Below are 57123 nucleotides of genomic sequence, written 5' to 3'. Positions count from 1 at the left end.
GCACGTCGTTGGTCAGGTCGTACCTTCGCGCCACGTCGTCGAACATCGAAGCGACTTCGTGCGGCTGCTTTTCCAGGGATGCTCGGGTCACCCACCCATTCAAGCAGCCCGTACCGACAGGGTTCGCGGGGGCCACCCGGGGTGGCGCGCCGGGCCGGTACGAGGCGCCCGTGACGGCTTTCCACTTCCCTCTCAACCTTTCGGTGGCGGGGGTGCTCAGAGAAGGGAGAAAGGACGGACTGGACGGACAGGCCGTCCCGGAAGCAGGACGGGGGACAGATGGACACAGGACCGGGCCGGGAGTCGGGCGGCCCCATGAGTGCCAGGAGCTTCGAGGAGTTCGCCCGCGCGAACCAACGCCGGCTGTACAGGACCGCCTATCTCCTCTGCGGAGACGCGGAGACCGCACGGGACCTCACGCAGACGACGCTGGCCAAGCTCTTCCAGCACTGGCGCCGGGTGGGTGCGGCCGACTCGCCGCACGCCTACGCCCGCACGGTGTTGACGCGCACCTATCTCGCCGAGCGAAGACGGCGCATCCGTGACCTCCTCGCACACACCCCAGTGGCTCCGCCAACCGCCGACATCAGCCCCGACCTGACGGTCACCCTCCTGTCCGCACTGGCCGAACTACCGCCCCGTGCACGGGCGATGGTCGTCCTGCGCTACTGGGAGGACCTGAGCGTCGAGACCGTCGCCTCCCTGATGCGGTGCAGCGAGTCCACCGTCAAGAGCCAGTGCTCCCGTTCTCTCGCCCGGTTGCGCGAGCAGCTCGGCGACGCCCGCACCTACACCGTCCAGGCCTGAAAGAAGAGGTGGAAGACCATGCTGACCGATCCCACGGACGTCGAGCGGGAGATGACCGATCTGCTGAGGTCCGTCATGGAGGAGGCCACGGGCCGGGCGCCGCTGCCGGGCGACCTGGTCGCCGGTGCCGTCGTCCGGGGCCGCAGACGCCGTGCCCGCCGCCAGGTGGCCCTGGGCGCGGGGGTGACGGCGGTGATGGCCCTCGGCATCCTCGCCTCGACGTCCCCCTGGCCGGACGGCGGAGCCACGCCCGCCGTGACGGGCTCGGACTCGGACTCGGAGCTTCCCTTCACCGTCGATCCGGACATCCTTGCGGACGCCGAGCACGTCGACGGCCGGCTCCGCGAGCCGGTGCATGTGGAGCCCTCGCCCGGCGAGTTCTCCATGGCGGATCTGCCCGCCGCCGAACGCAAGATTCAAGTGGAGTTCCAGCAGGGGGCCACCAAGGATCTCAACGACATGCTCTACGCCATCGGCGAGGTGCACCCGGTCGACCTGCGCGTCAGCCAGTACCAGCTCAAGACGGAGGAGGGGTTCGCCTTCCCTCTCACCTTCTCGGTCCGCCCCGTGGACGGGGAGAAGACCGGTGAACAGAAGTGCGAGGACGTCCCCGCGAAGCACATCACCTGCTACAAGTTCCTGATGCGAGGCGGCATATGGGGCACCGCGAGGACCGCCCCGGTCAACTCCGAGGACACCACGGGCGTGCGGATCAGCTTCACCTACCAGGACAACCTGGTCGACCTCTCCGTGGCACCGGACGACGAGCACGGGAAGTCCTCGCCCGTCACGGCCGAGAAGCTGCGCCAGATCGCGCGGGACGGCCGGCTGACCTTTTGGGTGCGGTACGCGGTCCAGCACCCGATGGAGGGGATGTGACGCTGATGCGGGAGGAGACCGGGGCAGGGGCGCCCGGCCTCAGCTCGGTTCCGTCTCAACGTCGCCGGTAGACCATCCGTCCCCCGAGGACGGTGACGACGCAACAGGCCGCGCCCGTCCCGAGGAGAGTCTCGGCGTCGGGGGCGTCGAACACGGCGAAGTCCGCGGGGCGGTTCCCGGTGTCGAGCGCCGGACTTGCGAACATCTCGGCTGCCGTACGACGCCACGCGAGGGGATCGACCGAGGCCCGTGCGCCGGTCGCCTCCTCCGCGGCCCCCTCGGCCGGGGCCCGGCCCAGAATTCGCATCCCCGACCGCTGCACCGCGTCCGCCACCGCAGGCCGTCCGAACGGGCCCACCACGGCAACGGTGCCGTGGGCGAGCATCCGCTGCACTCCGCGTCGCGCGCTCGCACCCCTCCGGCTGTCGCCCATGTCCAGGGCCGTCAGCGCCGCGCCGGTCAGGGGTTCGGTGCCGAGGGCGTCCGACTCGCGCGGGTCGGGGTGGTAGGCCCGTTCCAGCAGCGCCGAGCCGTGTGGCTGGACGAGCCCCGGCGTCAGCATCCCGGGCCAGCGGCGCACTCGGGCCGTCGGATTCCCGGCGGCCAGTTCCTCGTACGGGCCCACGGCGACGACCGATCCGTCCCTGACGAGCACCGCACCACCGGCGATCTGCTGCCGCCCGGGGCCGGGCAGCAGCAGATCGGCGGCGTGGATCGTCAGCACGAGGAGTCACCTGGCCCGGAACCCCGGGCGGGAAGAGACGGAAGGAGGACGAAATGCCGGACAGGCGGGACTTTCGAACCGCTTCAGTTGGCGTTGAGGAGCTTCAGCTCGGGGTGAGCGGTGCCGCCTTCGATGGCGGTGGAGGAGATGTGCGAGACGACACGGTCGTCGACCGGGTCCAGCGCCGGGTCCTCGTGGACGACCAGGTGCTCGTAGGTCGTGGCGCGCTGTGCGGGCACCCGCCCCGCCTTGCGGATCAGGTCGATGATCTCCAGGCGGTTGGAGCGGTGCTTGGCGCCCGCGGAGGAGACGACGTTCTCCTCCAGCATGATCGAGCCGAGGTCGTCAGCGCCGTAGTGCAGCGACAGCTGGCCGACCTCCTTGCCGGTGGTCAGCCAGGAGCCCTGGATGTGCGCGACGTTGTCCAGGAAGAGGCGCGCGATGGCGATCATGCGGAGGTACTCGAAGAGTGTCGCGTGCGTGCGGCCCTTCAGGTGGTTGTTCTCCGGCTGGTAGGTGTACGGGATGAAGGCGCGGAAGCCTCCCGTACGGTCCTGCACGTCTCGGATCATGCGGAGGTGCTCGATACGCTCGGCGTTGGTCTCGCCGGTGCCCATCAGCATGGTGGAGGTGGACTCGACACCGAGGTTGTGCGCGATCTCCATGATCTCCAGCCAGCGCTCACCGGACTCCTTCAGCGGAGCGATGGCCTTGCGCGGGCGGGCCGGCAGGAGTTCGGCACCGGCACCGGCGAAGGAGTCGAGACCGGCGGCGTGGATGCGCTGGATCGCCTCTTCCGCGGACACCTTGGAGATACGGGCCATGTGCTCGATCTCGGAAGCACCCAGCGAGTGGATCACCAGCTGCGGGAACGCCTTCTTGATGGCGGAGAAGTGCTCCTCGTAGTACTCCACGCCGTAGTCGGGGTGGTGTCCGCCCTGGAACATGATCTGGGTGCCGCCCAGCTCGACGGTCTCCGCGCAGCGGCGCAGGATGTCGTCGAGGTCGCGGGACCAGCCCTTGGCGGTGTCCTTCGGCGCGGCGTAGAAGGCGCAGAACTTGCACGCCGTGACGCACACATTGGTGTAGTTGATGTTGCGCTCGATGATGTACGTCGCGATGTGCTCCGTACCCGCGTAACGGCGACGGCGCACGGCGTCGGCCGCTGCTCCGAGCGCGTGCAGCGGGGCCGACCGGTACAGGTCGAGCGCCTCCTCCGCAGAGATCCGCCCGCCTTCGGCGGCGCGGTCGAGGATGGGCTGAAGGTCGGCCTTCTCGGTCACCGGGCTGTCACCTTTCGGCGGTGTTTCGACGGATCCACGGACCGAATCAGCCTACGCCAGCCTTTGCCGCGTTCAGCGGCCGGACCGGGTCAGCGTGCCGGTGGGAAGTCCGGCGGCCTCTTCGTACGACCGGTAGGCGAGGGTTCCGTCCTCGTTCAGGGTGAACGTCAGTTCCGCGTCGGACCCCGTGCAGAACAGGCTCGCGGAGCTGTCGGCGACCGAGCGCTCGTGGATCTTCAGCACCTTCTCGGTGCCGGAGGAGAGCGTGCCGATGCTGGAACAGGAGATCTGCGAACCGAGGTAGCTGATCGACTGGGTCATCCGCACGACGTCCTGCCCCGTCTTCCCCTCGGTGAAGACGGCGGTGAGGGTGCCGTGGGAGACGCCGGAGCGTTCGACGGTCGGGCCGGACCAGGTACCCACGAACGACGCGGGCAGGGCGGTGATCTTGTCGTCGGTCCCGCCGCCGCTCCCGCCGTCGTCCCCGGGGTCGCCGTCACCGGGGGCGGGCGCGGAGGTGGTGTCGCCCGACGGCGTACCGGAGCCGGCGGAAGAGCCCTCGGACGGGGTGGAAGAAGCGGAGGAGGACCCCGGGTCCGGGGAGCCGGAGGGCGGGGAGGCTGCCGTGTCGGAGTGCTTGCGGGTGTCACCGCCCCAGGGCAGCAGGTCGCCGAGCATGCCCGACGTCAGGGCCACCACGGCCAGCGCACCGGCGACGGCCAGCGCGACGGTGCAGCTGACCCTCCGGCCGGGGCGGGCCCCGGGCCGGTGCTCCGGGAGCCTGTCGGCGCTCACCGCGACGGAGAACCGCCGCCCGGGCGGGGAGAAGGGCGAGTCCGACGGGGAGAGACGCGGATCGTTCGCCGGATGGTGAGCGGCCTGCGAGCCCGCGGCACTGTCCGCCCCGTCGACGGCGGGCAACGGAATCGGCGGGCCGAAGACGCCGAGGGCGGCGCCGGAGTACGGGGCTCCGGATGCCTGGGGCCCCGCGTCTTCGCCACCGGTGCCGCCCGTGCCATCGGTGCCCTCCGTGCCCCCGGTACCGCCCGTGCCCCCGGTACCGCCTGTGCTCCCGGCGCCTCCTTCGGCGGGCACCGCCGTACGGTCCTCAGCCCCCCGCGCGTCGGCGGGGCGGGCGTCGAGCGAGGCGCTGCTGAAGGGGACGGGGCCCGACAGCACCGGGCCCTCCTGGGGTTCGAGGTCGAGCAGCGCCACGGCGTCCCTGCTCACCTCGTGCACCAGCGCGGCGGGAAGCCAGCCATCCGACACCAACGCGCCCGCACCGGCGGGGGCGAGAGCGCGGGCGATGTCGGGCGGGGAGGGGCGGGCAGCCGGGTCCTTCGCGAGGCACGCGGCGATGAGATCCCTCAGTTCGCCCCTGAGATCGCCGAGTTCGGGTTCCTCGTGGACCACCTTGTACAGGAGCACGGCGGAGGAATCGCCGGGAAAGGGTGCGGAGCCGGTGGCGGCGTACGCGAGGACCGCGCCGAGCGAGAACACGTCGGCCGCTCCGGAGATGTCGGCGCCCCGGATCTGTTCGGGCGCCATGTAGCCCGGCGAACCCACGGAGACCCCGGTGGAGGTGAGCGAGACCGTGGCGCCGAGGGCCCGGGCGATACCGAAGTCGATGAGCCTCGGCCCGTCCAGGGAGAGGAGGACGTTGGAAGGCTTCACGTCACGGTGGATGATGCCCTGCTCGTGCACGGCGCCCAACGCCTCTGCGAGACCGCCTCCCAGCGTCCGCACCGCGCGTTCGGGCAGTGCGCCGTGGCGGGTCACCGCCTGTGCGAGGGACGGCCCCGCCACGTATCCGGTCGCCACCCATGGCACTGGCGCGTCGGGGTCGGCGTCCAGGACCGGAGCGGTCCAACGGGCCCCCACCCGCCGGGCGGAGTCCACCTCGCGCCGGAACCGGGCCCGGAACTGCTCGTCGAGGGCGAAGTGCGGGTGCACCACCTTCACCGCGACCGTGCGGCCACCCGCGCTACGCCCCAGATAGACCCGCCCCATGCCGCCCGCGCCGAGTCTGCCGAGCAACCGGTAGGCGCCGATGGTGCGCGGTTCGCCGGCTTCCAGCGGCTGCATGACGACTCCCCCTGTGAAGCGACTGGACCTCGCTCGAAGCGTAAGGGCTGCCCGTCACACGGTCACAGGAAACGGTTCACCGATTCCCCTCCGGCGGAAAGGACGCCGCTCCCCGGGCGAGGACGACGAGCGGAATGAGGCATTCCGAATTCACCGCTCCTCCGCCCGCCGACAAGTCGGCCGCCCGCCGCCCCGGAGCTTCCGGCCTGCGACACCGAGGAAAGCCCCCATGTGCAACGCGGTGGACAGGATAGGGAGAACCACCCGGACGCCAACCGGTGGAGAAAGAACGATCGGAAAGAAAAGGGCGGGAAACGGGGTGCGCGAGGACGTGGGACCAGAGATCGACAAGGAGATCGGTCAGGAGAATTAAGGGAGGAGGAATCAGGGATGTCCGTCGGATAACGCCGTCAGGAGGGAAGCTCCTTCGTTGGTGCGCACACCAAAAGATCCGCCGCCCGGCTATTGCTGACGGGACTCCGGAGGGGCTACCGCACGGGAGACCCACGATTCCTTAGGAGCTGCCGCGCCATCACGCCATCACGCAGCCTTGATCCCCTTTCACCCGGCCCGCCCCACGCCGGACGAAAGGACAGCGTCCGGGTGACGAACTATCCGGAGGAAAACCGCCAAACGGCGCGAAAGGCGGGAAGCGAGAGGAAGGGCGAGGAGAGCGCGAAAAGCGCGAAGGGGGAGGAACGGATCGCCGGCGAACGGGCACCCTGAGGACCCGGGTCGCGCGGGTGCGCCGGGACTCCCGGTACCGCCCGCCGGTCCGGCGCACCGGGGGACATCCCTCGGCGCGACCGCACCACCCCGCGACCGCCCGGTTGACCACGTCAGCCTCGGGTCCGCACGGTGACCCGTGTCCGGTCTCGGGTCGTCCTGGGTGCGGGGATGCGCGTCTTCCGAGCGGCCGAGCGCCTCGAACCACGGCGCCCGCCCCGGACGCGCGTTCCGGCACCACGGGGCAGCGCGTGCACACCCTCGGATCGGAGGATCAGAGCCCCGAACCGCACGCGCCGGCCGTCCGAACGCGCGCATGGGGCCGGCGCACACGGCCGGGGGGTGCTCGCCGGAGCCCGTACGGGCCGGGGTGCTCGCCGGAGCCCGTACAAGCCGGGGTGCTCGCCGGAGCCCGTACGGGCCGGGGAGCGTGCGGCATCGGAAGACGCGCGCCGTCCGGACCTCGGAGCCACCCGTCGTACCGGGAGGTCTTCGCCGGGACCCAGCCGGGCCACGCGTCCGCGTCGGACACCGCCCACCAGTCCGCCGCCCGCCGCCCGCCGGTCCGCCGTCACACCGCCCGGCGCACCGCCCGGCGCACGCCGTGAGGGCGGCCGGACGGACTGGCTGACGGGCCGGGCGGACCGGGGCGGACAGGGCGGGTGAACAGGGCGGGCCGGCAGGCCGGTCGACCGCGTCGGTCAGCTGCCGAGGAGTTCGACGTGTACGTCGTCGGGGTAGCCGGTGGCACCGCCGGTGCGCCGGGCGAATTCCTTGACGCCCGCGAGCTGATCGGGGCCGAAGCGGAAGTCGAGAGTGGTGAAGTACTTCTCCAGCACCTGCGCGTCGAAGGCTTCCCAGCGCGCGGCCTGCTCGGCGACCTTGGTGACCTCTTCGAGGGATACGTCCCGCGAGGCCAGGAACGCCTGGTGCACCTTGTCGACGTAGTCCGGTTCGGCGGCCAGGTAGTCCTTGCGCGCGGCCCAGACGGCGAAGACGAACGGCAGCCCCGTCCACTCCTTCCACATCTCGCCCAGGTCGTGGACCTGGAGCCCGAGACGCGGGGCGTCGTGCAGGTTGGCGCGCAGCGCGGCGTCGCCGATCAGCACGGCGGCGTCCGCCTCCTGCATCATCGCGGCGAGGTCGGGCGGGCAGGTGTAGTAGTCGGGCTGCACCCCGTAGCGCTCGGCGAGCAGGAGCTGGGCCAGACGGACGGAGGTACGGGAGGTCGAGCCGAGGGCCACCCGCGCCCGGTCGAGCTGCTCCAGGGGCACCTGCGACACGATCACGCACGACATGACGGGGCCGTCGCAGCCGACTGCGATGTCGGGGAACGCGACCAGGTCGTCGGCGTTGCGCAGGAACTCCACCAGGGTGATGGGGCCGATGTCCAGGTCGCCCTTGACCAGCTGCTCACTGAGCTTCTCCGGGGTGTCCTTCGACAGCTCCAGATCGAGCAGGGTCCCTGTCCGTGCCAGTCCCCAGTAGAGGGGAAGGCAGTTCAGGAACTGGATGTGGCCGACGCGGGGCCGGCTGCGGCGATGGCCGCCTTCGACGGGAGAGACGGTTGAATTGTCCACATCGCGAGGCTAGACCTGCGGCCGGACGACCACACCACCGGGGCGACGCCCCAGGGTCGAGCCCACTCCTCCGCCCGCCCCGCGTCCCGCCTCGCTCCCTTCTCCTCCCCATCCGCTCGCCCCTCCCGCCCTGCGGCAGCCTTGGGGCCCGCCCGTCCCCGCGCGCACGACCCGACGCGCTCCCACGACACCCCGCCCCGGGCTCCCCCGCCCCCTTCCTCGCCCCTCCCCCTCGCCCTCGCCCTCCCCCTCGACCTCACCCGCGACCTCACCCCTCGACCTCGTCCCCTCGACCTCACCCCGCAGCCCCCGCCCCCATCCCCGCGCCTCTCCTCTGCGCCCCCTCACGCCCCTCCCCGACACCCTTGCGCGCCCCTCCGGATCTCCGCCGTGCCCCCTTGGCGCGGAGCCGTACCGAACAGCCTCCGCAGCCGCCTCCACACCGGCCTGCCGACCCACCTCCACACCCACCTCCACACCCACCTCCACACCCGCCGGTCACCTATCGGATCGCCCAATCAAACATTCGAGTGAAGTGATCTTTCCCTCTACCGCTCCCCAGAGACTGCGTGCTAGGCTCGCCCGCAAGTTGCAGTTTGGTTTCCCTTGCAGTACAAAGCCTGCGGAGCATGTAACCCGCAGGCTTTTGTAGTTTTCAGACTTCTTTGCAGGTTCTGGAGCAGGGCAACCCTTTGGCCCAAGGAGGGCTTTATGGCTACCGGAACCGTCAAGTGGTTCAACGCTGAAAAGGGCTTCGGCTTCATCGCCCAGGACGGCGGCGGCCCGGATGTCTTCGTTCACTACTCCGCGATCAACGCGTCCGGGTTCCGCTCCCTCGAGGAGAACCAGGTCGTGAACTTCGACGTCACTCAGGGTCCGAAGGGCCCGCAGGCTGAGAACGTCACCCCGGCCTAGTTGCCCGGGTCGGTCGATCGCGGCCGGCAAGCAGTACCCAAGGAGCCCCGCCCCTCGCTTCGGCGAGGGGCGGGGCTCCTGCCCTTTGCCCGCGCGGCATTCCCCGCACCGCACCGGCCGATTCTCCACGCCGCAATTCCCGCGCGACTCTCCCGCGCTCCGTTTCTCCGCGCCCCGGTCCAGCGCCCGGCGTTTACTCGGGTTCCGCGCTTGCCTTGACCTTCACCCCGTGTGAAGCCGTGCACTCGGAGACATCATGTTCACCATCGGAGATTTCGCCCGGTACGGACGGGTATCACCCCGCATGTTGCGTCACTACGACGCGATCGGGCTGCTGCGTCCGGACCGTACCGACCCGGCCACCGGCTACCGCTTCTACGGCGCCGCCCAACTGGCCCGCCTCAACCGCGTCATCGCCCTCAAGGAGCTCGGCTTCACGCTCCAAGAGGTCGGGAGCATCCTCGACGACGAGATCACCGCACAGGAACTGCGCGGGATGCTGCGGCTGAGGCGGTCGGAGCTTGAAGCGGCCATGGCAGCGGCGGCGGCACGGCTGAACCAGGTGGAGGCGCGACTCCGGACGATCGAGAGTGAGGGACGCATGGACACCGACGACATCGTGGTCAAGCGGGTTCCGGCGGTACGGGTCGCCGAGTTGACCGGTACGGCCGCCGAATTTCGGCCGCAGGACATCACCCCGGTGATCACCCCCCTGTACGAGCGGCTGTTCCCGTTGCTGGCCGAGGCGGGCGTCACGCCCACCGGTCCCGGTATCGCCCGGTACGAGAACACCCCGGACGGGGACACGAGCGAGAACACCGCGGTCGGCGCGATCCTCGTGCACGCCGGGGTGACGGTATCCGCGCCGGTCGGCCCGATCGGCGACACCGGGGTACACGTGGTGGAACTGCCCTCGTTCGAGGCAGCCACCCTCGTGCACCGGGGCCCGATGGACACCGTTCTCTCCACGGAACAGGTCCTCGCGCGCTGGCTGGACGCCAGCGGTTACGGGGCGGTCGGTTACTGCCGTGAGGTCAGCCTGGAGTGCCCCGAGGACCACGAGAAGTGGGTGACGGAGCTGCAGCAGCGCATCGTCCGGGGCTGACCCCTCCCGGTAGGAGGTACCCCCGGTGCCGGCCCGCGCCACGCGTGTTCGCACCGGGGGCGCCTCCCCTGGGATGCCCCTGCGATGCCACTGCGATGCCCCCGGAACGCGGCCCGGAACGCGGCGCGGACCCACCCCCGGGCACACCGCCGACGCCCGCTCCCCTGGGCAAGGTTCCGGAATCGTTGTCGAGGCCTTGTGCAGAGCGTCACGCAGTGCTGACGGGGCAGCCCGCGACAAGGCAGACTGTCAACCGCGGTATCCACGGTACGGAACGATCCGGATGCGCCCTCACGTCACACCCGGGTGCTCCCCCGCGTCCCGTCCCGGTGCCGGCGACCACAGCACGACCGGGCGGAGCGAAGAGCAGGACAGGGGGCATCAATGGACCGCGACAACGGGCCACGCGTGCGCGTTCCGGAGCAGCGCGCCACGCAAGGGCCGGTGTCCGGAGCCGAGCCGCATCCCACAGAGGACCAGGCCCAGGACCATCTCCAGAACCAGGCCCAGGCCCCGGACCACCTCCAGAGCCACGTCCAGGCCCAGGCCCAGGCCCACGATCAGGGTCGGCGCGAGGCCCGGGCCCCGTCCCAACCCCCCCGGCGCGAGTTGCACTTCGCCGTCCTGGGACCCGTTCGGGTCCGGCTCGGCGACGACCCGCTGGCCTCCGGTTCCCCGCAGCAGCGGGCGCTGCTGGCGGCGCTGCTCCTCCGGGACGGCCGTACCGCGACCGCCGCGGAGTTGATCGATGCCATCTGGGGCGAGGAGTCGCCGCCGAAGGCGCTGGCGGCGATCCGTACGTACGCTTCCCGGCTCCGCAAGGCGCTCGGTCAGGACGTGCTGGTCAGCGAGTCGGGTGGCTACGCGATCCGGCTCCGTGAAGGCTCCCTCGACGTGCGTCTCGCGCAGGAGTCGGTGAGCGCGGCGGAGAAGGCGCGGGCGTCCGGCGACCGGGCGCGGGCCCGGGAGCTGGTGGCGGAGGCCCTCGCGTTCTGGGACGGCGAGACGCTGGCTTCGGTGCCCGGTCCGTACGCGGAGAATCAGCGCACCAGGTTGGAGGAGTGGCGCCGTCAGCTGACCGAGACACGGCTCGACCTGGATCTGGAGCTGGGCCACCACGCGGAGGCGGTCTCCGAGCTGACCGCGCTCACCGCCTCGCAGCCCCTGCGGGAGCGGCTGCGGGAGTTGTTGATGCTGGCGCTGTACCGCAGCGGCCGGCAGTCCGAGGCGCTCGCGGTGTACGCGGACACCCGACGGCTCCTCGCGGAGGAGCTGGGGGTCGATCCGCGTCCCGAGCTCTCGCAGCTCCAGCAGCGCATCCTGCGGGCCGACGAGGAACTGGCCCGACCGGTCGACGACGTCGCGCCCGGACCGCCGGCCGCCGTGCGCCCCGCCCAGCTCCCGGCCACGGTCCCGGACTTCACCGGCCGCGGCTCGTTCGTGCGCGAGCTCGGTGACCGGCTGGCGACGGCCGAGGGTTCGGTGATGGCGGTGTCGGCGCTGGCGGGCATCGGGGGCGTGGGCAAGACCACGCTCGCGGTGCACGTGGCCCATCGGTCCAGGAGCCACTTCCCGGACGGCCAGTTGTACGTGGACCTTCAGGGTGCGGGGGCCCGGGTAGCCGAGCCCGAGACGGTGCTGGGTGCGTTCCTGCGCGCGCTGGGCACCCCCGAGTCGGCGATTCCGGACTCGCTGGACGAACGGGCCGCGCTGTACCGGTCGACCCTCGACGGCCGCCGGGTACTCGTGCTGCTGGACAACGCTCACGACGCCGCGCAGGTAAGGCCGTTGCTGCCGGGGACGCCCGGGTGCGCCGCTCTGGTGACGAGCCGGGTGCGGATGATCGACCTGGCCGGTGCGCATCTGGTGGACCTGGACGTGATGTCCCCTGCCGAGTCCTTGCAGCTCTTCACCCGGATCGTCGGTGAGGAGCGGGTGAACGCCGAACGGGACTCGGCCCTCGACGTGGTGGCGGCGTGCGGATTCCTGCCGCTGGCGATCCGCATCGCCGCCTCGCGGCTCGCGTCACGCCGTACCTGGACGGTGTCGGTGCTGGCGGCCAAGCTCGCCGACGAGCGGAGCCGGCTGGACGAGCTGCGGGCGGGCGATCTCGCGGTGAAGGCGACGTTCGAGCTGGGATACGGCCAGTTGGAGCCCGCCCAGGCCCGTGCGTTCCGCCTTCTCGGTCTGGCGGACGGCCCGGACGTGTCTCTGGCCGCCGCCGCCGCGCTCCTCGATCTGGAGCCGCACGTGGCCGAGGACATCCTGGAGTCGCTGGTCGACACCTCCCTGGTGGAGTCGGCGGCACCGGGGCGTTACCGCTACCACGATCTCGTCCGGCTCTACGCGCGTGCGTGCGCCGAGCGCGACGAGCATCCTCCCGAGGAGCGGGAGCGGGCGCTCTCCCGGCTGACCGACTTCTATCTCGCGACGGCTGCCGGTGTGTACGCGCTGGAGCGGCCGGGCGACCGGCTGGTGGACCATCTGGAGCCCACCGGGCGGACCGGGTTGGCCTTCACCGACCGTCATGCGGCACGGGACTGGCTGTACACGGAGGCCGCCACGATCCTCGCCTGTGCGCGCCAGTCCGTCGGGCCCGCATCTCTGCGGCGCGCGGTGGACCTGTTGTGGGCGGCGCTGGATCTCGGGGAGTCGGGTGCCAACGCGAAGGAGTACGAGACGACCGCGCTGACCTTGCTGGGCGCGGCATCGGCCTGCGGTGACCGCCGTGCGGAGGTGCGGGCGCTGGTCACCCTCGCCGATGTGCACCACGCATCGGGCCGGTTCGACCAGGCCGAGCAGGAGGCGGCGCGGATCATGGCGCTGGTCGACCCGGCGCTGGACCCGCTGCCGGGCTGCTGGGCCTCGAACGCGCTCGGGATCATGGCGCTCTACCAGAACCGTCACGACGACGGCGAGACGTACTTCGCCCAGGCCATCGAGGCGTTCCGGCTGATCGGGGACCGGCCGGGCGAGGCGAGCGCCCTGTGCAACCTGTCCCGGATCCACCTGGCGACCGGCCGTACCGGCAGCGCGGTGGAGCTGGCGCAGCGGGGCACGGACATCTACGACGGGATGGGCCACGCGCTCCGCAGCGCCAACGGCCGGTACGCCCTGGGCATGGCGCTCACGCGGCGCGAGTCGTTCTCCGATGCGACGGACCGGTTGCAGGAGGCCCTGGTGGTCTTCCGCGAGAGCCGGCAGCGGCTGTGGGTGGGCATGACCCTGTTCCGTCTCGCGGAGGTCGATCTCGCGGCGGGGCGGGCGGTGGAGGCCGCCGCCGGGGCCGAGCAGTCGCTGACCGCGCTGCGCGGGATCGGGGGCGACTGGCGGAAGGCCAATGTCCTCACCGTCCTCGGTCAGGCCCTGGTCCGGATCGGCCAGTTCGGCCGGGCGCAGGTCTGCTGGCGCGAGGCGCTCGGTATCTACGACGGTTCGGGCTCCCCCGAGGCCGTGGAGGTACGCGCCCTGCTGAACCGGTTCGCGTCCGTGATGCCGGCGTGAAGCGCTGTCAGAGCACGTTCATCATTCGTTTATCGCCGACCGGCACTCTCTAACCAGTCGATCCGTCGCGTCGGGGGGCAGACGGGGCGACCTGTGGGTCGTGGCACTGAGGCCTCGGTACAGGCCCTAAAGTGAGCGGCTCTTGCGAGGCCCGTCCGGCAGTTCGGGGGAACAGCCGGACGGGCCTCGCCCACCCGATACGAGGATTCGCAGGGAGCGGAACATGGCGGACGCCCAGAAGGACACCAAGCTCACGACGCAGGACATGCACGCCACCGGCACCGAGGTCGCCGCCGAGGAGCTGACCACGCTGGACATGCACGCCACGGGCACCTCGAAGCTGCTGACCGCGCAGAGCACCGGTGGCACGGCGACGACCGACGACATGCACGCCACGTCGGAGCCCGTCACCTGACAGACTTTTTTCGCTACGGGGGCCCGGGGCTCGGGGGAGCCGCGGGACACGGGGGAACGGCCGCGGTGGCGCGGAGGGGGAGCCACCGCGGCCGTCGTGCGTCCGGAGCCGGCGGGGACGCCGGGGTACGGCTACGGCGGCGCGGCAACCGGAAGGGGCCCGTCGCGACGGTGTCGGATGCTGTGGGTCACCGCATCCGACACCGTCGCGACGGGCCCCTCCGTGCGCTCCGCCCGGCCGGTCGACCTGGGGTCAGCCGACGAGCACCGCGGTGGCGTTGCAGTCGTAGACCTCGGCCAGCTTGCTCGGGTCCGTCATCGGCACCGTGAACTTCTGGGGGTCGCGCGATGCAGAGGCGTCGAGTTCGACCCGCAGATGAGCCGTGTCGAGCGTGTTGGTGGCGGAGTCGGAGAACGTCACCGTGATGTCGACCTCGGCGATTCCGAAGTCGACCGGGGAGAGCTCCACCTGCGAGGAGGCCACCGCCTTCTTCGAACCGTCCGCCGGATGGGCGCACTTGAGCACGCGGACGCCCGGGTCGGTGGTGGGCACGGCGGTGGGGTCGGGGGTCGGTTCGTCCGTGAACGAGTCCGTGGTGGAGTCCGAGGTCGAGCCCGAGGACGAGCCGGAGCCGTAGTCGTCGTCGTCATAGTCGTCGGTGGTGCTGCCGCTGTTGTAGCCGTTGCTCTTGTGGGAGTTGGAGCACCCGCCGCCGGAGCCGGAGCCGTGGCTCGACCCGCTGTGGCCGTGACCGTGGCTGGACGTCGAGAATCCGGTGAGCGCGAGCACCACCACCGCCAGGACCGCCGCCAGTTTCATCTGTTGCCGCACCATGGATGCAGCCCCCCTCGTGTCTCGTCTTCTTCTTCGCGGCGTCTTCTCCCGGCGCCTTTCCGGGCGTTCTCGTTGCCGCACCAGCATCGGGGCGAAGACCCGCCGCCAGGTCATGACCCTGTCACGGATTGGTCATGGTGTGCGGGGCGGGTCCGAAAATGACGAGCAGAACGGGCCGGAAGTGACACACGGGGTGGGTGCGCACGGTGGTGTTGCGGGGCGGGCTCAGTGACGTGCGGAACGGCCTCAGTGACGTGCGGAGCGGCCGGAGCGATGTGCCGGGCGGGCCGGAAGTGGCGGCGCGGCTTCGGAGTCGCGAGCGCCGGAGGGCGGGCGTAGCGTCGAACGCGAGAGTGTCACGCACGTGTACCCGCGTGCGCCGTCGGTAGGTACGCGCGATGCGCGCAGGAGGCTGACGATGATCCGCAACGTCCTCGGCTCCGTGATCGCTCTCGCCGGAGCGGCGGCCGCCGTCCTGAGCCCCTTCCGCGACTGGTACGACGGCCGCCCCGGGCGCTACTACCGCGTCCGGGACCTCTTCGAAGGCATCACCACCACCTCGTCGGGGGTGATGGTCTCCCTGTTCCTGCCGTTGCTGGTCGCCGCGGTGCTGACCCTCGCCGGGGTCGTGCTCCGCTCGCGGCCGGTGGTGGCGCTCGCCGGGGTGCTGACGCTCGGTTTCACCGTGCTGTGGATGGTCCGGCAGGGCCAGGCGACGGGAAGCCTGACGGTGGACCCGGACGGTTCCGGGCTCCAGTGGGGGGTGGTGCTCGCCCTGGGCGGCGGCCTCCTGATGCTGATCGGGTCCCTGGTCATGTCGGGGCGCCGGCGTCGGCGGGACCGGGTCGGGAGCGCCCCGGACCACGACCCGCGCACCGCGCCCTACCCCACACCGGGCTACGAGCACCCGGACACCTGGCCACCCACGCAGGAGCCGGGCCCGTCCGCCCACACGAGTCCGCTGCCCGAGCCGGAACCGGATCCGTACACCGGCCCGGAGGACCCGCGTCGGCACGACGGCCCCTGAGGCCGCGCTGCGCACGGTGGCTCCGCCGACGAGCCGGGCCTGCCGGGCACGCCACCCGCCGGACCTGCGGCCTACCGGGCCCGGTTGTTCCCCGTCCCCGTGCCCTTCAGCGCGTCCAGCGCGTAGACGCACCGGTCCTTGCTGCAGGCGTAGACGACCCCGTCGCGGGCCACCGGGGAGCCGGTGATCTCGCCGCCGGTGGCGAGCTTCCAGCGCAGGGTGCCGCCCGCCGCGTCCAGGGTGTAGAGGACGTGGTCGGCGGAGCCGAAGTGCACCCGTCCGTCCGCGACGACGGGGCCGCCGACCACGTCACCGCCGGCCGCGAACCGCCACTTCGGGGTGCCGGTCACCGCGTCGAGGGTGTAGAGCGCGCTGCCGCTGCCGACGTGCACGTTCCCGCCGGCGACCAGTACGGGTTCGATGGAGTGGCGGGCCTCCGTGGCGATGCGCCAGCGGTCCTTGCCGTTCGCGGCGTCGAGCGCGTAGACCGTGCCGAGGTAGTCGGCGAGGTACACGCCGCCCCCGGTCACCGCCGGGCCCGGAGCGAAGGCGGGCGGCGACAGGAAGACGGCGGGCGCCTCGAAGTGCCAGCGCACGTGACCGGCGGCGTTGTCCACGGCCAGTACCCGGGTACCCGCGGCGACGTACACGTTGCCGTCCGGCGCGGGGGTCACCCGCACCGGGACACCGCCGCAGGAGGCCGCGTCACCGATGGGGTACGACCAGCGCTCGGAGCCGGTACGCGCGTCGAGCGCACGCAGCCGGGCGTCCTTCCAGACGTACGCGGTCCCCTCGTGGAGCGCCGGACCGGCCTCCGCGGTCTCGAAGTCGGTCTGGGCGCCGTTGATCTCCCAGAGCGGTTCGCCACCCGCCGCGTCCCACGCCTGGACGCCGCCGCCCCGGGTCCCGGTGAGAACGGTGCCCCGGTCGGCCTTGAGGGAGTAGACCCAGGCGTCGGTCCGTCGCCGCCACCGTTCGGTGCCGCCCCTGGCGTCCAGCGCGTAGAGGGAGGGGCCGTCCGAGGCGTGGATCGCCCCGTCGTCGACGGCCATCGCCCAGGCCACGTCCCGCGTCTTGAACTGGCGCCGGCCGTTGCCGATGTCCAGCGCGTGGATCTCGAAGGACGTCACGTAGAGCAGACCGCCGGCGACGACCGGGGTGCCCCAGACGTCGTTGGACATGCGGAACCGCCAGGGACGCCAGCGGTCCGGCGCGGCGGGCGCCGCCCCGGGGGCGGTGGCCGGCGCGGGTACGGGCGCGGTGACCGGGGCGGGCAGCGCACCGGTCAGGCCGGCCGGCGGGCGGACCCAGCCGGTGGCGGCGGCCGGGTGCGCGGCGGCGGCGCCCCGGATCTCGGCGGCGCGCGGGCCGGGCCCGATCGCGACCTTCGCGCCGATCAGCCGGACCGGGCCGCCGTCCGTCGAGGATGCCGCGGGCGCCGCGGGTGCCGGTACGGAGGGGCCGGGGCCCACGGGCGGCGCGGGCCTGGCGTGGGACGGCGGGGGCACCGGGGCGGTCTCGGGCATGCGGCTGGTCTCCCAGTCGCCGAGCGGCGGACGCGGGGGCGGCGGCGGGGCCACCACCTGCGCGGGCGCGGGGGCCATGGTCCGTCCGCCGCCGCGACGCTGCTCGATCATCGCGGTGGCCCGGCCGGGCAGCCAGGCGGACGCGGTGCCGCTGTCGTCGCTGCCCGAGGCGAACAGGTGCGGGGCGAGCTGCGCCTGGAGGTCCGCGGGGCTGGGGCGGCGGGTCGGGTCCATCTGCATGCAGGACTCGATCAGGGGGCGGAGTTCGTCCGGTAGCCCTTCGGTGTCGGGCCCTTCCCGCAGCAGCATGAAGACGGTCTCGACCGGGTTCGCGCCGTGGAAGGGCGCGTGTCCGGTGGCCGCGAAGACGAGGGTCGAGCCGAGCGAGAAGACGTCGCTCGCGCCGGTGACGCTGCGGGAGTCGCGGGCCTGCTCGGGCGACATGTAGGCGGGGGTGCCCACGGCGACGTTCGTCATGGTCAGCCGGGTGTTGGACACTCCGGACGCGATGCCGAAGTCGATGACCCGGGGGCCGTCCTCCACGACGAGCACGTTGGACGGCTTCAGGTCGCGGTGGACGAGCCCGGCGCCGTGGATGGACTGGAGGGCCTCGGCGATACCGGCGGCCAGCCAGCGGACGGCCTGGGTGGGCATGGGCCCGCACTCGTTCACTATCTCTTCGAGCGAGGGGGCCGGCACGTAGGCGGTGGCCAGCCACGGCACGGCGGCGCGCGGGTCGGCGTCGACCACGGCGGCGGTGTAGAACCCGCTCACCGCACGGGCGGCTTCGACCTCGCGGGTGAACCGGACGCGGAAGAGCTGGTCCTCGGCGAGCTCGGTGCGGACGGTCTTGATCGCCACCCGTCTGCCCGACGCCGAGCGTGCGAGATAGACGAGCCCCATGCCGCCGGCTCCGAGCCGTCCCAGCACCTCGAACGGGCCGATCCGTCTCGGGTCGTGCTGCGTCAGCTGTTCCACTTGCCTGCCACCTCCCCGTACGGGCCTTGGTCCCACGACCCTGCCCGCGAATTCCCGCCCCGTGCGGCGTCTCACCACCGGGCACCACCTGGCGGTGCGCACCCCGATTCTTCCTGGCGCGGCCCCCAGTTGCGAACCCGGGGGCGAATCGGGGTGTCACCAGCCTCTGTAGGTGGCAGAAGGACGGGGCTCGCTGCTATGGGAACGTGCCCGCACAACCGCCGTACGGGCGAAGGGCAGGAGTGCGCGGCGCGCTGACGGATACGAAGTGCGCCGGGGCGGGCCGGTGTTGTACGGATGTCCGGCGCATCCGGAACGCGAGCGGGGGCGCGCACAGACCTGCCGTGCACGCCCTCGCCCCCGGGGCGATGCTCGCGCGGGCTCACGTCATCGCCCGTCAGTACCGCTGGAGGTGACCCGGCAGCGCGGTCGGCGACCGGGCGACGATTCTCGTCGCGCCATTGCCGGCGCTGCCCGCCCGTACGCCGGCCGGGGCGTCGCGGTGACAAGGGCGCGAACCCACGGACCGTCCGGCCCAGGACGGCGCCCCGGCATCCCGCCTACGGCAGCGTCGGTTCGGCGGGCTGGAGCACCGCGAACGCGGCGCTCTGGTCGTCCTGGAACGCTGCCATCCGCCCGTACGGGATGTCGAACGGCGCGGCGGTGACCCGGCCGCCCAGTTCCCGGACCCGTTCGGCGGTTCGGTCGCAGTCGGCGACGGCGAAGTACGTCAGGAAGTGGCTGGGCATCATCTCGGGGAAGGCGTCGGTGATGACGCTCCGGCCGCCGACCGCGGTGTCGGGGCCGGGGGTGGCGCCGGGCGGGGACCACATGCGGAAGTCGATGCCGCTCTTCGCCGCCCCGGTGTCCCCGCTCGCGTCCGCGCCCAGGTCGGTGCTGCGGAAACCGAAGACGCGGGCGTAGAAGGGGTCCACCCGGTCGGGGCGCCGGGTGTAGAGCTCGGTCCAGCAGTACGAACCGGGTTCGTTCTGCTTCTCGAAGCCCGGCCGCTCCTCCGCCTGCCACAGCCAGAAGGCGGCGCCGTCGGGGTCGACGGCCTGCGCGAGGATTCCGGCGCGGCCCGCGCGGACGGGGTCGGTGATGATCTGACCGCCCTCCGAGCGGATCGCGTGGACGGTCGCCCGGATGTCGTCGGTGGCGAAGTGGACGCCCCAGGTGGTGGGCATCCGGCCGTCCGTCTTGGCGGCGAGCGCGGCGACGAGCCGGCCCTCGCTGTAGGCGTCGGCGAAGGGCATGCCGTCCCCCGCGCGGAAGGTCCAGCCGAAGAGCCCGCCGTAGAAGCGCTTGCCCGCTTCGAGGTCGGAGAGGTGCACCTCCACCCAGCAGGGAACGGAGTGCGCGAATGCCGCCATGGGCCGGGTCCTTCCCTCGCCGGGAGCGCGCGGTCCTGCCGCGCGGCCGGGCGCGTCACGGGTGCGTGACACCTGTCCCGGCCAACGTAACGGCGCCCGCGCTCCCCCGCCCGCCGGTGAGCCCGCAGGCCGGCGGTCACCGATCCGGGTCAGGGGCCCAGCGCGCCTGGCCGGCGACGGTGCCTTCGTAGCGTTCGTCTTCCCCCTCGTCGTCGACCAGCGGGGCCGGCAGATCCGCGTACGGCTCCGAGCGGGCACCCGGAACCGCGAGGACGTACGCGGCCCAGAGCCTCGCGCCGGGGGCCGGGCAGGTCAGCAGGGTTTCGGCGAAGGAGAGGATCACGGGTTCAGGTCGAGCAGCTCCGTGCGCACGCGGACCCCCGGATCGGCGGCGAGGGCCACGAGGAAGGGCAGCGCTTCGGTCGCCGCCTTGTTCACCCGGTCGCCGCCCCTCCCCCGCAGGCAGTACTCCAGGCACCAGCCGTCCGGAGCCGCGACCACCCCGTCCAGGGCGATGCCCCGCAGCACCTGGGGCACCCGCTCGACCGGGAAGGCCCGGTCCGACTCCTGCGGGTCCCGGCGGACGGCCGCCAGGGCATCGAGCGACAGGGCGGGAACGGCGGTCATTTCCCCTCCCCGGGAACGGTCTGCGGGCGGACTCGCCCCGTGACGGGCGAAAGTTGTCCACCGAAGTTTTCCACAGGCTGTTGATAACACTTACCGATCCAGCCGACCGCCTCGGAGCCTTCGGGCGAACACCCGCTTCGCAAGGGCCCCAGAAGTATCCGTCCCGCCCTGCGGATCGCGCGCAAAAGATGGCCGAAATACCACCCCTCACCCTCTGCGCGCTGGGTAATTCCCCATTTGCACTCGGCCGAATCGCGCTCCGTTCACCCGTCGGTAAGCTGACGGCATGACAGGACAAGTACGCACCGTCGACGGCCGCGTGGCCGGTCGACGCGGTCAGGCGACGCGGCAGAAGCTGCTCGATTGCCTCAGCGAGATGCTCAGCTCCTCGCCGTACCGGGACGTCAAAGTCATCGACGTCGCACGGAAGGCGGGGACTTCACCCGCGACTTTCTACCAGTACTTCCCGGATGTGGAAGGCGCCGTCCTCGAAGTCGCCGACGAACTGGCCAAGGAGGGCACCGGGCTGAACGAACTCGCCTCCGGCCGCTCGTGGGTCGGTAAGGCCGGCTGGCAGGCTTCCGAGGAACTCGTGGACGGTTTCCTCGACTTCTGGCGGCGCAACGACGCGATTCTCCGCGTGATCGATCTCGGTTCGGCCGAGGGCGACAAGCGGTTCAACAAGATCCGCGTGAAGATCCTCAGTTCGTTCACCAACTCCCTCACGGACGCGGTGAAGGAGCTCCAGGGCAAGGGCAAGGTCGACAAGGACGTCAACCCCGCCGCGGTGGCGGGTTCGCTCGTCGCCATGCTGGCCGCCGTCGCCTCGCACCAGAAGGCCCTGACCACGGGGACAGGCGTCAAGGTCGGCGAACTCCGCCCCAATCTCGCCCTGTTGGTGCACCTCGGTGTCACCGGCAAGAAGCCCACGAAGTAGGCGCCCTCGACGGATAGACCCCCTTCACCGGGCGGTGCACGGCCAACCCCGGACGCCCGGCATCCTGTCTCACCGACGGCGGGCCACACGCGCGTTGTGGCCCGCCGTCGGTGTATCCGGAACACGCCGCGCACCCCCTCCACCGCCCCCGCCTGCTGCAATGGGCGCCATGAGCGATGACGACGCGTCCCGTACCGACGCGCACACGGCCTTTCTCCGTCTGCTGCACGCCCAGCGCGTGTGGGACACCGAGCTGCCCGGCTTCGACCCGGCGACCGCGCCCGACGCGCCCGTCCCCCTCTTCCACGCGTGGTTCGCCGAGGCCGTGGCCGCCGGGCAGCCCGAGCCGCACACCATGGCGCTGGCGACCGTCGACGCGTACGGCCGGCCCGACGTCCGCACGCTGATGCTGCACGACGCGGACGAGCGCGGCTGGCGATTCGCGACCCACTCCACCAGCGTCAAGGGCCACCAGCTCGCCGCCCACCCGCACGCGGCGCTCGACTTCTACTGGCCGGTGCAGGGCCGGTCGGTACGGGTACGCGGCCCGGTCGCCCTCGGGCCGGCCGAGGAGAGCCGGGCCGATCTGCACGCCCGCTCCACCGGCGCGCTCGCCTCGGGTCTGGTCGGCCGCCAGAGCGAGGTGCTGGCGGATGCCGGGGAGCTGGCCCGTGCGTCGGACGCGGCGTGGCGTCGGGCGCGGGAAGAGCCGGACGCGGAGGTGGCGAGCTGGCAGCGGTACGTCGTCCAGCCCCAGGAAGTCGAGTTCTTCCAGGGCGACCCCCGCCGCCGCCACGTACGGCTCCGCTACCGCCGCCGGGGAACGGGGTGGGTGCGGGAGCTGCTCTGGCCGTGACGGACCCGGCGGTGTGGGGCGGCCCCGGCAGCCGCCCCCACCGGCCAGGGGGGTTCCGGCTCAGCCCGAGGGCGTGGCGAGCGGCCCCGCGGACAGAAGCGCCGAGGCGGGCGGTCCCGTCGGCCCGGGGATGTCGCTCTGCCAGGCGCTGACGGGGAACCACTCGCCATCGGTGCCTGGCAGGGGAAGCGCGGGTTCCAGGCCCTCGCCGGGCCGCACGGTGCCGGAACCTTGCATTCCGGTTCTCCGTACCCCGACGGCGCACCGGACAGCACACCGGACCAGAGGTGCAGCTCAGCTTTGTCGCCAATTCATCTGGCGTTTCCCCCTCGCTCGTCCGGCAAAAGCAGGCTCACCCCCATGAACACCATGAACCGCGCCAAGGTCTCCGCGGCGGTCGCCGCCGCCGCCCTGCTCGTCGGGGCCGGCGCCTCGGCCGCTTCGGCCACCTCTCACCACGCTCCGGCCCACCAGGGCAAGGCGTCCGCCTCGCGTGAGCACAGCCGGCGGATACCGTTCACCGCCGCGACCGTCACGGCGAACGACAACGGTTCGTACACCCTGTCCTGGACCGCCCCCGGCGTCCGCCAGGTCGCGATCAAGGCGAACGGCAAGGTCGTCGCCAAGGGCGGCAGCCACGCCACGGTGACCGTCAAGGGCCTGCCGGCCGCCGACCGCCAGTGGTTCGACTTCGTCCCGGCGCAGGGTGGTTCGCTCCGCCTCGCGGACCGCGAGATCGCGCTCCAGGGCGCCGTCAACTTCCGTGACGCGGGCGGCTACCGCACCAGCGCGGGCCAGTGGGTCAAGATGGGCGAGGTCTACCGCTCCGGCGCGCTGAACACCCTCACCACCTCCGACGTCGCCAAGCTGAACCGTCTCGGCATCAAGGTCGACTTCGACCTGCGCACCGCCGGCGAGCGCACCTCCGCCCCGGACACGGTGCCCGCAGGCGCGAGGTACGTGGTCGCCGACGTCATCGGCGGCGACGTCACCTCGGCGATCGACCTGTCCTCGGCCGAGAAGTCCGCCCAGTACATGGTGGACGGCGAGAAGGCGATGGTCAGCTCGGCCACCGGCAAGGCTGCCTACCAGCTGGTCTTCGCCGGGCTGGCCGACGACGACCAGCACGCGGTGCTCTTCCACTGCTCGGCCGGCAAGGACCGCACGGGCTGGGCGAACGCCGCCCTGCTGACCGCGCTCGGCGTGCCGAAGGCCACGGTCATGCAGGACTACCTCGCCAGCAACACCTACCGCGCCGAGGCGAACGCCGCCGCGCTGGCCCAGATGCCGGCCGAGACGGCCGCCGCGTACAAGCCGATGCTCGACGTCCGCGCCGAGTACCTGAACTCCGGCTTCGACGAGGTCAAGGCCAAGTTCGGCTCGTTCGAGAACTACGAGAAGAAGGGTCTCGGCCTCTCCTCGAAGGAGATCGAGGAGCTGAAGTCCTCGCTGCTCGTCGGCTGAAGCGTGTCGCGAAAGCAGCGCCGTCCGCCCGGAGGGCCGCCCCGATACCGGATGTACCGGGGCGACCCCCGACTTCGCGGCGAGCGTGCGTGCCGGGCGTAGCCGGACAGGCGGGGCTTTCACCACCCGCCCGGCCAAGGCCGTCCGGTCGGGGCTGGACCTTTTCGTCAAGCCCGGCGAACGGCGCGGCGGAACCGCCGTGGAAGAGGTTGGTCCTCCACGACGTCCTCGCCCCCGAGACTCGGCCGGGAACGCGTCACCAGGGCACCTCCCCCGTGTCGTCGAAGAAGCGGCCCGTCGGTCCGTCGGCCGGCACGGTGGCCAACCGGATCGCGGCGACCGCGCCCTGCTGGGGGGTACGGACACCCTGGAAGGCGTTGAGGTCGGTCGCCGTGTAGCCGGGGCAGACGGCGTTGATCAGGATGTTCGTGTCGGCCAGTTCCTTGGCGTACTGCACGGTGACGGCGTTGAGGAACGTCTTCGACGGCGCGTAGGCGACGGAGATCGGGCCCGTCTCAGTGCCCGGGGTGGTCTGGAGGCCGAGAGAGCCGACACTGCTGGAGACGTTCACGATCCGCGGCGCCGGCGAGCGGCGCAGCAGCGGCAGCATGGTGTTGGTGACGCGGATGACCCCGATCACGTTGGTCTCCACCGCCGCCCGTACCCGGTCCACGTCGACCGTGGTGGGCTCCTGAGGGAGACCTCCGGTGATTCCGGCGTTGTTGACGAGCGCGTCCAGACGCCCGCTCAGGCCCTCGATCAGGCGGGCCGCCGCTGTCACGCTCGCATCGTCGGTCACGTCCAGCGGTACGCCGAACACGTCGGCGCCCGCCGCCCGCAGCTTCTCCACAGCGGCCTCGCGCCGTTCCTCGTTCCGCGCGCCGACCCCGACCGTCCAGCCGAGGGCGCCGAGCCCGGCGGCGATTTCGTACCCGATGCCTTTGTTGGCCCCGGTCACCAGCGCGACCCTGCGGTGGTTCACGGTGTTCGTCTCAGTCATGACCTCGATACTTCTCCGCCGCCGGGCAGGGCGTCCAAGACCGACTGGGTGGGCGGCGATACCTGCCGGGTATCGCCGCAGGCCGACCCGGTTAGGCTGGCCCGATGGAGACGCGAGAGCTGCGGTACTTCGCCGCGGTCGCCGAGGAGCTGCACTTCGGGCGGGCCGCGCAGCGGCTCGGGATCGCCCAGCCCCCGCTGTCGCGGGCGATCGCCGGGCTCGAACGGCGCCTGGGCGCCGCCCTGCTGGAGCGCTCCAGCCGTGGCGTCCGTCTGACCGTCGCCGGCGCGGTGCTGCTGCGGGAGGCTCGGGTGGCGCTGGACGCCGTCGAGGCCGCCGAACGCCGCACCCGCCGGGCGGCCCTCACCGCGACCGGCCGCCCCGTCGTGGTCCTGGCGGCGAAGGCGGGCGCCTCATCCGAACTGCTGGCGAAACTCCTCGACGCCTACGCCGCCGAGCCCGGCGCCGTCACCGTGGACGTCCTGCTGTGCGGGCCGGGCGAGCAGGGGCCGGTACTGCGTGACGGCCGGGCCGACGTGGCCCTGCTGCACCGGCCGTTCGACGACACGGCCGGCTTCGACACCGAGGACCTGCACACCGAGGGGCAGGTCGCGCTCCTCCCGGCCGGCCACCCTCTCGGCGCCCGCCCCCACGTGCGGCTCGCCGAGGTCACCGGGCTTCCCGACCTGCCCCTGCCCCGCTGGCCCCGCCCGGACGGCACCTTTCCGGACGGCCCCGGCCCCCAGGTCCGCGACCACACGCAACTCACCCAGCTCATCGCCCTCGGCCGCGCCTGCGCGATCGTCCCGGAGTCGGGCCGCACCGGCCTGCGTGAAGATCTCACCGCCGTACCGGTGCTGGACGCTCCCGACGTCACCACGGTCATCGCCTGGCCCCCACACAGCCGTTCGACGGCGGTCGCGGGGTTGGTCCGGGCAGCCACTGCCGTGTGACCGACGGTGGTGGTGAACGCCGGAACATCGCGGTGGACTTCGGGGACGGCATGTCGGCTTCCTGGCGGCGAGAGGGCCTTGCGCGCGTCGGCCTCCCGGCCCGCTGGGCTCGCGCAGGATCAGACGCCTGCGGCCCGCCGCCCCAGGACGGGTTCGGCCAGGAACCTCGCCGGGCCGCACAGTGTCTGCCCGTGCACGGCGAAGAGCTCGTCCCGGGAGTCGAAGCGCCCGAGGTCCGTGAGGAGATACGCCGACAGGTCGCACGAGAGCGCGCACGAGGTGTCGCACGAGGCGGTGTCGGACGCGGGGCTGGACGCGCTGTCGGACGCGGGGCCGTCCCAGTGGACGACCGTCCGGGCCAGCGCCTCGAAGAGCGTCTCCGGGCCCTCGTTCGTGAAGGCTCCGCCCCGTCCGGACGGGTCACCGGGGTCGGCGAAGAGTTCGGACACGGTCAGCCAGGGCGCGGCGGCACGACCTTCGCCGTCCGGCAGACCGTCGATACGGAACTCCGGCCATGCCAGCACCACTTGGCTGGGCACGATCCGGCGCAGCCGGGGAAAGCGCGGGTACCAGAACGTGCCGTCCACGACCAGGCCGCGTACCCGGGTGGGGGTGCCCCACGCTCTCGCGACCGCTTCCAGAACGGCCATGCGCTGGCTGCAGGAGCCCCGGCCGAGCCGCAGGACCTGGGACACCGGCCGCGTCTCCTCCACCGAGTAGACGGGGCGCACCTCCTCGGAGATCCACCGGTGCGCACGGCGCAGGGCCGCCACCGTCGCTTCGGGGCCCTCCCCTCCCCCGGTCGCCGTGCCGATGCTCCGCACGAGGGCCCGGACGCGCGGATGTTCCCGGTCGAGAATCCGCGTCGCCCCGATCCCTCCGGCCGCCCCGCGCTCTCCCGCGTCGGTTCGCCGGTCCCGCCCGCACGGTGTCAGCAGTGTGCTCACCATGTCGCCCCCTCCCTCGGCTGTGAGGAAGCTTCTCAGCTTTCTTGAACGTGTTCAAGTGCGTGGGGGGGGTCGAGGCTGCGGCGGGCGTACGGGCCCGTCGGCGCGCGGCCCTCGCGTCACGACGCCTGGATCAGGTCCACCACGAAGACGAGCGTCGAGTTCGGCGGGATCAGGGAGGAGGGCGACTGCTTGCCGTAGGCGAGGCGCGGCGGGACGACGAGCTCGCGCCGACCGCCGACCTTCATCCCCACGATGCCCCGGTCCCAGCCCTTGATGGCCCGGCCGCCGCCGATGGCGAACTTGAAGGGCTCGTCCCGCTCCCAGGAGGAGTCGAACTCCTTGCCCGTCGCGAAGGTGACTCCGACGTAGTGGACCCGGACCACCTGGCCGCGCTCCGCCTCCTTGCCGTCGCCGACGACGATGTCCCTGATCCGCAGTTCGGTGGGCGGGTCTCCTGCGGGGGGTTCGATCTCGGGCTTCTCCATCGCAGCCTCACTTCCTGTCCGCGCTCCGGTCGCCGGAAGTCTCCGTACGCCGCTGATCACGCTATCCGGCGGGGCCTCCCCGTGGGCTCCCTCCCCTTTCCGGCGGACAGGAGCACCATGGAGGCATACGAGGCATTGGAGGCACCCATGGCCAGGACCCGATCCCGTTACGCCCCCGACCGGGGTCTGACCACGCGCATGGTGTCGACCATGTTCTTCATCGGCCTGCTCTACGTGGTCCTGGTCGGAGTGCTGCTGGCCGTGCTGCCCGGCTCGTGGGCGGTGATCCTGATCATCACCGGCGGGCTGTTCGTCGTGCAGTTCTGGTTCAGCGACAGGATCGCCGCGTACGGGATGGGCGCCCGCGAGGTCACCCCCGAGGAGGCGCCCGAGCTGCACGGGGCGATCGACCGGATCTGCGCGCTGGCGGACATGAAGAAACCCCGTGTGGCCATCGCGCAGAGTGACGTGCCGAACGCCTTCGCGACCGGCCGGAACGAGAAGTCGGCCCTGGTCTGCGCCACCACCGGGCTGCTGCGGAGACTGGAACCGGAGGAGCTGGAGGGCGTCCTCGCGCACGAGATGTCGCACGTCGCCCACCGGGACGTGGCCGTGATGACCATCGCGTCGTTCCTGGGCGTGCTGGCGGGGATCATCACCCGGGTGGCCCTGTGGGGCGGCTTCGCCCGCAACAGCCGGGGGAACGACCCGGCGGGCATCATCGTCATGCTGATCCCGCTGATCAGCGCGGTCGTCTACGCGCTCAGCTTCCTGCTCACACGGCTGCTCTCCCGCTACCGCGAACTCTCCGCCGACCGCACCGCCGCCCTGCTCACCGGCCGCCCCTCGGCGCTCGCCTCCGCGCTGACGAAGGTCAGCGGGCAGATGGCGCGCATACCCACCGAGGACTTGCGGAAGGCTGAGCCGTACAACGCCTTCTACTTCGTCCCCGCGTTCTCCTCGAAGGAGAGCTTCAGCCGGCTGATCTCCTCGCACCCGACCCTGGAACAGCGACTCGACCAGCTGGCCCGCATCTCCGCCGACCTGTCCCGCCCGTAGCCCCGGTCACCAGTGGTCCGGTCATCCTGGAGGAGCCTTCCGTGGGTCTGTTCGACGCGATCCTCGGCCGGAGCAAGCCCGTCCGTCCCGATCTCGACCAGCTCTTCGCCGTACCGTCCGCCGCCCTGACCCTCCAGGCCGCCACCGGCTTCACGCCGTCCGGCCTCGGCTCGGTCTGCTTCGCCGGGGTGGAGGGGGCGAACTTCGCCCGGCTCCAGCAGGACGTCCGGGAACTGCTGGACGCCGACACGGACCGGGGCGGGGTGCCGGTGGAGTTCAGCCAGGACGCCTACGGCTACACCTGGCTGCTCGCCCAGCAGCCGCCGGAGGATACCGCCGCGCTGGTCAACGACCTGCACGCGGTGAACACGCTGCTCCAGGACGGCGGCTTCGGCCCGCACCTGCTCTGCTCGCTGATCGGCTTCCGCGACCCGGCAGGCCGCTCGCTGGCGCTGGTGTACCTCTACAAGCGCGGCACCTTCTACCCGTTCGCCCCGGCTCCCGGTGGCGCGGAGAAGCGGGACAACGGCCTGGAGCTCCAGGTCCGCGCCGCGCTCGGGGACGACCTGCGGGTGGAGAAGGAGCTGGCCCGGTGGTTCCCGGTGTGGGGCGCGCCGGGCCTGTGAACCGTACGCGGGTGCGAGCGGTAAGGATCAGGCGCTGACGGCTCCGGCGAGGAACGCGGTCCAGGCGTCGGGGGCGACGGCGAAGGTCGGGCCGTCGGTCACCTTGGAGTCCCGGACGTGGACGGCCCGGGGACAGGCGGCCACCTCCACGCACGCGTCACCCTCGTTGCCGCTGTAGGTGGACTTGTGCCAGTCGTAGCCGACCTCGACGCACGCCTCGCCCTCGTTGTTGCTGTAGCTGGACTTGAACCACGCCAGTCCGGAACCGGTACTCACAGCTGCGCCGCCTTCTTCTCGATGAGTTCGGCGGACTCCCAGGGGTTGAGCGCCTGGGCCCGCAGGATACCGAAGAGGTCGAACAGATCGCTGACCTGCTCGGGTTTGGAGATCAACCTATCCCCGCCCTGACCCGCCACGTACACCAGACTGCGGCCCTCCGCCGTGTTCATCAACTGCATCGGCCCCATCAGCCCTGCGTGGGTGTGCTGGTCGGAGGGAACGACCTGAACGGTCAGGTGATTCATTCGTCCGATGCACTCCAGCAGGCGGAGCAACTGCTCCTTCAACACAGCCGGTCCGCCGAGGGACTTCTCCAGGACCGACTCCTCAATGACGAAGCCGATGCGGGGAGAGTCGTCCCTGGTCAGCACCACCTGCCGTTCGAGTCGCGCTTCCACGTGCCGGACGATCTCGTCCTCGGTGTACGCGGGTTTACGGGACCGGTAGACGGCGTACGCGTACGCCTCCGTCTGGAGAAGCCCCGGGATCAGCATGGTCTCGTAACCGCTGATCACCCGTGCGTCCCGCTCCAACCGTGCCCAGTTCAGAAAGCGGGGCGAGTACTTCTCCTCGTCCACCAACTCGACGCACGCCTTCAACGCCCCGCCCGCGTCGAACACCCGATCGGCGTCGTGCAGGAACTCCAACGACGGGATGCGTTCGGCCCGTTCGTAGGCGCCCACCAGCGATTCGGAGATGAGGAGCCGGTCCGCCGACTCCTTCTGCGTGAGCCCCGCGCGCGTCCGATGGATGCGGATCAGGTCCCCCACGAGCCGTCGTACTCCCGAGGGCGCACCACTCGTTCCCACAGCCACCGCCTTCTCCCCCACATCACCCGATGCGGACCGTGTCGTACTGGTCACGCTAGGCAACCAGCGGGATTCTCGTAGCCATGACGAACAAGAAACTCCCCGAATGGGTCCCGGTGGCCGGACATCAACTCCACCTGACCGGAATTCACTTCGACGCGATCCGGTTGAAGGGCGTACGAGGTGAGGCGGTCGTCCACCACCTGATCTCGCTCACTGCGGGTGAGCCCGGCCCGGTGGTGCGGGAGATCGCGGGGGCGCGGTGGACGTACTTCCTGATCCCGCCCGGATCGAGCAAGGAGTTCGACTGGCCTCCCGGCGCCACCTGTTTCGGCCCGGCCGCCCGGGACCACTGGGTGGGTATCCCCGCCGCCGAGGGCAACACGTACCCGCTGAGCTGGCGGTGCGGGTCGCCGGAGGAGGGCGAGTACGTGGACCCGGAGCTGCTGTACGGGCTGGTGCGCGCGCAGTTGGCATGGGAGGCCGACTCGGACGGGTACATGCCCGAGGGCGGCCCGTGAAATCCGGACCGCCCTCGGGGTTCGCTCTGTGCCGTGTACGGCCCGCCGTCAGTCCAGGGAGTCGGGGATCTGGAGGTTCCCGTCGTCCACGACCTCCTCGTGGTAGCCGAACTTCTGCCCCAGGGCCAGGTAGTTCGTGTACTGCTCGGCGGTGATCGGGACCGCGTACATCTTCATGGCGCGCAGGAAGAGCCGGAAGCCCAGGTCGGGATCGACCTCGGTGACGAACTGCTCCAACGCCGGTACCAGTCCGGGAACGTCCCGGCCGGGGGCGCCGGCGACGGACAAGCTCAGCGTGGGTCCCGCCTCGTCGATCTCGGCCAGCACCTCGCCGGCGAGTCCCAGGTACGGGGAGGGCCCCGGCGGCACCGGTTCGTACGACGGGTCGTCCCGCCGGACGCGTTCGACGCAAGCCCCCACGATCTGGCGCAGCAGGCCCGAGCCGCCGAAGTCGGGGCCGTAGGCCCGACCCAGCGCCGCGCACAGCACGGTGTCGGCCGTCCTGGTGGGGATCGGCGAGTTCAGCACCCGGAGAGCGTCCTCCAGGAGCAGGGGCGCGAATCCGCCCTCGCCCCAGTCGGCGATCTCGGCGATCATCCCGGATGTGGTCGCCCCGGGGTTCCACGGGCCACCGAACCACTTGGTCAGCCCGCTGAGTCCCAGGTCGACCCATATCTCGTGGCGTTGCAGTCCCACGGTCATTCCTCCCTCCGCTCCTCCGTCAGTCTCCCCGATGCTCCCCGCTACTCCGGGAACGCGGTGTAGACCATGTACCCCGGCTTGTGCTTGGACCGCTTCAGCACGATGACCACCGTGCCCCCGGTTCTGGTCCAATCTCCGAAGCGGTCGTAGGCCTTGCCGAGCGACGCGGTGTCGTCGATCTTCATCCTGATGGCCGGGAACAGGTCGAGGGCGCTGTTCGACGAGGGGTCGGTCCTCGCCATCCACTTGTCGATCTTCCTCTGGTTGACCCGATTGGGCGTCATGATCCACCGCTGGAAAGCGGTCTCGACCGAGGCCACCGCGGTGGCCTCGTCGTTCCAGACGCTGCTGGTTCCCGAACCTTTGGGGTTCCTCTTGAAGTTTTCCGCCGCGTTGGCCGTCGCCGTCTCCGCGTCGGCGTCGATGTGATCCAGGTAGGTGTGACCGCCGTCCGCGCCCTCGTGGAGCTTGAGGTTCATGCAGTTGTGGACCAGCACGTCCCTGGGCCGGGAGCCTCCCGCGCTGACATAGAACGTGTGCAGGGAGTCGACCGTGAGGTCGTAGACCGTACGGGAGGCGAGCCCCGAGCGGTCGACCACCGAGGTCACCGCGTGGAGCGAGCCGTCCGGGCCGCGCAGCCGGTCACCGGTGCGCAGATCGGCGACGAGGGTCCAGCCGGCCTCGGCGGTGTAGACCTTGTGGCCCGCCGTGCTGGTGAGCGTGGAGCCGCCGCCCAGCGAGATCTCGACCAGCCGGTCGGTGCCGTGCCGGAAGGTGTCGGTCACCGCTTCGGCGCGCGGGGCCCCGCCGAGCGGGTCGCTCGACGTCAGCAGGTCTCCCTGCCGCACGTCCTCGATCGCCCGGTGCGAGCCGTCCGCCATCAGCACCTGGGTGCCGGCGGGGAAGCTGTTGACGCGGCACGCCGTGAAGGCGTCCTCCAGGACGTTGACCTGGCGCTCGATGTTGGCGAGTACGGCGGGGTCCAGGTCGAGGGTCTTCAGCGCGCGGAAGGCGTCGGTGACGCCGATTCCCGTGTGCATCGCGGCGTCGAGGGCGCGGACCGCGTCGATGGCGTCCGCGATCTTCTTCCCCGGGATGAAGTTGCTGGCCGCCCAGAGACATCCGCTGACGCTGCCCTTGGCGCACTGGACGAAGTCGTCCGTCAGGATGACCCAGAGCGTCTGGAGCACCATCTTGTCGAAGATCATGGTGATCTCCAACCGGCTGAAGTACCTGTCGACGTAAGCCGTCTGGTTCTCGTGCACCTCGTTGCCGAGCCAGAGGACCGCGTCGGCCGGGCAGTTCGCCGCGGTCGCCGCCTCTTCGAGGTCCTCGTCCTGACAGAGGTAGAAGTCGACCGTGACGTCGAACGTCAGCTTGTACTTGACCGTGCAGCCGCCGAAGCCGATGTCGAGGACACAGTCGTTCTGCGGGACGGGGTCGCCCCTCTGCACCAGCTTCTGCTTGGTGAACAGCTTCCCGATGCCGGTGGCACCACCGCTGTCGACCGTGCTTCTGGTCTCCGCTTCCTCGGCCCGGGTGGCCGCTTCCTGGGCCTCCTTGGCCGCCTGCTGAGCCCGTGCCGCCGAAGCCTCGGCCTCGGTGGCGTCGGCCTCTGCCTGGTCGGCGATGCCCCGGGCGGTGGCGGCGTCGCCTTCCGCCGCGGTCGCGGCACTGCGGGCCGAGGCGGCGTCCTGCTCCGCCGCGTCGGCGGAGGCCGCAGCCTGGGAGGCGTATCCGCTCGCGGTGTCGGACGCGTTGAGGGCCGCCGCCGCGTCGGCGGTGGCCTGCCGGTCGTACTCGACGGTGTTGGCCTCGGCCTTCACCGCGGCCTTGGCCGCAGCACTCGCCTCGGCCGCGGACACCTGCGCCTTGGCCACGGATGCCAGCGCCTTGGAGGCGGAGTCGGCGGCCTCGGCCGCCGCCGTCGCGGCTACCTTGGCATCGGCGTCGGCCTTGGCGGCGAGTGCCGCCGCTTCCGTGGAGGCCTTGGCCGCCTGGCTGGCCTTCGCCTGGGCGAGCGCCGCCTGCTGCTGGGCCGCGGTCTTCGCGCCCTGCCCGGTCAGCACCGCGAGGCCGGCCGACGAATCGGTCTCCTTGTACGGCGAGCCGAGCTCGATGGCGTCGTTGGCCGGCTTGATGACCTGGGCCGCCGAGTCACGGGCGGCGAGCGCGGCCTGCGCGGTGGCGTAGGCGAAGCCGGCCGTCTGGACTGCCGACGCGGCCGCGCTGTTGGCCTCCAGCCGGGAGAGGGCCGCGTTGGCCTTCGCCTCGGCGGCCTTGGCCTTCGCGGTGTCGGCCAGCGCCTTGGCGGCGCGCACGTTCTGCGCGGCGGCCTCGGACGCGTCGATGGCGTCCGCCGCGGCGGCGTGCGCCTTCGTCACGGCCGCGTGGGTGATCGCCACGTCCCGCTGCGCGGCGTCCGAAGCCGCCTTCGCGCGCGAGGCGGCCGCTTGCGCCTTGGTCGCCGCCTCACGGGCGTTGGACGCGGCGGTGGTCGCGTCGTTCGCCGCGGCACGGGCGTTGGACGCGGCCGTGGTGGCGTTGTCGGCGGCGGTGCGGGCCTGGGTCGCGGCGGCGCGGGACGCCTCCGCGGCCTCGGTGCCGTCGTCCGCCTCGGCCTTCGCGTCGTAGGCGTACATCCGGGACAGCGCCGCGTCGCGGTCGCTCTCGGCCTGGAGGGCGTTGTTGCGGGCCGTGACGGCTCTGCGTTCGGCCGCCAGTGCCTCGTCCTTCTTGGTGGCCGCAGTGGTGCCGGCGGTCTGTGCGGCGCTCAACGCCGAAGCGGCAGACGCGCGTTCCGCCTGCGCCCGGTCCTCCGCCGCAGCCGCCTTCGCCCTCTCGGACGCCGCGATGTTCTTCTGGGTCTCGGCCTTGTCCCGCTCGGCCTCCGCCGTGAGCCGCTTGGCCTTGGCATCGGCCGCCGCGGCCTTGGCGGTCTGCTCGGCGGCTTCGGCCTTGGCCTGCGCGGCCTTGGCCTTGGTGGCGTTCTCGGCGGCCTTGGTCGCCTGCAGAGCGGCGCCGTCGGCAGCGGCCTTCGCCTGGGCGGCGGCCTCCTGCGCGGCGATCCGGCGGAACTCGGCGGCCGAGGCGTGCGCCTGGGTCTGGGCGAGTGCCATCAGCGTCTTGCTGTCGGCGGCGGAGGCGCGGGTCGCGTTGGCCGCGGTCTCGGTGGCCTTGGAGGCCGCCAGCGCGGCCGCTGCCGACGCCTTGGCGACCTGTACGGCCTGCTGGCCGTACATGAGGCCACGGCCGCGCGGCTGTCCTGCGGCGTCCGCGGTCGCGTACGCGGCCTGCTTCGCCGACTCGGCCTTGGCGGCCTCGTCCCTCGCGGCCAGCGCGGCGCGGGCGGCGACGAAGACGCGACCCTGCGCGCGTGCCTGCGCACTCGCGATGTCCGTCTTTACCTGCGCGAACTCGGCAGCGGTGGGGTAGTCGGTCGCGGTGGTCGGCTGCTTCAGCCAGTAGGCCTGCCAGTCCGTCAGACGGCTCGCGATGATCGACTGGCCGAGGGCCTCACCCATGGCCTGCGACCCGATCGTCAGCTGCCTGGACGCCTGGGACTCGGCGACCATGATCGCGTCACGCTGCGTCCGCTGCGAGGCGAGTTCGGCCTGCCACTCGGTGGAGGCGACCCGGATCTCCTCGCCGAGAACGTTCCGTGGGTCCTGCGGGTTGCCCGTGGTGCAGGACGCGAAGCGGGACTTGAGCCCCTCGACGTCGACCCGGAACTCCATGCTGTCCGGGTCGGGAGCCGTCTCGGGGAATCCGCCGTGCTGGAGGAAGAGGCGCGCGTCGTCGGCGTACATCTCGTGCATGAACGTCATGTCCTCGAACGCCAGCCGTCCCTCGTAATCCGGGTAATCCGGGTACGGGTAGGTGTCCGGGTACCGGGTCTCCGCTATCGCGTTGACGGCGGCCACCGACGCGTCACCTGCGAGCGGCGTCTGGTCGTCGTAGAGGTCGAACTCGTCCTTCCAGAACTCCTCTCCCAGCCAGACGCCCAGGCCGGTGGCGTCGAAGGGGTCGTCCTTGTTCTCGACCCACTGGAATCCCGTGTACGTGTATCCGGGCGGCGGCGTCTCGACGTCGAGCGACTGCTCCCACACGTCGGGGCGGGCGCTCACCTCGTCGCTCTTGGCCTCGACCCATGCGTGATCCTTGGCGAAGGCGAGGGCGAGGGGTGTTTCACCGTTGTACCAGTAGGCGCTGTCGGCGTACTTGTGCAGATCCGCCTCGGTGCCGTTGAGGCCGGCGCGGGCGACGGCCTTGAGTTCCTGGCCACCCTTGCGAAGGGCGTAGTCGAGCAGGCACTGCTCCTCACGCATCGCCACCTGGGCGTCCGGGTCGAAGGCCGGCACCTCGGTGTCGGCTGCGAGGTCGGTGCGCGCGAGGTCCTGTGCGGGTGCGGGGAGTTGGTTGCCGGTCACCGCGACCGCCAGCGCGGTGGCGAGCGCGGTCGAGCTCAGCAGTCGTGTCCACCGGCCAGGCGGACGCGGCCGGTTGGGTGAAAGCAGGGTGTTTCTACGCATGCGTGATCAGCCGTTCGGGTTCAGGTGCGGAGGGTGTGCGGTGGGCGCGGCGGTCCGGCGCTCAGAAGTACGCGTCGAAGGAGGCCCAGCCGCTGGTGCCGTTCTGCACCCTGGCCTCGAAGGGGGTGGCCGACTTGCCGGTCCCCTTGAAGAGCCACGACGCGCCCGCGGAGTCGATCCCGATCAGGTCGGGCTTCCCGTCACCGTTGTTGTCCCCGGTGGACACGAGGGTCTTGTACGCCTCCCACCCGGTCCCCACGGTGATGCGGGCCCCGAGTCCGGCGTCCGCTGCGGCGTTCCCGGTTCCGGGGTAGATGTAGAGCGTGCCGGTGGTGGACCTGGCGAGCAGGTCCCCCTTGCCGTCGCCGGTGTAGTCGCCCCGGCCGACGATCGCGTTCATCCCGTTCCAGCCGCCGGAGCCGATCCGGACACGGGTGGCGAGGGTACCGTCGGCCTTGCTCTGGTAGAGCCAGAGCGCGCCGGCCGCGTCACGGGCGACGAGTTCGTCCTGAGAGGTACCGACCATGTTGCCCGGCGACATCAGCAGGTTGTACTGGCTCCAGCCACTGCCGATGATCTTCGTGTCGTTGCCGCGTTCCGCCGTGTAGTACAGGACGTTGCCGATCCTGAAGTACAGGTCGGTGGCCGTACCGCCCTCCGAGGTGCGCACCCGGGCGAAGGCGTCGGCGGCGCTGAAGCCGCCACCCATGTCGTACGCGGTCTTCCAGCCTCCGGAGCCCGTCGGTTCGTAGTCGTAGAGATGGCCCGTGGACTTGCGGGCGAACAGCGGAAGCATCGGCGCGCCGGTCGCGGCCGCGGCCTGCGTCTGCGCCCCTTGGACCTCGTCCGAGGTGGACGCGGACGACCAGGGGAGCGCGGGCAGCGCGGTCGCGGTGCCGACTCCTAGTGCGACGATCCCGACGGCCGCCGACGCGACCGCCGTTCGGCGCGGGAAGTGTTTCAGTCTGCTGAACATGAGGCGCGAACATCCTTGCGTGGAGGGTCGGCGCGGCCGGTGCATGAGGGGTCGTCATGCAACGGCCGCCCCCCAACGGCCCGCGCGCCGGGGGACATGAGCCCCACGACCCGGCAACCATAGGCGCGTTCATGCAAAAATTTGAACAACTTATGAATGAATGTGGCAGATTCCATTACGCGCGCCTCGCATCCGGCGGCACGCTCCCCCCGACTGCCACGGCACGGAACCGCCTCCGGCCACCGCTCGACCCTCGGATCGAACCCGTGCGTGACGAGCCCTCAACCGACCGCGTCCCGTGATCGATTCGCAACGGATTCCGGTCTCGGTCGAGACCCATTCACCCACCACGCGATTAGGCTCGACGCTCATGTCCGACACCGCGCCCCCCGACGGCAGTTCCGCTCTTCCCGCCGATCGCGCCGCCGATCGCGCCCCCGATGGCGCCACTGATCGACCCGCCGCGATCCCGGCCTCCATCGACCGTACGGAGGACCGTCCCGTCTACGTGATCGGGGGCGGCCCCGGCGGTCTCGCGGCTGCCGCGGCGCTGCGCGCGCAGGGGGTGCGGGTGGTCGTGCTGGAGAAGGCGCCGAAGGTCGGCGCCTCCTGGCGCGGGCACTACGACCGGCTCCATCTGCACACCACCCGGCGCTGGTCGGCGCTGCCGGGGCTGAAGATGCCCCGGAGGTTCGGGCGGTGGGTGGGCCGGGACGACGTGGTGCGGTATCTGGAGAAGTACGCCGAGTTCCACGAGCTCGAAGTGATCACCGGCGTCGAGGTGTCCCGTATCGACCGGGCGCCGGACGGGGCCGGCTGGGTGCTCTCGGCGACCGGCGGGCGGGTGCTCACGGGGCGCGCGGTCGTCGTGGCGACGGGCTTCAACCACACCGCCCGCATACCCGATTGGCCCGGCCGGGAGACCTGGTCCGGGGAGCTGGTGCACGCCGCCCAGTACCGGAACCCGGCACCGTACGCGGGCCGGAGCGTGCTCGTCGCGGGGATCGGGAACACCGGGGCCGAGCTCGCGGTGGACCTGGTGGAGGGCGGGGCCGCCGAGGTGCGGATCGCGGTGCGTACGGTCCCGCACATCGTGCGGCGTTCGACGGCCGGGTGGCCCGCGCAGGCGACCGGCATCCTGGTGCGGCGGCTGCCGGTGTGGCTGGTCGACCGGGCGGGGGCGCTGATGGCGAGGGCCGCGGTGCCGGATCTCGCGGCGCAGGGGCTGCCGCGCCCGGACACCGGGCTGTACTCGCGGGTCAAGGACGGGGCGATCCCGGTGCAGGACGTGGGGCTGATCGACGCGGTGAAGGCGGGGCGGGTGCGGCCGGTGGCGGCCATCGCCTCGTTCGAGGGCGCGGAGGTGGTGCTGACCGACGGCACTCGGCTGACGCCGGACGCGGTGATCGCGGCGACGGGTTACCGGCGGGCCCTGGAGGGGCTGGTCGGACACCTCGGCGTCCTGGACGGGCGGGGCCGGCCGGTGGCGTACGGCGCCAAGGCGCCGAAGGCGGCGCCGGGGCTGTACTTCACCGGGTTCTCCAACCCGATCAGCGGAATGTTCCGCGAGATGGCCCGGGACGCCGTGAAGATCGCTCACCGGATCGCCCGAGCGCCCCGCTGACGGTTTCGAACGAGCGGGCCAGGTCCTCCCGCAGCCGCACGGTCTGGGGGGCGTCCGTGCCGAGCGCCCGCACGCAGTCGGCGAGGGTGCGCTCCAGCTGATCGATCCCCTCGGCCGGGCGCATGAGCAGGATGAGCGCCATCGCCACCTGGGTGCGGGACGACAGGGTGTCCGGGTGGTCCTGGCCCAGGACACGGGCGCGGTCGGCGGCGAGCCGCTCGTGCAGGCGCAGCGCCACCTCGGGCTTCCCCGAGACGAGGAGGTTCTGCGCGACGCCGAACCGGGCCACCAGGGTGTCGCGGTGCTCTCTGCCGAGGACCCGCGCCATGTCCGCGAGCACGCCCGTATAGAGCGTGTGGGCCCGTTCGTGCTCCCCGGCCTCGGCGAGGGCTGCCGCGAGGAAGTGGCGGGCACGCAGCACCTCGGGGTCGTCCAGGCCGCACATCCGGGTGCGCTCGGCCACGTCGTCCTCGTACAGCGCGACGGACTCGTCGTACCGCTTCATCTGCTCGCAGATCCGTGCGAGTTCGTGGCGGAACTGCAGGGTCGCCGAGTGGCCCCGTCCGAGGTGGCGTTCGGCGTCGGCGAGGTTCGTCCGGTGCAGGCCGAGGGCTCGCGCCGGGTTGCCCACCGCCCGGTAGATCTCGGCGAGACGGCTGCGGGTGCGCAGTGTCATGGGGTGGTCCTCGCCCAGCAGGCGCAGGTGGCCGTCCAGGCTCCTGCGGAGCAACGGCACCGCCAGGGTGGGGTTTCCGCTCCGCTCGTGGGTGGACGCCAGGGCGTCGCACGAGGAGAGGGTGTCGAGATGGTCGTCTCCCAGGATGCGGACGCGGTCGGCGAGCACCTCTTTCTGGAGTACCAGTGCCTGCCGGAAGTCCCCCCGCGCCCCGTGCACGTGGGCGAGGCGGGATCTGATGTCCAGGGTGCGCGGGTGCTCGGCGCCTCCGACGCGGAGCGCCTCGGCGAGGGCGTGGTCGAAGAGCGACTCCGCCCGGTTCGTGTCACCGGTCCGGTACGCGACCGAAGCCAGGTTGATCCGGGCGGTGAGAACGTTGGGGTGGTCCTCTCCCAGGGTGCGTCGCATGCCCGCGAGCACGTCGTCGAGGAGCCCGGCCGCCCCCTCCGGATCTCCCTGATCCATGCGGATGGAAGCGAGGTTGCTCCGGATGGTCCACACGTCCTGATGGTCCTCGCCCTTGGCCGCGACCTTGGCCCTCAGCGCCCGGCGGAAGAGGACACCGGCGGGGCTCAGGGAGTCCTGCTCCAGGAGGTGACTCGCCGTCCAGGCCAGCAGGTGGGCCATCGCCTCCGTGTCGTCCTCGGGCGGGCTGTTCCCGGCCAGCGCCTCGGCGTGGGCGAGGAACGGCCGGCCCAGGGGCAGCTTGCCCGGCCCCGGCCTGTCCGGCGCGGCTTCCAGGAGCCCGTCGGTCGCCCGCTCCCGGGCCTCCGCGACGGCGTCCGCCGCGCGGTGCGGGTCGTCCGGGTCGGGGGTGCGGGCGAGGGCCTGCACCAGGCGGTGCACGGACAGGGTGCCGTCCGGCCCGACCGAGACCATGCTGTGGGCCGCCAGCCTGCCGATCGCCCGCGCGAGGACCGGTGGCGGGGCCAGGTCGTCCAGCAGCACACGGGGAATGTGGTCGGGGGCGTACCAGGCGAGGGTGCGCAGCACGTCACCGGCGAGCGGGGTGTCGGCGAGGCGGTCCAGGGTGATGCGCCAGACGCGGGCGACCGTGCGGTCCGCGTCGGTGCTCTCCGCGCCGGTGGCGTAGGTCTCGGCGGGCCAGGAGCGCAGCATGGCGAGGTAGGCGAGCGGGGTCGTGCCGTTCTCGTGGCAGTAGGCGGCGGCCTGCTCGACCGCGAGTGCCAGGTGGCCGAGCTCCTCGCACACCTCGGCGGCGCCCTCGGTGGTGCGGGGCCCGTCCTGGGTGAGGACGCGGTGGAAGAGTTCCACGGATTCGGACGGGTCGAAGACGCCGAGGCGGACGGTGGTGGCGAGTTGGTGCCAGCCGGAGGCGAGGCGGGTGGTGATCAGGACCCGGCCGCCGGTGCCGAGCCGGTCGAGCAACGGGCGTACGTCGTCGGGGTGGTTGACGTTGTCGAGTACCAGCAGCCAGCCCTCGTGGGACGCGAGCCAGGCGAGGGCGCGTTCGCGTTGGAGTTCCTGCGGGAGCCCGGCCAGCCCGGGCTGGAGGGCGCGGGCCAGCGCGGCGAGACCGGTTTCGACGGCTGCCGCGCTGTCGGCGCCGATCCACCACCGCAGCCGGTCCGTGGAGCGCTCGGTCGCCCAGCGGGCGGCGAGGGCGGACTTCCCGACTCCGCCGAGTCCGCTCACCGCCCGCAGCACCACTCCGCCCGGCTCGGCGAACGCCGTGTCCAGGGAGTCGAGGGCGGCGGACCGGCCCACGAAGAGGGTGCCGCGCGGCACGTTCGACAGCCCGTCGCCCACCGCGTCGTCCGGGATGGGGCCGTACGCCTCCGGGGGTGCCAGGGTGGCGTGCGCGACGTGCAGGGCGACGGAGTTGAGGATGTCCCGCCCGGCCGCGTTGGACCCCGTGCGGGCGGAGACGGACGGCTGCCGCGAGGTGTCCGGGCCGGGCGGGGGCGTGCGCTTCACGAGCCGTGCCGGGCGGTCGAGCCGTCGATGTCGCCGCCGGCCGCGTTCGAACCGCCGGTCGCGGTGATGCCCGGAGTCTCCGCTCCCCCCGCCGGTGCGGGGCCGGGCGCGGTGTCGTGCGCGGAGGCGGCCCGGATGCTGCCGCGCGCCGCGTTGGAGCCGCCCGCCGCCCGTACGGACTCGGGGGCCGGGGCGGTGGGCGTACCGTCCCGGAGCTGCCGGAGCGCCACCCCCAGCGCGACCACCCCGGCCACCGTGCCGACCACGCCCGCGATCTGGCTGGACCGCTCCAGGTCCGCCACCGTCACCCAGACCAGCAGCCCCACGGCCACTGCCGCACCGGCCCCGGCCAGCACCCACCACGTCGTCCTGCCCGCTCCGCGCCACCCCGTCATGGAGCCATTCTGGCCCCTGTCCCCTTATCCCGTAATGGAGTTGGCGCCGGCGGGTCCCGGCCGTCAGGCAGCCGTCACCGCGGGCGCGCCCGTGGGCAGCGGCTTGCGGCGGACGACGAGGGACATCAGGGCGGCCACCGCGCACAGCGCCCCGGCGGAGTACCAGACGACGTCGTAGGAGCCGAAGACGTCCCGGGCCACTCCGCCGAGGAACGCGACCACGGCCGCGCCGATCTGGTGCGAGGCCAGCACCCAGCCGAAGACGATCGCGCTGTCGTCGCCGTAGTGCTCCCGGCAGAGGGCGATGGTGGGCGGGACGGTGGCGACCCAGTCCAGGCCGTAGAAGACGATGAAGAAGACCATCGGCGGGTGCACCGAGGGCGCCATCAGGACCGGCAGGAAGAGCAGCGAGACGCCGCGCAGCGCGTAGTAGACGGCGAGCAGCCGGCGGGAGTCGAAGCGGTCGGTGAGCCAGCCGGAGAAGACGGTGCCGACGATGTCGAAGACCCCGATGACGGCGAGCAGCGAGGCGGCTGCCGTGACCGGCATGTGGTGGTCGTGGGCGGAGGGCACGAAGTGGGTGCGGATCAGGCCGTTGGTCGACGCGCCGCAGATCGCGAACGCCCCGGCCAGCAGCCAGAACTGCCCGGTGCGGGCCGCGTCGAAGAGCACCCGCAGGGTCCTGGCGGCGGCGCCCCGGGCGGGGGCGGGCTTCTGGGCGTACGCGCCGCCGTAGGGGGCGAGGCCCACGTCGGCGGGGTGGTCGCGCAGCAGGAACCAGATGAGCGGCACGACGGCCAGGGCGGCGAGGGCGACCGTCATCGAGGCGGGCCGCCAGCCGTGCTCCTTGACGATCCAGGCGCAGAGCGGCAGGAAGATCAGCTGGCCGGAGGCTCCGGCGGCGGTGAGGATGCCGGTGACCAGGCCGTGCCGGGCGACGAACCAGCGGTTGGCGACGGTCGCGGAGAAGGACATGGCCATGGAGCCCGTACCGATCCCCACCAACAGGCCCCAGTAGATCATCAGTTGCCAGGAAGCGGTCATCCAGACGCTGCCGAGCGCACCGGCGGCCACCACGGTCAGCGCGAGGGCGACCACCCGGCGGATGCCGAACCGGTCCATCAGCGCGGCGGCGAAGGGCGCGGTGATCCCGTAGAGCGCGAGGTCGATCGAGACGGCGAGACCGATCTCGCCGCGCGACCAGCCGAACTCCGTGTGCAGGGGGTCGATGAGGAGACCGGGCAGGGCGTTGAACGCGGCGCCGCCGATGATCGTCACGAAGGCGACGGCGGCGACGATCCAGGCACGGTGGATCCGGGGGACGGTCGGGAAGCGGTACGGGCGGGGGGACTTGTCGGCCGGGGCCGGAATCCGGCGCTCGCCCTCGCCCCGGGCGGCGCTCTCGGTTGTCTGGGTCACGTCCATGAGCATCCGGCCGGGGACGGGGTACGGGCGAGTGGCCAGGAGGCCACCTGTCGCAGGGATCGGGCCACCGACCTTCGGACAGATGTGCGGGATGCGTACGATCAACTGCCGGAAGCACCACCACCCTTGCGGCCCACGACACCGGCAGCCGCCCCGACAACGAGGACAGATCACCATGTACTGGGAAACCCGCCAGGAGTTCGACCGCCGCGCCTCCACGCGATCCGCCTGGGGCATGGGCCTCACGGCGGTCGCGGCCGTCCTGCTGGTGTGGCTGGGCTGGCTGCTCCTGGTGCCCTTCAGCGTCACCTCCTCCATCGGCGACCACGAGGTCGACTGCGGAGCCCCCGTCTCGGAGGTGTACTCGCCGAGCAGCGAGAACATCTGCGCGGACGAACGCCAGTGGCCGGAGCTCATCGGTGTCCTCGGCCTCTCGGTGCCCTTCGCGGTGACCGGCGCCGCGCTCTGGGTCTCCGGCAACAGCCGCAAGCGCACCGCCGCACACGTGCTGCGGCTGCTGGAGCTTCAGGAGTCCGAGGGACGGACCCGCCCCGAGGCCTGAGCGGACCGGCCCGTCGCCGTCGCGACGGCCCACCGCCGCGACGACCGGTGCACGCCCCACGAGAACGCCGCGCCCACCGCGTACCAGAGCAGGTCCGGGGCGTTGAAGGTCGAGCCGAGCACCAGCCGGAACACCTCCGAGCGGGCCGACAGACCGGCGGGCACGCCGGTCAGCTGTGCGACCTCCACGGCGCAGCTGAGGACCAGCGCCGCCCCCGCCGCGAGCGCCGGGCGGACGCGCGGGGCGACCAGTACCACCAGGGCGTGGACCAGCACCGTGTAGAGCGCGTCGCCCGCGTACTTCCCGGGGTCTCCGTCCAAGACGGCGCGGGCGGCGAGGGCGGTGGCGACGGTCGGCACGGCACAGGCCGCCGCGACCCCACGGGTGCGCGCGGCGGACATTCCGGGGGCCGGTCGCCGGTCCCGTGCCGTCCCGGTCATCCCGCGCGCCGCAGCCGGCTGATGGGGCGCGTGACGAGCAGCGCGGACACGACGAGCAGGTTGATCACGGCGCCCGCCAGGAACAGTGAGGACGTGCCGACCGCCTCGGCGACCGGGCCCGCCAGCGCGCGGCCCGCCGCGACCATCAGGAGCGACCCCGCCACGTCGTAGGCGTGCAGCCGGTTCAGCGCCTCGGGCGGCACATGCGTCTGGACCGTCGTGGACCACATCACCAGCCAGAACGCGGAGGCGGCGCCGGCCACCAACTGACCGGCGCCGATCGCCGCGACCGGCAGGTCGAGCCCCAGCACCACCAGGTTGACGGCGACGGCCGGGAGCGCCAGCGCCCCGGCGGCGAGCGGGCGACGGGGGCGCAGCCGGAGGGCGAGCAGCCCGCCGGCCACGCTGCCCGCACCGCTGACCGCCATCATCACGCCGTACGTCCCGGAGCCGTGGCCTTCGGTGATCCGGACCGCGGTGAGCGGCTGGACCGGGCCGAGGACGGCGAAGCCGTACACCGTCCAGATCGCGATCACTCCCCAGAGCCAGGACCGGGCACGGAACTCACGCCATCCGTCGACCAGTTCGGCGACGAATCCGCCGCGCGGCACTTCCTCGTGCGGGGCGGGGGCGAGTCTCAGCAGGAAGAGGCAGACGCCGGAGACGGCGAAGGTGGCCGCGTTGGCGACGTACACCGCTCCGGCGCTCGCCAGTCCCACCAGCAGGCCGGCGAAGGCCGGGCCCGCCATCGCCATCAGGGCCTCGGAGACCCGCAGGACCGCGTTGGCGCGCTGGACGTCGGTGGAGATCCGGGGCACGGTCGAGGCGACGCCCGGCTGGAACAGCGCGGCGCCGACACCCGCGACCGCGCTGAGCGAGCAGACCGCCAAGAGGGGCGGGTTGCCGGTGATGAAGAGGACCGCCAGCGCGGAGGCGCCGGCCAGCCGCAGCGCGTCGGCGGCGATCATCATCCGTCGCGGGGTGAACTTGTCGGCGAGCACCCCGCCGAAGAGCACGAACACCGCCAGCGGGGCCATCCAGGAGGCGAGCGCGTATCCCACGGAGGAACTCGGACGGCCCGCGCCCAGCAGCCCGGCGGTGAGCGCCACGGGGATCATGCCGTCGCCGAAGAGGGCGACGGTGCGAGCGACGAAGAAGTACCGGAAGTTGCGGTTCCAGAGCGACTGGGCCGAGCCGCCCCCGGGACCCGCCAGGAGTAGGACCGGGGATACGGGCGGTGGTGCGGCCGGGCCCCTCCCCCGGGTGAGCCGGTGCGGGGCGTGTACCGTCCCATGATCGCTGGGTCCGGGAAAGCGCGCGCCGTCCCGTGGCTTGTCCGTCACACCGCAGAGGTGTACCAGGTAGAGGTATGTACCACCAGGGAGTTAAAAGGAGGCGGTCGTGGTCCATCGTGTGGTGGTGCTCGCGCTGGACGGAGTGATCCCCTTCGAACTGGGCATCCCCCAGAGGATCTTCAAGATCGCCCGGAATCTCGGGCCCGTCGGCGAGGGTGAGCCGCTCTACGACGTCGCGACCTGCTCCGTCCGGCCGCCCGGCCCGGTGCAGACGGACGCGGACTACTCGGTGGTGATCCGCAACGGCCCCGAGGCCCTCGCAGGAGCCGACACGGTCGTGATCCCCGCCTCGTACGAGCTGGGCCCGGTGCACGACGAGGGCCGGCTGACCGGCGAACTCGCCACCGCCTTCGCCCGCATCCGCCCCGGCACCCGGCTGGTCGCCATCTGCACGGGCGGGTACGTCCTCGCCGCCGCCGGCCGGCTGGACGGCCGCCCCGCCACCACCCACTGGGCGTCCGCCGACCACTTCCAGCGGCTCTTCCCCAAGGTCCGGGTCGATCCGGACGTGCTCTTCGTGGACGACGGGGACGTGCTCACCTCCGCCGGGGTGGCCGCGGGCATCGATCTCTGTCTGCACCTCGTCCGCCGCGACCACGGCACCGCCGTCGCCAACGACGTGGCGCGCCGCACGGTCGTACCGCCGCACCGGGACGGCGGACAGCGCCAGTTCGTCCAACGCCCGGTCCCCGAACCCCGGTTCGCCACCACGACCGCGGCCAGGGCCTGGGCACTCACCCGCCTGGACCGCCCGATCCAGCTGCGGGACATGGCGGAGCGCGAGTCGATGAGCGTACGGACCTTCACCCGCCGCTTCCGCGAGGAGGCCGGAATCAGCCCCGGCCAGTGGATCACCCAGCAGCGGGTGGAACACGCCCGCCGACTCCTGGAGTCCTCCGGCCTCACCGTCGACCAGATCGCCCGCCAGTCCGGCTTCGGCACCGCGACCTCGCTCCGCCAGCACTTCCAGGCCGCCTTGGGCGTCCCCCCGACCGTCTACCGCAGAACCTTCCGCGCGACCACCGACGTCCGGGGGTGACTCGATACGGGCCCTGACCGCGGACGTCGGGTAGGGACGCCGCGGACGTCAGGTCAGATCGGGATAGAGATCACTGAAGGCGAGCAGCGGGTCGTAGGCGTCGAGCGCGGCAGGGTCCTCCGCGCGCGCCTCCGACGCCGCGCGGCCGTGGCGGTCGACCTCGCACCAGATCTGTTTCCCGGTGCCCTCGGGCATCCAGCCCCAACGGTCGGCGAGCCCGTCGACCAGCTCCAGGCCGCGCCCGTTGGTGTCGTCGCCCTCCGCGTGGCGCTGCTTCGGCGGGCGGGCGCTGGCGTCCGCCACCTCCACGCGCACCGTGCCGCCCGCCCCCGGCGCACCGGTCGGGCCGAAGAGCATCCGCAGGACGGCCGGACAGCCCGTGTGCACCACCGCGTTGGTGACCAGTTCCGAGATCAGGAGGATGAGGGTCTCGGCGAGCGGTTCGTCGTCCCTTATCCCCGATCCCTCCAGGCGCGACCGCGCCCATCTGCGGGCACGTCCCACCTCTGCGGGATCCGCCCCGACCTCCAGCTGAACCTGAAGCACCTGCACCGCTCACACCATCCGAACCGGCGGACACATCGCCTCGCGCCTCCTCAGGATCACGGAACGTGATTCCTGTGCGCGACAGCATGGTTGACGTACAGTCACCGCAACAAGCGCTTCGGGCATATTCACGCGCGAAGGAGTACGCGTGGTGCATACTGTGCGACGCCCTCGGCCGGAGGCCGCCCAGACGGTCCTCCGCACCCCCGGCATCGCCGTCCGGCCCGGCCCGGTGCAGCTCCCTGTCGTACGAGCAAGGCACCGCACCCGGCCCTCGGCCGCCGCGCGGGCCGCCTCCGGAGCGTCCGGTTCCACTAGCTCTCGCATCCCACGGAGCGTACCCGAGCACGCCGACGACTCCCGCCGGTGACGAAACGACCACGGGGCGTCGCAGGGTCGGCGCGGGGGGCGGCCTTCCTACGTCACCGCACGTCACCGCATGCGGGAAGCGGGCTCACCCCTGGCGGAACGGTTCGCTCCGGCACCGGCGGACGACCGGGCCGGACATCTGCGCGAAGGAGGAGGCAGGACGCCTGAGCGAATGCACGCCCACTCGCACGCCCGGCGCGGCCGGAGCGCGGGGGCTCACTCAGGCCCGACCGCGCGCCCCGGCGCCACGCGTCGGGCACCAGGCGTTCCGGTCCGCCCGCGTCAGGCGTCCCGGCCCGACCGCTCAGGCGTCCGGTTCGACCGCGTCAGGTTTCCGGCCCGACCGCGTCAGGCGTCCGGTTCGACCACGGTGACGTACGCGGCGAGGGCCGCCACGGCGTCGTCCTCCGCGATGTGCCCGTCCTGGTCGGCGTCCAGGCTCCGGGCGGCGACGCGCGCGATGTCCGCGTCCGCGCCGAGCACCCGCAGGGCCCGCTCCACCGCGTCGACCGGAGCCGTACCGGCGGCCGGGGCTCCCGGGACCGGGGCGCCGGAGGGGCCGACGGGGCCGTGCGCGCCGTCGGCGGCGGCGACGGCGATGGCCGCGCGCAGGAAGGGACGGGCGATCTCCGCGAACCGTTCGGGGCTGTCCCGCAGCCGCTTCACCGCCCCGCCCACGAACTCCTCGCGGCTGACCCGCTGGTCGCCGTCCACGTCCGCGATCCCGGCCATCCCCTGCCAGAAGGCCTCCGCCCCGCTGTAGAGAGCCTGCCCCCGGTCGCACCTGGCCGTCGTGCCGAACTCGGCGAGCAGTCGGGCCGCGGCGGCGTTGAAGTCGGTCCGGTCGATGTAGCCACTGCCGTCCTGGTCGAAGGCGGCGAAGCGGTGCGCGATCTTGCGCTCGTATTCTGCGCTGTCCATAGCCGGGAGCGTACGACGCCCGACGTCGTCACGTGTCACTGCGGCAAGACAGCAATGTGACACAGCGGTATGACAACCGCACCGCGCCCGTATCCCACCGGTCCGTCAGGCGGGCAGCGGGAGAGCGGTCTCGTCGACGGCGGCGTCCGCGTCGGGATAGACCTCGAAGAGCCGGCGCACCCCCAGCGCGGCGAGCACCCGGTTGACGTGGGAGCCGTCCTCGGCTCCCCGGGCAGGCAGGATCAGCCGCAACCGGCCCCCGCAGGACTTCATCAGCCGGCGGGAGGCGATCAGCACCCCGACGCCGCTGGAGTCGCAGAAAAGTACCTCCGTCAGGTCGAGGACGACCTGATGCCGCCCCGCCGCGACGGCTCCGTGCACGGAACTACGGACGACGGGTGACGTCACCAAGTCGAGCTCGCCGTTTATCCGGAGCACGGTCCAACCGCCCTGCTCGGCCTCGTCCACCTTCAGCGTCACGCGACTGGACCTCTCGTTCCGGGGCTCCCGACGAGACCGGTACCGGACCGGTGTCGATGCGGAGGATTCCGTTCCTCCTCGCGGCTGCCCATTCGCCCCTCCATGAAACACCGGCCCACTCTTCCGTGTGCACGCGGGTTTGCGGGGGCCGGGACCGGCAAGAAGCCCCACCGCACACCCCGCCGCACGCCCCCGTCCCGATGTCTCCGGCAGCCCGACCACCGTCCACCCTTACGACACCGGGCCCCTTTACCATTCAACGGCCCGCCACGAGGTAGTTGGCGCAAAGGTTCGTGTTCGGACGGAGTCGCGCACTACATTCGGGGTGCACGAGGGGCACGGGGGCACGTTTCGGGACCGACCGCAGGGCGCAGGGCTGGGGGTTTCATGGCGTACGGCGCACCTCCCCGCTGGGACCGCAGGATGCAGCAACGGCTGGCGCGCGGCGAGGCGGCGGCCCTCGGCGAGCTCTACGACCGGTTCGCCGCACTCGTCCACAGCCAGGCCAACCGGATGCTGGACGACGAGGACGCCGCCAACATCGTGACCCGCGAGGTCTTCGCCCACGTCTGGCAGAACCCGGACGCCTACGATCCCCGGCTGGGCTCCATGCGGTCCTGGGTGGCGCGCCTGGCCCACCGGCGTTCGGTGGAGCGGCTGCGCTCGGCGGAGCGCGACGCGTACGAGGAGACTGGCCGGAGCACCGGGGACGACGGCCCTCCGGACACCTCCGAGCTGGACGAACGTCTGCGCAGGGCGACCGCCGCGGCCCGCGCCGACTACATCGCGGCCACCATGCCCGAACCGCTGCGGGCCGCGCTGGAACTCGCCTACATCCAGCGACGCGACTACAAGCAGACCGCCGCCGATCTCGGGGTGACCGAGATCGAGGCCCGCCGCCGGCTGCGGCTCGGACTCCAGCTCCTCTCGACGGCGAATCTCGCCACGGCGGACGGCTTCTCGCCGCCCGGCTACGGACGTGCCCTGTGAGCGGCCACGACGACGGCAGCGGCGGAACCGGGGACGCCGGGGACGACGTGCGGCGCGCCCGCCGCATACCGGGCCCGCGCAGCGCCCCGGACGATCTGGCCCTCGGCTCCGTACCGCGGCCGGTGCTCCCCTCGGACCTGACCGATCTCGCGGACCTCACCGACGTGGGGGACCTGCACGTGCCTGAGGACGGGCCGGAAGCGGAAGCAAAGGCGGAAGCAGACCCGGAAGCGGAGGCGGGCCCGGAAGCGGAAGCAAAGGCGGACCCGAAAGCGGACCCGGAGTCGGAGGCGGGCCCGGAAGCGGAGGCGGAAGTCGTGCCGCGGCCCCGCCGCCGTCCGGAGCCTCCCCCGTTCGTGCTGCCGACCGTCCCCGTACCGGTGATGCCGGTGCCCGAGGCGTCGCACTCCGCGCTGCGGTCGATGCTCGGCGCGTGGGCGCTGGCCGCCTGCTCGGCCGAGGAGGGCGCGGCCGTGGAGGAGCACCTCGCCGGCTGTCCGCCCTGCCGCGAGGAGGGGACGCGGCTGCGGGACGCGGTGGGGCTGCTGCACACCGACCGTTCGCTGGACCTCGACCCGAAGCTCCGCACCCGGGTCATCGAGAGCTGCCTCGAACGGCGTCCGGCCGGAATCCCGCTCCCGGAGTGGGCGGCGCCCTACGACGCGGAGACCGCCCGGCTCGACGCGCTGCTCCGGGACATCGGCGACGCCGAGTGGCACGCGCCGGTGCGGCTGCGGTGGTTCGAGGACGAGAAGCCCGCCACCCGGAAGACGACGGTGGCCGGGGTGATCGCCCATCTGCTGGCCGTCGACGGCCTCGTGGCCGGCGCGCTCGGCCTGCCCGACCCGCTGGGCGGGCGGGACCTGTCCCGTAACCCGGTCGCGCGCACGGAGGCGATCTGGTCGGAGGCGGCCCGTCCGGCGACCCGGTCCATCCGTACGCCGTGGCGCGAGCTGAACCACACCCTGCTGCGTACGGTCTCGTTCGCCGAGCACGCGGTGGCGGACGACTCCGTCTCGTACGGGAGCTTCTCGCTGTCGGTCCGGGACTCGCTGGTGGAGCGGGCCTTCGAGTGCTGGGTGCACGGCTGGGACATCGCGCGGGCGGTCCACTACCCGTACGACCCGCCGGCCGCGGGACACCTGAACCGGATGGTCGACCTGGCCGCCCGGCTGTTGCCCGGTGCGCTGGCGGTACGGCGCCGGGAGGGGCTGGCCGCGCCCGCGAAGGAGCTGGTCGCGGCGGGTTCGCCGGGGCGGTCGCTCCACCTCGAAGTGGAGGGCCGGGGCGGCGGGAACTGGTACATCCCACTGGACTCGCCGGCCGCGGTCGGCTCGGCCGACCACACGGTGGCGCAGATCGCCCTGGACGGCGTGGAGTTCTGCGAGCTGGTCGCGGGCCACGTGCCGCCGGTGGAGGCCGCGGTGGGGCGGGTCGGTGACCGTCAGGCCATCAAGGACGTGCTGTACGCGGCGGCCTCGCTCAGCCGGCTGTGACACGGCCGGGGTGTGACACGGCACGGCCGTGACGCGCGCCCGCTGGGGCCCGGCCCGGATGTGACGCGGGCGGGCGTCCCGCCCGCGTCGTCCGGTCGCCGGGCAGCCGGCAGCCGCTCAGGCGAAGACCACCGTGCGGCGGCCGTTGAGCAGGATGCGCCGTTCCGCGTGCCACTTCACCGCGCGGGCGAGCGCCTGGCACTCCACGTCCCGGCCGATCGCGACCAGTTGGTCCGGGGTGACGCCGTGGCCCACGCGCTCGACCTCCTGCTCGATGATCGGCCCCTCGTCGAGGTCGGCCGTCACGTAGTGGGCGGTCGCGCCGATCAGCTTCACGCCCCGCGCGTGCGCCTGGTGGTAAGGGCGTGCGCCCTTGAAGCTCGGCAGGAAGGAGTGGTGGATGTTGATGATCCGGCCGCTGAGCTCCTTGCAGAGGTTGTCGGAGAGGACCTGCATGTAGCGGGCGAGGACGACGAGTTCGACGTTCTCCGCGCGGACCAGCTCCAGCAGCTCCGCCTCGGCTTCGGCCTTGGTGTCCCGGGTGACGGGGATGTGCCGGAAGGGCACACCGAACGAGGCGACCAGCTCGGCGAAGTCCTCGTGGTTGGAGACGACGGCCGCGATCTCCACCGGCAGTGCGCCGATCCGGGACCGGAACAGCAGGTCGTTCAGGCAGTGCCCGAACTTGCTGACCATCAGCACCACCCGCATCCGCTCCGACGCGAGGTGGATCTGCCACTCCATGTGGAAGGAGTCGCCGATCGCGGCGAAGCTCGCCCGCAGCTTCTCCACCGACACCGGCGAGGAGGCCGAGAAGTGGACCCGCATGAAGAACAGGCCCGTGTCGTGGTCACCGAACTGCTGGCTGTCCTCGATGTTGCAGCCGGTCATGAAGAGATAGCTCGACACGGCGTGCACGATGCCCTGTTTGTCCGGGCAGGACAGCACGAGAACGTAACTTTCGGAGCTCTCGGAATCGACTACCGGGGCGTCCGGGGCGGGGGAAGCGGGCTGCGGCGCGGTCATCCCCGTAGATTGCCACACCCGCCGGGTCTCAGGCCGATCTGGTCATGATGCGGAGGACGTCCAGCGAGCGCGGCGGGACGTCCGGGTCGTCGCCGTCGTTGGTGGCGAGCAGCACATGGGCCTCGCGGGTGGTCTGGACGGCCTCCGGCCATCCCGCGTGTTCCAGGTAGGCGGAGACGGGGGCGTCCGCGCCGACCTGGTGCATGATGCGCAGCACCCGCAGCACGGCGGCGTCCACGGCGGCGGCCTCGGCCGGGTCGCGGAAGATCGTGCCGATGTACTTCTCGGCGGACCAGTTGTCCAGCCAGGTGTCCTCGACCAGGCGGTACACGGCGTCGGTGACGTCGCCGTACCCTTCCCGGCCGGCCAGCCAGCACTCGTGGTGGAAGACGGGGTCGGAGAGCATGTGCAGCGCCGAGCGCACGTTGCTGCGCCAGCGCCACCAGGGCATGTCATTGAGCGGCATGCCGTCCATGGTGGTGGAGCGGCGGCCTCGACGGGAAGTGTTCTCCGAACCTTGGTGCACGGTTGTCGATCGTACGTTCCCGCGTGCCGGGTACGTACGGGCCCCCGGAGTTCACCGTCCGGTCACGTCCCGTTGCCTGTCGCACACAGCGCCGTTACCCGGGGACCGGCAGGCTCCGTGTCCATGACCGGACGGCTACGCGCCCCCCTTCTCGGCCCCTTCGGCTCTCCCGCTTCCCCCGGCCCGCGCCGGCTCCTCGTCGGAGCGGCGGCGGCCGGAGCGCTGCTGCTGTCCGGCTGCGGAGCGCTCCCCGGGGCGTCCGCGGACTCCGACGGCACGGTCACGGTGATGACCTGGGCCCCGGGCCCGTCCGACGACGCGGACTCCGTGACGATGGCCGGAGTGACGGCCACAGCCACCGCCTACGCGAAGTGGATCAACGGGCGGGGCGGCATCGGCGGGCATGAGCTGAAGGTGCTCACCTGCGACGAGCAGGACTCGCTCGCGGGCGCCGAGAAGTGCGCGCGCGAGGCGGTCGACCGGGACGTCGCGGCGGTGGTCGGTTCCTACAGCCGGCACGGCCAGACCTTCATGGCGCCGCTGGAGGCCGCGGGCATCCCGTACATCGGCGGGTACGGCGCATCCGACGAGGAGTTCCAGAGCTTCGTGTCGTACCCGGTCAACGGCGGCCAGGCGGCGCTGGTGGCGGGCAACGGCAGACAGCTGGCGGACTCCTGCGAGAAGGTGTCCCTGGTCCGCCCGGACTCCATCGTCGGGGACAGCATGGCGACGCTGTTCGACGCCGGACTGGCCCAGGACCACCGGCACGCCGCCACCGACGTGGTGGCCCCCGAGTCGGCGACCTCGTACGACTCCGAGGCCACGAAGGCCCTCGACGCGGCCGGGGACGGCTGTGTCACCGCGGTCCTCGGCGAACGCACCGGCACCTTCTTCGACTCCTTCCGCCGGCTTCCCTCGAACGGGGCCGGGGTCAGGATCTCCTCGGTGCTGGGCAGCGTCAGCCAGCCGCTCATCGACAGCACCGGCGGCCGGAACAGCCCCTTCGAGGGGGCGCTCGTCACCGGCTGGTACCCGGTGTCCTCGGACGCGCGCTGGAGCGAGCTGCGCGAGGCGATCCGGAAGTACGCCTTCGAGGACGACAGCATCGATCCCGCGGACTCGGCCGTGCAGACCACCTGGATCGCGTACACCGTGCTGACGGCGACCGTCGAAGCGCTGGGTGACGGCGGGGTGAGCGCGTCGGCGGTCACCTCGGTGCTGAACCACGGCCTGAAGGTGGACACCGGCGGACTCACCCCGGAACTGCGCTGGCGCTACCAGGACATGCTCGGCTCGGCCGCGTACCCCCGGATCGTCAACGGCCGGGTCACCTTCCAGGTGGTCCGCGGGGGCCGGCTGGTGTCGCAGAAGAAGGGGTTCACCGACGTCACGGAGACCCTGTCGGACGCCAAGGCCGTCCGGGGCTGAGCGGGCCCGGAGCCGCGGGCTCCGCACGCGGGGTGCGGAGCCCGGGGCTCCGGGGCGCTTCGCGGCACCTCGGGGGACTCAGAGCTCCGTGTAGGCGCGGCTGGTGAGGCCGTACTTCTCGGCGATGGAGTTCCACAGGCCGGACGCCTGCTTCTTGGCGGTCGTCGCCTCGCCGCTCTTCACGCCGGCCCTGCTCGTCTCATTGGTGCTGGCGGCCTTGCCGCCCTTGCACGCCTTCTTGCCCTTCGCCTGGTGCGCCCAGTTCGCGTAGTGCTCGTCGGCCGAGGCCGAAGCCTCCCAGGCACGGGTCAGGGAAGAGGCGAGCGCGGCGTTGTCCGGCAGTTGATCGATCGCCACGCCCTTGAGCCGGGTCACCAGATCGCGGCGCTGCTGGGCGGCGCCCTTGAGGTCGGATGCCGCCTGGTCCAGGTCCTTGCATTCCTTGATCTTCTCGACGGCCCCGATCACCGTCTCCCGGCTGTTGTTGCTGTCGGCGAGGAGCTTGTCCAGCTCCACCGCCTGCGGCTTCGCCGGGTCTTCGGCGGCGGGCGCCGAGGAGTCGGCGCCGGGTGAACTCGCCGAGGCCACGGGCTGCTTGTCGTCCTTCGAGTCGCCGCCGCCGCTCAGCAGCGCACCGGCGCCGAGGCCGACGACCGCACAGCCGACCACCACGGCCGCGATGAGCGGGATGTGCGCCGACCTCCGGCGCGGCTCGGGCTCGGGCTCGTAGGCGGCCTGGGGGGGCTCGTACGGCCCCTGGGGGCCCTGGTAGCCGGGCGCGTACCCCTGCTGCTGGGCCCGGGGCGGGAGTTGGCCGCCCGGATAGCCCTGCGGCTGTCCCTGCGGCTGTCCTTGAGGCTGTCCTTGCGGCTGTCCCTGGGGGTGGCCGTACTGCTGGTGCGCGGGCGGCTGCTGGTGCGCGGGCGGCTGCTGGTGCGCCGGGTCGACCCGGGGCATCTGCGTGGTGGCGCCGGCCGGTTCGTCGCTGCGGAAGAGGTTGTCGAACTCCGAGGGGGGCCGCCGGTCCTCCGGTGTCCCCGGACGTATGTCGTACGGGGCGGCGGAAGTCGGCGGGATGTACTGGGTCGCGTCGCCGTCCGGCCCGGCCGGCACCGGTGCGATGAACTGCGTGGCGTCGGAGTCCCCGCCGGGCGCCCTGCCCGGTACGGCCTCCGGCGGCAGCGGCTGCGCGTAGGGCTGCGGCTGGGCCGGCGGCATCGGCTGCCCCTGCGGCGGCTGCTGATAGGCGTGTCGCTGCCCACCCTCGTAACCGCCGGACGCCGGCAGGTACTGCGTCTGCTGGGCCTGCTGGTACGGGTCGTGCGTGCCGTAGCCGCCGGACTGCGGATAGCCGCCCTGCTGCGGGTACGGGGAGGGCTGCTGCTGCCCCTGCGCCGGGTCGCCCGGGTGCTGCGGTGGCGCCTGGGACCCCCATGCCTGGCCGTCCCACGGGGAGCCGCCCGCCGGGGCGGACTCCTGTGGCCGGCCGTCCGCCGCAGCGGGGTTCCAGGGGGCACCACCGTCCGCGGGCAGCACGACACCTTCGTGGGCGGGCCGTACAGCTGGGAGCTGCTGATCGTCACCCTGTCCGCTCTGCGTCACCGGGACTCCTACGTGTCAACCAACGAAAACGTCGGCTCACGCTATCGGGTGGTTGCCCGGCTTCGCCAAGCGCGTCCGCGCCCCGCACCGTCCCTTCACCGGCCGTACGGCTTCGCGACGGCCCGGGAGGCGAACGGAGGACTCCGGATACCGGGTCTCCGCGCGCGGGGCGAACCAGCAGTTCAGGAGCGCGGAGACGCGGCGAGGTGCCGTGGCCGTCGCCGCGCGCCCGCCGGAAATCGCGGTACGGCCCTGAGACTTCCGCCACGTCGTCGGGCGCCGGGGCACGCGCCGTACCGGAGTGCGGTCGGCGCACACCTTCCCGTACGGCGCGCGCGGCGGTCTCTCCCGCGCGCTGCTCCCGCCCCCTGGGCGGTCCCTCAGGCAGCCTGGAGATCCAGGCGCGCGCTGAACTCCCGGACCGCCGACTCCTCCCCGTACGGCAGCAGCCGCTGCTGGAGGTCGTCCAGGTACTCCGCGCCCCGGCTGGAACGCACCGTCTCCAGCAGCTCCACCGCCCGCAGGCCCGTGTAGCAGGCCTGTTCGACCTCGCGCTGCTGGACCTGGGCGGAGGCGAGCAGCACCAGGGCGATGCCGCGCCGGCGCGCCCGGGTCTCCGGTAGCGCGGCGAGCGCCTCCTCGGCCCGGCGGGCGGCGGCGGTTCCCTGACCCAGGTCACGGTGGCAGTGCGCGAGTTCGTCCGCGAGGTACCCCTCGTCGAAGTGCGCGATCCACGACGGGTCGTCACCGGTCTCCGTCCCGGCCCGCTCCAGCGCCTCCACCGCCCGGCCGGCCACCTCCTCGCAGGTGGCGGCGTCGCCCAGAGCCGCGTGCCCGCGCGCCTCCGCGGCGAGGAACATCGACTCCGCGCGCGGCGTCACTTGGCCCCGCGCGCCCTCCTGGGCCGCGCGGGCGAGCTGGGCGATCTCACGGGGGTTGCCGAGCTGGGCGGCGAGGTGACTCATCGAGGCGGCCAGCACATAGCCGCCGTACGCCCGGTCGCCCGCCGCCTGCGCGAGGCGCAGGGCCTGGATGTAGTAGCGCTGGGCCAGACCCGGTTGACCGGTGTCGATGGCCATGTACCCGCCGAGCTCGGTGAGTCGGGCCACCGCCGCGAACAACTCCCGCCCCACCGCCTCGCGGTACGCCCCCGAGAGCAGCCCGGAGACCACGCTGTTGAGGTAGTGGACCAGCACCGGTCGGACGTGCCCGCTGCCGAACCGGTGGTCGAGGTCGACCAGTGCGGCCGTCATGGCACGGACCGCCTCCACGTCCGAACGCCCCACCCGGGCACCGGCGTTGCGGGCGACCTGGGAGTCGGTTCCGGTGATCAGCCAGTCCCTGCTGGGCTCGACCAGCGCGGAGGAGGCGACGGTGGAGCCGGAGAGCAGATCGCGGCGGCCCACGTCACTGCGCCACAGCTCGCAGACCTGCTCGATGGCCCCGAGCACGGTCGGGGCGAACTGGAGGCCGACGCCGGAGGCGAGGTTCTTGCCGTTGGCCATGCCGATCTCGTCGATGGTGACCGTGCGCCCGAGCTTGCGGCCGATGGCCTCGGCGATGATCCCCGGCGCCCGGCCCCGGGGCTGCTGCCCGCGCAGCCACCGGGCCACGGAGGTCTTGTCGTACCGGAGGTCGAGCCCCCGCTCCGCGCCGACCATGTTGACCCTGCGCGCCAGGCCCGCGTTGGAACAGGCCGCCTCCTGGATGAGCGTCTGGAGCCTTTCGTTCGGCTGTCGGGCTACGAG

At 72.2% G+C, this 57123-nt stretch carries 50 protein-coding genes (2 of these 50 cut by a window edge); 20 read left to right on the top strand and 30 right to left on the bottom strand.

Annotation, left to right across the window (positions count from 1 at the left end; translation table 11 throughout):
• Positions 1–91: the beginning of a demethylmenaquinone methyltransferase gene (locus OHT52_RS17795; protein ID WP_328721202.1), read on the bottom strand. The gene continues 602 nt to the left of window position 1, outside the view; the window shows 91 of its 693 coding nt (coding positions 1–91); the start codon lies at positions 89–91; its stop codon lies beyond the left edge, outside the window.
• 224 nt (positions 92–315) lie between these two features.
• Between OHT52_RS17795 and OHT52_RS17790 the strand changes: the two genes are divergently transcribed.
• On the top strand, positions 316–807 hold the full coding sequence (locus tag OHT52_RS17790; protein WP_328721201.1) for a SigE family RNA polymerase sigma factor: 492 nt from the start codon (positions 316–318) through the stop codon (positions 805–807).
• Positions 808–825: 18 nt separating this feature from the next.
• Positions 826–1686 (top strand): hypothetical protein, encoded by an 861-nt coding sequence (locus OHT52_RS17785; protein ID WP_328721200.1) that lies wholly within the window; start codon positions 826–828, stop codon positions 1684–1686.
• A gap of 55 nt (positions 1687–1741) precedes the next feature.
• Here OHT52_RS17785 and OHT52_RS17780 read toward each other — a convergent pair whose 3' ends face one another.
• The 4 genes from OHT52_RS17780 to OHT52_RS17765 form a co-directional block, all read right to left on the bottom strand.
• Positions 1742–2410, bottom strand: a complete 669-nt coding sequence (locus OHT52_RS17780) for an amidohydrolase family protein (RefSeq protein WP_328721199.1) — start codon at positions 2408–2410, stop codon at positions 1742–1744.
• 83 nt (positions 2411–2493) lie between these two features.
• Positions 2494–3693, bottom strand: a complete 1200-nt coding sequence (gene mqnC / locus OHT52_RS17775) for a cyclic dehypoxanthinyl futalosine synthase (RefSeq protein ID WP_328721198.1) — start codon at positions 3691–3693, stop codon at positions 2494–2496.
• Between the two features lie 72 nt (positions 3694–3765).
• Entirely contained in the window at positions 3766–5778 is a 2013-nt protein-coding gene (locus OHT52_RS17770) for a serine/threonine-protein kinase (protein ID WP_328721197.1), read from the bottom strand.
• A gap of 1427 nt (positions 5779–7205) precedes the next feature.
• Positions 7206–8084: a menaquinone biosynthetic enzyme MqnA/MqnD family protein gene (locus OHT52_RS17765; protein ID WP_328721196.1), complete on the bottom strand. Its 879-nt coding sequence runs from the start codon at positions 8082–8084 to the stop codon at positions 7206–7208.
• A 711-nt stretch (positions 8085–8795) separates the two neighbouring features.
• Between OHT52_RS17765 and OHT52_RS17760 the strand changes: the two genes are divergently transcribed.
• From OHT52_RS17760 to OHT52_RS17745, 4 genes are all read left to right on the top strand, one after another.
• Positions 8796–8999, top strand: a complete 204-nt coding sequence (locus OHT52_RS17760; protein ID WP_003967102.1) for a cold-shock protein — start codon at positions 8796–8798, stop codon at positions 8997–8999.
• Between the two features lie 256 nt (positions 9000–9255).
• On the top strand, positions 9256–10104 hold the full coding sequence (locus OHT52_RS17755) for a MerR family transcriptional regulator (RefSeq protein ID WP_328721195.1): 849 nt from the start codon (positions 9256–9258) through the stop codon (positions 10102–10104).
• A gap of 384 nt (positions 10105–10488) precedes the next feature.
• Positions 10489–13608 (top strand): AfsR/SARP family transcriptional regulator, encoded by a 3120-nt coding sequence (locus OHT52_RS17750; protein WP_328721194.1) that lies wholly within the window; start codon positions 10489–10491, stop codon positions 13606–13608.
• 223 nt (positions 13609–13831) lie between these two features.
• Positions 13832–14023: a hypothetical protein gene (locus OHT52_RS17745; protein ID WP_328721193.1), complete on the top strand. Its 192-nt coding sequence runs from the start codon at positions 13832–13834 to the stop codon at positions 14021–14023.
• Positions 14024–14275: 252 nt separating this feature from the next.
• On the opposite strand, the gene OHT52_RS17740 is transcribed toward OHT52_RS17745, so the two are convergent.
• Positions 14276–14857 carry a hypothetical protein gene (locus OHT52_RS17740; protein ID WP_328721192.1) on the bottom strand — a complete coding sequence of 194 codons (582 nt, stop codon included), beginning with the start codon at positions 14855–14857 and terminating at the stop codon, positions 14276–14278.
• Between the two features lie 418 nt (positions 14858–15275).
• Between OHT52_RS17740 and OHT52_RS17735 the strand changes: the two genes are divergently transcribed.
• Positions 15276–15884 (top strand): hypothetical protein, encoded by a 609-nt coding sequence (locus OHT52_RS17735; protein ID WP_328721191.1) that lies wholly within the window; start codon positions 15276–15278, stop codon positions 15882–15884.
• A 71-nt stretch (positions 15885–15955) separates the two neighbouring features.
• Here OHT52_RS17735 and OHT52_RS17730 read toward each other — a convergent pair whose 3' ends face one another.
• The 4 genes from OHT52_RS17730 to OHT52_RS17715 form a co-directional block, all read right to left on the bottom strand.
• Entirely contained in the window at positions 15956–18388 is a 2433-nt protein-coding gene (locus OHT52_RS17730) for a serine/threonine-protein kinase (protein ID WP_328721190.1), read from the bottom strand.
• A gap of 560 nt (positions 18389–18948) precedes the next feature.
• Positions 18949–19761, bottom strand: a complete 813-nt coding sequence (locus OHT52_RS17725; RefSeq protein WP_328721189.1) for a VOC family protein — start codon at positions 19759–19761, stop codon at positions 18949–18951.
• A gap of 136 nt (positions 19762–19897) precedes the next feature.
• A complete protein-coding gene (locus OHT52_RS17720) occupies positions 19898–20104 on the bottom strand; it encodes a hypothetical protein (RefSeq protein ID WP_328721188.1) in 207 nt (68 codons plus the stop codon).
• Entirely contained in the window at positions 20101–20388 is a 288-nt protein-coding gene (locus OHT52_RS17715; RefSeq protein WP_328721187.1) for a hypothetical protein, read from the bottom strand. Before OHT52_RS17715 ends, OHT52_RS17720 begins: the two co-directional genes overlap by 4 nt.
• Before the next feature lie 286 nt (positions 20389–20674).
• Between OHT52_RS17715 and OHT52_RS17710 the strand changes: the two genes are divergently transcribed.
• From OHT52_RS17710 to OHT52_RS17700, 3 genes are all read left to right on the top strand, one after another.
• On the top strand, positions 20675–21325 hold the full coding sequence (locus OHT52_RS17710; RefSeq protein WP_328721186.1) for a TetR family transcriptional regulator: 651 nt from the start codon (positions 20675–20677) through the stop codon (positions 21323–21325).
• 169 nt (positions 21326–21494) lie between these two features.
• Complete coding sequence (locus OHT52_RS17705; protein WP_328721185.1) at positions 21495–22181, top strand: pyridoxine/pyridoxamine 5'-phosphate oxidase; 687 nt, start codon at positions 21495–21497, stop codon at positions 22179–22181.
• A 360-nt stretch (positions 22182–22541) separates the two neighbouring features.
• The gene (locus tag OHT52_RS17700) at positions 22542–23645 is read left to right on the top strand and encodes a tyrosine-protein phosphatase (RefSeq protein WP_328721184.1); all 1104 of its coding nucleotides are present in this window, start codon (positions 22542–22544) and stop codon (positions 23643–23645) included.
• Positions 23646–23901: 256 nt separating this feature from the next.
• Here the strand turns inward: OHT52_RS17700 and OHT52_RS17695 are convergent, their stop codons facing one another.
• A complete protein-coding gene (locus OHT52_RS17695) occupies positions 23902–24645 on the bottom strand; it encodes an SDR family oxidoreductase (RefSeq protein WP_328721183.1) in 744 nt (247 codons plus the stop codon).
• Between the two features lie 104 nt (positions 24646–24749).
• On the opposite strand from OHT52_RS17695, the gene OHT52_RS17690 reads away from it, so the two are divergent.
• Complete coding sequence (locus tag OHT52_RS17690; RefSeq protein ID WP_328721182.1) at positions 24750–25598, top strand: LysR family transcriptional regulator; 849 nt, start codon at positions 24750–24752, stop codon at positions 25596–25598.
• Between the two features lie 119 nt (positions 25599–25717).
• On the opposite strand, the gene OHT52_RS17685 is transcribed toward OHT52_RS17690, so the two are convergent.
• Together OHT52_RS17685 and OHT52_RS17680 are read right to left on the bottom strand one after the other, a co-directional pair.
• Positions 25718–26548, bottom strand: a complete 831-nt coding sequence (locus OHT52_RS17685; protein ID WP_328721181.1) for a transglutaminase domain-containing protein — start codon at positions 26546–26548, stop codon at positions 25718–25720.
• A gap of 116 nt (positions 26549–26664) precedes the next feature.
• Positions 26665–27033, bottom strand: a complete 369-nt coding sequence (locus tag OHT52_RS17680; RefSeq protein WP_328721180.1) for an FKBP-type peptidyl-prolyl cis-trans isomerase — start codon at positions 27031–27033, stop codon at positions 26665–26667.
• A 147-nt stretch (positions 27034–27180) separates the two neighbouring features.
• Between OHT52_RS17680 and htpX the strand changes: the two genes are divergently transcribed.
• Both htpX and pspAB read left to right on the top strand, forming a co-directional pair.
• Entirely contained in the window at positions 27181–28092 is a 912-nt protein-coding gene (gene htpX, locus OHT52_RS17675; RefSeq protein ID WP_266705497.1) for a zinc metalloprotease HtpX, read from the top strand.
• Between the two features lie 41 nt (positions 28093–28133).
• Positions 28134–28718, top strand: a complete 585-nt coding sequence (pspAB, locus tag OHT52_RS17670) for a PspA-associated protein PspAB (protein WP_328721179.1) — start codon at positions 28134–28136, stop codon at positions 28716–28718.
• Positions 28719–28745: 27 nt separating this feature from the next.
• On the opposite strand, the gene OHT52_RS17665 is transcribed toward pspAB, so the two are convergent.
• Positions 28746–28994, bottom strand: coding sequence for a DUF397 domain-containing protein (locus tag OHT52_RS17665; RefSeq protein ID WP_328721178.1), 249 nt, complete (start codon positions 28992–28994; stop codon positions 28746–28748).
• Positions 28991–29767 (bottom strand): helix-turn-helix domain-containing protein, encoded by a 777-nt coding sequence (locus tag OHT52_RS17660; protein ID WP_328721177.1) that lies wholly within the window; start codon positions 29765–29767, stop codon positions 28991–28993. The genes OHT52_RS17665 and OHT52_RS17660 overlap by 4 nt, the downstream gene beginning before the upstream one ends.
• A 122-nt stretch (positions 29768–29889) precedes the next feature.
• Between OHT52_RS17660 and OHT52_RS17655 the strand changes: the two genes are divergently transcribed.
• Positions 29890–30327, top strand: coding sequence for a hypothetical protein (locus tag OHT52_RS17655; RefSeq protein WP_328721176.1), 438 nt, complete (start codon positions 29890–29892; stop codon positions 30325–30327).
• Between the two features lie 48 nt (positions 30328–30375).
• On the opposite strand, the gene OHT52_RS17650 is transcribed toward OHT52_RS17655, so the two are convergent.
• The 3 genes from OHT52_RS17650 to OHT52_RS17640 form a co-directional block, all read right to left on the bottom strand.
• On the bottom strand, positions 30376–31029 hold the full coding sequence (locus tag OHT52_RS17650) for a hypothetical protein (RefSeq protein WP_328721175.1): 654 nt from the start codon (positions 31027–31029) through the stop codon (positions 30376–30378).
• Between the two features lie 41 nt (positions 31030–31070).
• Positions 31071–35561, bottom strand: coding sequence for a polymorphic toxin-type HINT domain-containing protein (locus OHT52_RS17645; RefSeq protein WP_328721174.1), 4491 nt, complete (start codon positions 35559–35561; stop codon positions 31071–31073).
• Positions 35562–35622: 61 nt separating this feature from the next.
• Positions 35623–36537 (bottom strand): FG-GAP repeat domain-containing protein, encoded by a 915-nt coding sequence (locus OHT52_RS17640; RefSeq protein ID WP_328721173.1) that lies wholly within the window; start codon positions 36535–36537, stop codon positions 35623–35625.
• 370 nt (positions 36538–36907) lie between these two features.
• Here OHT52_RS17640 and OHT52_RS17635 point away from each other — a divergent pair, with 370 nt between their 5' ends.
• Positions 36908–38161 (top strand): flavin-containing monooxygenase, encoded by a 1254-nt coding sequence (locus OHT52_RS17635; RefSeq protein WP_328721172.1) that lies wholly within the window; start codon positions 36908–36910, stop codon positions 38159–38161.
• On the opposite strand, the gene fxsT is transcribed toward OHT52_RS17635, so the two are convergent.
• The 3 genes from fxsT to OHT52_RS17620 all read right to left on the bottom strand — a co-directional run bounded on the left by fxsT (position 38088) and on the right by OHT52_RS17620 (position 42601).
• A complete protein-coding gene (gene fxsT / locus OHT52_RS17630) occupies positions 38088–40775 on the bottom strand; it encodes an FxSxx-COOH system tetratricopeptide repeat protein (RefSeq protein ID WP_328721171.1) in 2688 nt (895 codons plus the stop codon). The genes OHT52_RS17635 and fxsT overlap by 74 nt on opposite strands.
• Complete coding sequence (locus tag OHT52_RS17625) at positions 40772–41170, bottom strand: hypothetical protein (RefSeq protein ID WP_328721170.1); 399 nt, start codon at positions 41168–41170, stop codon at positions 40772–40774. Before OHT52_RS17625 ends, fxsT begins: the two co-directional genes overlap by 4 nt.
• Before the next feature lie 63 nt (positions 41171–41233).
• Positions 41234–42601: an MFS transporter gene (locus tag OHT52_RS17620; RefSeq protein WP_328723786.1), complete on the bottom strand. Its 1368-nt coding sequence runs from the start codon at positions 42599–42601 to the stop codon at positions 41234–41236.
• A gap of 169 nt (positions 42602–42770) precedes the next feature.
• Here OHT52_RS17620 and OHT52_RS17615 point away from each other — a divergent pair, with 169 nt between their 5' ends.
• Positions 42771–43157 (top strand): hypothetical protein, encoded by a 387-nt coding sequence (locus tag OHT52_RS17615; RefSeq protein WP_328721169.1) that lies wholly within the window; start codon positions 42771–42773, stop codon positions 43155–43157.
• Here the strand turns inward: OHT52_RS17615 and OHT52_RS17610 are convergent.
• Complete coding sequence (locus OHT52_RS17610; RefSeq protein ID WP_328721168.1) at positions 43121–43558, bottom strand: ribosomal maturation YjgA family protein; 438 nt, start codon at positions 43556–43558, stop codon at positions 43121–43123. The genes OHT52_RS17615 and OHT52_RS17610 overlap by 37 nt on opposite strands.
• Positions 43559–43593: 35 nt before the next feature.
• Positions 43594–44940: an MFS transporter gene (locus tag OHT52_RS17605; RefSeq protein WP_328721167.1), complete on the bottom strand. Its 1347-nt coding sequence runs from the start codon at positions 44938–44940 to the stop codon at positions 43594–43596.
• 58 nt (positions 44941–44998) lie between these two features.
• Between OHT52_RS17605 and OHT52_RS17600 the strand changes: the two genes are divergently transcribed.
• A complete protein-coding gene (locus tag OHT52_RS17600) occupies positions 44999–45991 on the top strand; it encodes a GlxA family transcriptional regulator (protein ID WP_328721166.1) in 993 nt (330 codons plus the stop codon).
• A gap of 48 nt (positions 45992–46039) precedes the next feature.
• Here the strand turns inward: OHT52_RS17600 and OHT52_RS17595 are convergent, their stop codons facing one another.
• The 3 genes from OHT52_RS17595 to OHT52_RS17585 form a co-directional block, all read right to left on the bottom strand.
• A complete protein-coding gene (locus OHT52_RS17595) occupies positions 46040–46543 on the bottom strand; it encodes an ATP-binding protein (protein ID WP_328721165.1) in 504 nt (167 codons plus the stop codon).
• 711 nt (positions 46544–47254) lie between these two features.
• Positions 47255–47827 (bottom strand): EF-hand domain-containing protein, encoded by a 573-nt coding sequence (locus OHT52_RS17590; RefSeq protein ID WP_328721164.1) that lies wholly within the window; start codon positions 47825–47827, stop codon positions 47255–47257.
• A gap of 105 nt (positions 47828–47932) precedes the next feature.
• The gene (locus OHT52_RS17585; RefSeq protein WP_328721163.1) at positions 47933–48307 is read right to left on the bottom strand and encodes an STAS domain-containing protein; all 375 of its coding nucleotides are present in this window, start codon (positions 48305–48307) and stop codon (positions 47933–47935) included.
• 387 nt (positions 48308–48694) lie between these two features.
• On the opposite strand from OHT52_RS17585, the gene OHT52_RS17580 reads away from it, so the two are divergent.
• Positions 48695–49297 (top strand): RNA polymerase sigma factor, encoded by a 603-nt coding sequence (locus OHT52_RS17580; RefSeq protein ID WP_328721162.1) that lies wholly within the window; start codon positions 48695–48697, stop codon positions 49295–49297.
• Positions 49294–50793: a maleylpyruvate isomerase N-terminal domain-containing protein gene (locus OHT52_RS17575; protein WP_328721161.1), complete on the top strand. Its 1500-nt coding sequence runs from the start codon at positions 49294–49296 to the stop codon at positions 50791–50793. Before OHT52_RS17580 ends, OHT52_RS17575 begins: the two co-directional genes overlap by 4 nt.
• A gap of 117 nt (positions 50794–50910) precedes the next feature.
• On the opposite strand, the gene purU is transcribed toward OHT52_RS17575, so the two are convergent.
• Positions 50911–51819 carry a formyltetrahydrofolate deformylase gene (purU, locus tag OHT52_RS17570; protein WP_328721160.1) on the bottom strand — a complete coding sequence of 303 codons (909 nt, stop codon included), beginning with the start codon at positions 51817–51819 and terminating at the stop codon, positions 50911–50913.
• Between the two features lie 28 nt (positions 51820–51847).
• A complete protein-coding gene (locus OHT52_RS17565) occupies positions 51848–52294 on the bottom strand; it encodes an SCO4402 family protein (RefSeq protein ID WP_328723785.1) in 447 nt (148 codons plus the stop codon).
• Between the two features lie 174 nt (positions 52295–52468).
• Here OHT52_RS17565 and OHT52_RS17560 point away from each other — a divergent pair, with 174 nt between their 5' ends.
• A complete protein-coding gene (locus OHT52_RS17560; RefSeq protein WP_328721159.1) occupies positions 52469–53773 on the top strand; it encodes an ABC transporter substrate-binding protein in 1305 nt (434 codons plus the stop codon).
• A 78-nt stretch (positions 53774–53851) separates the two neighbouring features.
• Here the strand turns inward: OHT52_RS17560 and OHT52_RS17555 are convergent, their stop codons facing one another.
• A complete protein-coding gene (locus OHT52_RS17555) occupies positions 53852–55375 on the bottom strand; it encodes a hypothetical protein (protein WP_328721158.1) in 1524 nt (507 codons plus the stop codon).
• Positions 55376–55755: 380 nt separating this feature from the next.
• On the bottom strand, positions 55756–57123 hold the 3' portion of the coding sequence (locus tag OHT52_RS17550) for a transcriptional regulator (protein WP_328721157.1). 15 nt of this gene lie beyond the right edge of the window; only the last 1368 of its 1383 coding nucleotides appear in the window; its start codon lies off the right edge, out of view; the stop codon is at positions 55756–55758.

The sequence above is a fragment of the Streptomyces sp. NBC_00247 genome (assembly GCF_036188265.1).
Lineage (GTDB): Bacteria > Actinomycetota > Actinomycetes > Streptomycetales > Streptomycetaceae > Streptomyces.
This window is presented reverse-complemented; position numbering and strand designations above follow the sequence as displayed.

Coding starts and splice junctions, on each gene's coding strand:
- OHT52_RS17580 (WP_328721162.1), top strand. CDS start 48,695: ATGGCGTACGGCGCACCTCCCCGCTGGGACCGCAGGATGCAGCAACGG.
- OHT52_RS17680 (WP_328721180.1), bottom strand. CDS start 27,033: ATGGAGAAGCCCGAGATCGAACCCCCCGCAGGAGACCCGCCCACCGAA.
- OHT52_RS17620 (WP_328723786.1), bottom strand. CDS start 42,601: ATGCTCATGGACGTGACCCAGACAACCGAGAGCGCCGCCCGGGGCGAG.
- OHT52_RS17745 (WP_328721193.1), top strand. CDS start 13,832: ATGGCGGACGCCCAGAAGGACACCAAGCTCACGACGCAGGACATGCAC.
- OHT52_RS17640 (WP_328721173.1), bottom strand. CDS start 36,537: ATGTTCAGCAGACTGAAACACTTCCCGCGCCGAACGGCGGTCGCGTCG.
- OHT52_RS17755 (WP_328721195.1), top strand. CDS start 9,256: ATGTTCACCATCGGAGATTTCGCCCGGTACGGACGGGTATCACCCCGC.
- OHT52_RS17645 (WP_328721174.1), bottom strand. CDS start 35,561: ATGCGTAGAAACACCCTGCTTTCACCCAACCGGCCGCGTCCGCCTGGC.
- OHT52_RS17610 (WP_328721168.1), bottom strand. CDS start 43,558: ATGTCCGCCGCGCGCACCCGTGGGGTCGCGGCGGCCTGTGCCGTGCCG.
- OHT52_RS17725 (WP_328721189.1), bottom strand. CDS start 19,761: ATGGCGGCATTCGCGCACTCCGTTCCCTGCTGGGTGGAGGTGCACCTC.
- OHT52_RS17750 (WP_328721194.1), top strand. CDS start 10,489: ATGGACCGCGACAACGGGCCACGCGTGCGCGTTCCGGAGCAGCGCGCC.
- OHT52_RS17715 (WP_328721187.1), bottom strand. CDS start 20,388: ATGACCGCCGTTCCCGCCCTGTCGCTCGATGCCCTGGCGGCCGTCCGC.
- OHT52_RS17635 (WP_328721172.1), top strand. CDS start 36,908: ATGTCCGACACCGCGCCCCCCGACGGCAGTTCCGCTCTTCCCGCCGAT.
- OHT52_RS17760 (WP_003967102.1), top strand. CDS start 8,796: ATGGCTACCGGAACCGTCAAGTGGTTCAACGCTGAAAAGGGCTTCGGC.
- OHT52_RS17785 (WP_328721200.1), top strand. CDS start 826: ATGCTGACCGATCCCACGGACGTCGAGCGGGAGATGACCGATCTGCTG.
- OHT52_RS17740 (WP_328721192.1), bottom strand. CDS start 14,857: ATGGTGCGGCAACAGATGAAACTGGCGGCGGTCCTGGCGGTGGTGGTG.
- OHT52_RS17700 (WP_328721184.1), top strand. CDS start 22,542: ATGAACACCATGAACCGCGCCAAGGTCTCCGCGGCGGTCGCCGCCGCC.
- OHT52_RS17685 (WP_328721181.1), bottom strand. CDS start 26,548: ATGGTGAGCACACTGCTGACACCGTGCGGGCGGGACCGGCGAACCGAC.
- OHT52_RS17735 (WP_328721191.1), top strand. CDS start 15,276: ATGATCCGCAACGTCCTCGGCTCCGTGATCGCTCTCGCCGGAGCGGCG.
- OHT52_RS17615 (WP_328721169.1), top strand. CDS start 42,771: ATGTACTGGGAAACCCGCCAGGAGTTCGACCGCCGCGCCTCCACGCGA.
- OHT52_RS17565 (WP_328723785.1), bottom strand. CDS start 52,294: ATGGACGGCATGCCGCTCAATGACATGCCCTGGTGGCGCTGGCGCAGC.
- OHT52_RS17625 (WP_328721170.1), bottom strand. CDS start 41,170: ATGACGGGGTGGCGCGGAGCGGGCAGGACGACGTGGTGGGTGCTGGCC.
- OHT52_RS17655 (WP_328721176.1), top strand. CDS start 29,890: ATGACGAACAAGAAACTCCCCGAATGGGTCCCGGTGGCCGGACATCAA.
- OHT52_RS17590 (WP_328721164.1), bottom strand. CDS start 47,827: ATGGACAGCGCAGAATACGAGCGCAAGATCGCGCACCGCTTCGCCGCC.
- OHT52_RS17650 (WP_328721175.1), bottom strand. CDS start 31,029: ATGACCGTGGGACTGCAACGCCACGAGATATGGGTCGACCTGGGACTC.
- OHT52_RS17710 (WP_328721186.1), top strand. CDS start 20,675: ATGACAGGACAAGTACGCACCGTCGACGGCCGCGTGGCCGGTCGACGC.
- OHT52_RS17770 (WP_328721197.1), bottom strand. CDS start 5,778: ATGCAGCCGCTGGAAGCCGGCGAACCGCGCACCATCGGCGCCTACCGG.
- OHT52_RS17690 (WP_328721182.1), top strand. CDS start 24,750: ATGGAGACGCGAGAGCTGCGGTACTTCGCCGCGGTCGCCGAGGAGCTG.
- OHT52_RS17705 (WP_328721185.1), top strand. CDS start 21,495: ATGAGCGATGACGACGCGTCCCGTACCGACGCGCACACGGCCTTTCTC.
- OHT52_RS17560 (WP_328721159.1), top strand. CDS start 52,469: ATGACCGGACGGCTACGCGCCCCCCTTCTCGGCCCCTTCGGCTCTCCC.
- OHT52_RS17790 (WP_328721201.1), top strand. CDS start 316: ATGAGTGCCAGGAGCTTCGAGGAGTTCGCCCGCGCGAACCAACGCCGG.
- OHT52_RS17695 (WP_328721183.1), bottom strand. CDS start 24,645: ATGACTGAGACGAACACCGTGAACCACCGCAGGGTCGCGCTGGTGACC.
- htpX (WP_266705497.1), top strand. CDS start 27,181: ATGGCCAGGACCCGATCCCGTTACGCCCCCGACCGGGGTCTGACCACG.
- purU (WP_328721160.1), bottom strand. CDS start 51,819: ATGACCGCGCCGCAGCCCGCTTCCCCCGCCCCGGACGCCCCGGTAGTC.